This is a genomic window from Achromobacter aegrifaciens (genome assembly GCF_902859735.1).
Lineage (GTDB): Bacteria > Pseudomonadota > Gammaproteobacteria > Burkholderiales > Burkholderiaceae_B > Achromobacter > Achromobacter aegrifaciens.
Window position 1 is genome coordinate 55,449 of record NZ_CADIJY010000009.1, and the last position, 54,421, is coordinate 109,869.

Annotated in this window: 56 protein-coding genes (2 of these 56 only partly in view); 25 read left to right on the forward strand and 31 right to left on the reverse strand. The window is 66.6% G+C overall.

The genetic code is table 11. The features are described from left to right. The 3 genes from HV766_RS22120 to HV766_RS22130 all read right to left on the reverse strand — a co-directional run. On the reverse strand, window positions 1-1,021 hold the 5' portion of the coding sequence (locus tag HV766_RS22120; protein ID WP_175181858.1) for a hypothetical protein. Its footprint begins 623 nt before the window's first position; only the first 1,021 of its 1,644 coding nucleotides appear in the window; its start codon is at window positions 1,019-1,021; its stop codon lies off the left edge, out of view. A 105-nt stretch (window positions 1,022-1,126) separates the two neighbouring features. Continuing rightward, window positions 1,127-1,294 (reverse strand): hypothetical protein, encoded by a 168-nt coding sequence (locus HV766_RS22125; RefSeq protein WP_165867876.1) that lies wholly within the window; start codon window positions 1,292-1,294, stop codon window positions 1,127-1,129. A gap of 202 nt (window positions 1,295-1,496) precedes the next feature. Further along, a complete protein-coding gene (locus HV766_RS22130) occupies window positions 1,497-2,192 on the reverse strand; it encodes a DUF3313 domain-containing protein (RefSeq protein ID WP_054453280.1) in 696 nt (231 codons plus the stop codon). A gap of 272 nt (window positions 2,193-2,464) precedes the next feature. Here HV766_RS22130 and HV766_RS22135 point away from each other — a divergent pair, with 272 nt between their 5' ends. The 3 genes from HV766_RS22135 to HV766_RS22145 all read left to right on the forward strand — a co-directional run bounded on the left by HV766_RS22135 (window position 2,465) and on the right by HV766_RS22145 (window position 3,920). Next, entirely contained in the window at window positions 2,465-2,659 is a 195-nt protein-coding gene (locus tag HV766_RS22135) for a hypothetical protein (protein WP_054453278.1), read from the forward strand. A gap of 43 nt (window positions 2,660-2,702) precedes the next feature. Further along, the gene (locus HV766_RS22140; RefSeq protein WP_054453276.1) at window positions 2,703-3,191 is read left to right on the forward strand and encodes a GNAT family N-acetyltransferase; all 489 of its coding nucleotides are present in this window, start codon (window positions 2,703-2,705) and stop codon (window positions 3,189-3,191) included. Window positions 3,192-3,287: 96 nt separating this feature from the next. Next, entirely contained in the window at window positions 3,288-3,920 is a 633-nt protein-coding gene (locus HV766_RS22145; RefSeq protein WP_175181886.1) for an FMN-binding negative transcriptional regulator, read from the forward strand. On the opposite strand, the gene HV766_RS22150 is transcribed toward HV766_RS22145, so the two are convergent. Continuing rightward, window positions 3,880-5,148 carry an MFS transporter gene (locus HV766_RS22150; protein ID WP_119450076.1) on the reverse strand — a complete coding sequence of 423 codons (1,269 nt, stop codon included), beginning with the start codon at window positions 5,146-5,148 and terminating at the stop codon, window positions 3,880-3,882. The genes HV766_RS22145 and HV766_RS22150 overlap by 41 nt on opposite strands. Window positions 5,149-5,236: 88 nt before the next feature. On the opposite strand from HV766_RS22150, the gene HV766_RS22155 reads away from it, so the two are divergent. Next, the gene (locus HV766_RS22155; RefSeq protein WP_175181859.1) at window positions 5,237-5,974 is read left to right on the forward strand and encodes an ArsR/SmtB family transcription factor; all 738 of its coding nucleotides are present in this window, start codon (window positions 5,237-5,239) and stop codon (window positions 5,972-5,974) included. Window positions 5,975-6,245: 271 nt separating this feature from the next. Continuing rightward, complete coding sequence (locus tag HV766_RS22160) at window positions 6,246-6,518, forward strand: hypothetical protein (protein WP_054453716.1); 273 nt, start codon at window positions 6,246-6,248, stop codon at window positions 6,516-6,518. A 7-nt stretch (window positions 6,519-6,525) separates the two neighbouring features. On the opposite strand, the gene HV766_RS22165 is transcribed toward HV766_RS22160, so the two are convergent. The 3 genes from HV766_RS22165 to ypfJ form a co-directional block, all read right to left on the reverse strand. Continuing rightward, window positions 6,526-7,290: a DUF1828 domain-containing protein gene (locus HV766_RS22165; protein ID WP_054453270.1), complete on the reverse strand. Its 765-nt coding sequence runs from the start codon at window positions 7,288-7,290 to the stop codon at window positions 6,526-6,528. Further along, complete coding sequence (locus tag HV766_RS22170) at window positions 7,287-7,823, reverse strand: hypothetical protein (protein WP_054453268.1); 537 nt, start codon at window positions 7,821-7,823, stop codon at window positions 7,287-7,289. The genes HV766_RS22165 and HV766_RS22170 overlap by 4 nt, the downstream gene beginning before the upstream one ends. A gap of 169 nt (window positions 7,824-7,992) precedes the next feature. Continuing rightward, window positions 7,993-8,847: a KPN_02809 family neutral zinc metallopeptidase gene (ypfJ, locus tag HV766_RS22175; RefSeq protein ID WP_175181860.1), complete on the reverse strand. Its 855-nt coding sequence runs from the start codon at window positions 8,845-8,847 to the stop codon at window positions 7,993-7,995. Window positions 8,848-8,933: 86 nt separating this feature from the next. Between ypfJ and HV766_RS22180 the strand changes: the two genes are divergently transcribed. From HV766_RS22180 to bamC, 4 genes are all read left to right on the forward strand, one after another. Continuing rightward, window positions 8,934-9,560, forward strand: coding sequence for an L-threonylcarbamoyladenylate synthase (locus HV766_RS22180; protein ID WP_054453264.1), 627 nt, complete (start codon window positions 8,934-8,936; stop codon window positions 9,558-9,560). A gap of 68 nt (window positions 9,561-9,628) precedes the next feature. Then, a complete protein-coding gene (locus HV766_RS22185; protein WP_054453262.1) occupies window positions 9,629-10,276 on the forward strand; it encodes a site-2 protease family protein in 648 nt (215 codons plus the stop codon). Between the two features lie 87 nt (window positions 10,277-10,363). Then, complete coding sequence (dapA, locus tag HV766_RS22190; protein WP_054453260.1) at window positions 10,364-11,269, forward strand: 4-hydroxy-tetrahydrodipicolinate synthase; 906 nt, start codon at window positions 10,364-10,366, stop codon at window positions 11,267-11,269. A 17-nt stretch (window positions 11,270-11,286) separates the two neighbouring features. Further along, window positions 11,287-12,411: an NlpB/DapX family lipoprotein gene (gene bamC / locus HV766_RS22195; RefSeq protein ID WP_054453258.1), complete on the forward strand. Its 1,125-nt coding sequence runs from the start codon at window positions 11,287-11,289 to the stop codon at window positions 12,409-12,411. Between the two features lie 239 nt (window positions 12,412-12,650). Here bamC and HV766_RS22200 read toward each other — a convergent pair whose 3' ends face one another. From HV766_RS22200 to HV766_RS22230, 7 genes are all read right to left on the reverse strand, one after another. Then, a complete protein-coding gene (locus tag HV766_RS22200) occupies window positions 12,651-12,878 on the reverse strand; it encodes a hypothetical protein (protein ID WP_013395215.1) in 228 nt (75 codons plus the stop codon). Window positions 12,879-13,095: 217 nt separating this feature from the next. Further along, entirely contained in the window at window positions 13,096-14,289 is a 1,194-nt protein-coding gene (locus tag HV766_RS22205) for a ribosomal protein uL16 3-hydroxylase (protein WP_175161734.1), read from the reverse strand. Continuing rightward, window positions 14,286-16,955, reverse strand: a complete 2,670-nt coding sequence (gene mutS, locus HV766_RS22210; RefSeq protein WP_225590524.1) for a DNA mismatch repair protein MutS — start codon at window positions 16,953-16,955, stop codon at window positions 14,286-14,288. The genes HV766_RS22205 and mutS overlap by 4 nt, the downstream gene beginning before the upstream one ends. A 164-nt stretch (window positions 16,956-17,119) precedes the next feature. Then, on the reverse strand, window positions 17,120-21,013 hold the full coding sequence (locus tag HV766_RS22215) for an autotransporter outer membrane beta-barrel domain-containing protein (RefSeq protein WP_175181861.1): 3,894 nt from the start codon (window positions 21,011-21,013) through the stop codon (window positions 17,120-17,122). A gap of 257 nt (window positions 21,014-21,270) precedes the next feature. Next, a complete protein-coding gene (locus tag HV766_RS22220) occupies window positions 21,271-22,230 on the reverse strand; it encodes a Bug family tripartite tricarboxylate transporter substrate binding protein (RefSeq protein ID WP_125471996.1) in 960 nt (319 codons plus the stop codon). Window positions 22,231-22,301: 71 nt separating this feature from the next. Beyond that, complete coding sequence (gene fahA / locus HV766_RS22225; RefSeq protein ID WP_175181862.1) at window positions 22,302-23,612, reverse strand: fumarylacetoacetase; 1,311 nt, start codon at window positions 23,610-23,612, stop codon at window positions 22,302-22,304. 86 nt (window positions 23,613-23,698) lie between these two features. Further along, entirely contained in the window at window positions 23,699-24,487 is a 789-nt protein-coding gene (locus tag HV766_RS22230) for a 3-hydroxybutyrate dehydrogenase (RefSeq protein WP_054453250.1), read from the reverse strand. A 130-nt stretch (window positions 24,488-24,617) separates the two neighbouring features. Here HV766_RS22230 and HV766_RS22235 point away from each other — a divergent pair, with 130 nt between their 5' ends. The 3 genes from HV766_RS22235 (at window position 24,618) to HV766_RS22245 (ending at window position 26,935) form a co-directional block, all read left to right on the forward strand. Further along, window positions 24,618-25,508: a LysR substrate-binding domain-containing protein gene (locus HV766_RS22235; protein WP_054453248.1), complete on the forward strand. Its 891-nt coding sequence runs from the start codon at window positions 24,618-24,620 to the stop codon at window positions 25,506-25,508. An 86-nt stretch (window positions 25,509-25,594) separates the two neighbouring features. Beyond that, complete coding sequence (locus HV766_RS22240) at window positions 25,595-26,503, forward strand: aldose epimerase family protein (RefSeq protein WP_119450103.1); 909 nt, start codon at window positions 25,595-25,597, stop codon at window positions 26,501-26,503. A 75-nt stretch (window positions 26,504-26,578) separates the two neighbouring features. Continuing rightward, on the forward strand, window positions 26,579-26,935 hold the full coding sequence (locus HV766_RS22245; RefSeq protein WP_054453246.1) for a hypothetical protein: 357 nt from the start codon (window positions 26,579-26,581) through the stop codon (window positions 26,933-26,935). 58 nt (window positions 26,936-26,993) lie between these two features. Here the strand turns inward: HV766_RS22245 and HV766_RS22250 are convergent, their stop codons facing one another. The 3 genes from HV766_RS22250 to HV766_RS22260 all read right to left on the reverse strand — a co-directional run bounded on the left by HV766_RS22250 (window position 26,994) and on the right by HV766_RS22260 (window position 29,215). Continuing rightward, window positions 26,994-27,227 carry a hypothetical protein gene (locus tag HV766_RS22250; RefSeq protein ID WP_054453243.1) on the reverse strand — a complete coding sequence of 78 codons (234 nt, stop codon included), beginning with the start codon at window positions 27,225-27,227 and terminating at the stop codon, window positions 26,994-26,996. 164 nt (window positions 27,228-27,391) lie between these two features. Next, window positions 27,392-28,405, reverse strand: coding sequence for a zinc-binding alcohol dehydrogenase family protein (locus HV766_RS22255; RefSeq protein WP_175181863.1), 1,014 nt, complete (start codon window positions 28,403-28,405; stop codon window positions 27,392-27,394). 15 nt (window positions 28,406-28,420) lie between these two features. Beyond that, window positions 28,421-29,215, reverse strand: coding sequence for an SDR family NAD(P)-dependent oxidoreductase (locus HV766_RS22260; RefSeq protein WP_119450069.1), 795 nt, complete (start codon window positions 29,213-29,215; stop codon window positions 28,421-28,423). 113 nt (window positions 29,216-29,328) lie between these two features. Between HV766_RS22260 and HV766_RS22265 the strand changes: the two genes are divergently transcribed. After that, on the forward strand, window positions 29,329-30,231 hold the full coding sequence (locus HV766_RS22265) for a LysR family transcriptional regulator (RefSeq protein WP_119450068.1): 903 nt from the start codon (window positions 29,329-29,331) through the stop codon (window positions 30,229-30,231). Between the two features lie 16 nt (window positions 30,232-30,247). Here HV766_RS22265 and HV766_RS22270 read toward each other — a convergent pair whose 3' ends face one another. Continuing rightward, the gene (locus HV766_RS22270; protein WP_054453235.1) at window positions 30,248-30,754 is read right to left on the reverse strand and encodes a DUF6496 domain-containing protein; all 507 of its coding nucleotides are present in this window, start codon (window positions 30,752-30,754) and stop codon (window positions 30,248-30,250) included. Between the two features lie 189 nt (window positions 30,755-30,943). Between HV766_RS22270 and HV766_RS22275 the strand changes: the two genes are divergently transcribed. Then, window positions 30,944-31,159, forward strand: coding sequence for a dodecin (locus tag HV766_RS22275; RefSeq protein WP_054453233.1), 216 nt, complete (start codon window positions 30,944-30,946; stop codon window positions 31,157-31,159). A gap of 820 nt (window positions 31,160-31,979) precedes the next feature. Here the strand turns inward: HV766_RS22275 and HV766_RS22280 are convergent. Together HV766_RS22280 and hpxZ are read right to left on the reverse strand one after the other, a co-directional pair. Further along, entirely contained in the window at window positions 31,980-32,534 is a 555-nt protein-coding gene (locus tag HV766_RS22280) for an NADPH-dependent FMN reductase (protein ID WP_054453230.1), read from the reverse strand. 130 nt (window positions 32,535-32,664) lie between these two features. After that, the gene (gene hpxZ, locus HV766_RS22285; RefSeq protein WP_175181864.1) at window positions 32,665-33,039 is read right to left on the reverse strand and encodes an oxalurate catabolism protein HpxZ; all 375 of its coding nucleotides are present in this window, start codon (window positions 33,037-33,039) and stop codon (window positions 32,665-32,667) included. A 201-nt stretch (window positions 33,040-33,240) separates the two neighbouring features. On the opposite strand from hpxZ, the gene HV766_RS22290 reads away from it, so the two are divergent. After that, on the forward strand, window positions 33,241-33,780 hold the full coding sequence (locus HV766_RS22290) for an antibiotic biosynthesis monooxygenase (protein WP_054453226.1): 540 nt from the start codon (window positions 33,241-33,243) through the stop codon (window positions 33,778-33,780). Between the two features lie 20 nt (window positions 33,781-33,800). Here the strand turns inward: HV766_RS22290 and HV766_RS22295 are convergent, their stop codons facing one another. Genes HV766_RS22295 through HV766_RS22320 form a run of 6 tightly spaced genes read right to left on the reverse strand, consistent with a single transcriptional unit; the run spans window position 33,801 to window position 38,769 of the window. Beyond that, the gene (locus HV766_RS22295; RefSeq protein WP_175181865.1) at window positions 33,801-34,508 is read right to left on the reverse strand and encodes a GntR family transcriptional regulator; all 708 of its coding nucleotides are present in this window, start codon (window positions 34,506-34,508) and stop codon (window positions 33,801-33,803) included. 21 nt (window positions 34,509-34,529) lie between these two features. Then, complete coding sequence (locus tag HV766_RS22300; protein ID WP_082400888.1) at window positions 34,530-35,918, reverse strand: AtzE family amidohydrolase; 1,389 nt, start codon at window positions 35,916-35,918, stop codon at window positions 34,530-34,532. Next, the gene (locus HV766_RS22305; protein ID WP_054453222.1) at window positions 35,915-36,097 is read right to left on the reverse strand and encodes a DUF4089 domain-containing protein; all 183 of its coding nucleotides are present in this window, start codon (window positions 36,095-36,097) and stop codon (window positions 35,915-35,917) included. Before HV766_RS22305 ends, HV766_RS22300 begins: the two co-directional genes overlap by 4 nt. A gap of 24 nt (window positions 36,098-36,121) precedes the next feature. Continuing rightward, a complete protein-coding gene (locus HV766_RS22310) occupies window positions 36,122-36,943 on the reverse strand; it encodes an ABC transporter ATP-binding protein (RefSeq protein ID WP_054453221.1) in 822 nt (273 codons plus the stop codon). Then, complete coding sequence (locus HV766_RS22315) at window positions 36,943-37,758, reverse strand: ABC transporter permease (RefSeq protein ID WP_054453219.1); 816 nt, start codon at window positions 37,756-37,758, stop codon at window positions 36,943-36,945. Before HV766_RS22315 ends, HV766_RS22310 begins: the two co-directional genes overlap by 1 nt. A 3-nt stretch (window positions 37,759-37,761) precedes the next feature. Beyond that, window positions 37,762-38,769, reverse strand: a complete 1,008-nt coding sequence (locus HV766_RS22320) for an ABC transporter substrate-binding protein (protein WP_054453217.1) — start codon at window positions 38,767-38,769, stop codon at window positions 37,762-37,764. Between the two features lie 292 nt (window positions 38,770-39,061). Here HV766_RS22320 and HV766_RS22325 point away from each other — a divergent pair, with 292 nt between their 5' ends. The 8 genes from HV766_RS22325 (at window position 39,062) to HV766_RS22360 (ending at window position 48,307) form a co-directional block, all read left to right on the forward strand. Then, window positions 39,062-39,973, forward strand: a complete 912-nt coding sequence (locus tag HV766_RS22325) for a LysR family transcriptional regulator (RefSeq protein WP_054453214.1) — start codon at window positions 39,062-39,064, stop codon at window positions 39,971-39,973. A gap of 126 nt (window positions 39,974-40,099) precedes the next feature. Continuing rightward, window positions 40,100-40,771: a DUF4286 family protein gene (locus HV766_RS22330; protein WP_054453213.1), complete on the forward strand. Its 672-nt coding sequence runs from the start codon at window positions 40,100-40,102 to the stop codon at window positions 40,769-40,771. Window positions 40,772-40,816: 45 nt separating this feature from the next. Continuing rightward, window positions 40,817-42,136 carry an MFS transporter gene (locus HV766_RS22335; protein ID WP_054453211.1) on the forward strand — a complete coding sequence of 440 codons (1,320 nt, stop codon included), beginning with the start codon at window positions 40,817-40,819 and terminating at the stop codon, window positions 42,134-42,136. A gap of 189 nt (window positions 42,137-42,325) precedes the next feature. Then, window positions 42,326-43,624: an imelysin family protein gene (locus HV766_RS22340; protein WP_054453210.1), complete on the forward strand. Its 1,299-nt coding sequence runs from the start codon at window positions 42,326-42,328 to the stop codon at window positions 43,622-43,624. Then, window positions 43,621-45,129, forward strand: a complete 1,509-nt coding sequence (locus tag HV766_RS22345; protein WP_119450067.1) for a di-heme oxidoreductase family protein — start codon at window positions 43,621-43,623, stop codon at window positions 45,127-45,129. The genes HV766_RS22340 and HV766_RS22345 overlap by 4 nt, the downstream gene beginning before the upstream one ends. Next, window positions 45,129-46,217, forward strand: a complete 1,089-nt coding sequence (locus HV766_RS22350; RefSeq protein ID WP_175181866.1) for an imelysin family protein — start codon at window positions 45,129-45,131, stop codon at window positions 46,215-46,217. The genes HV766_RS22345 and HV766_RS22350 overlap by 1 nt, the downstream gene beginning before the upstream one ends. Then, window positions 46,207-47,322, forward strand: coding sequence for a DUF1513 domain-containing protein (locus tag HV766_RS22355; protein ID WP_175181867.1), 1,116 nt, complete (start codon window positions 46,207-46,209; stop codon window positions 47,320-47,322). Before HV766_RS22350 ends, HV766_RS22355 begins: the two co-directional genes overlap by 11 nt. A gap of 151 nt (window positions 47,323-47,473) precedes the next feature. Continuing rightward, window positions 47,474-48,307 (forward strand): mechanosensitive ion channel family protein, encoded by an 834-nt coding sequence (locus HV766_RS22360; protein ID WP_054453202.1) that lies wholly within the window; start codon window positions 47,474-47,476, stop codon window positions 48,305-48,307. A 75-nt stretch (window positions 48,308-48,382) separates the two neighbouring features. Here the strand turns inward: HV766_RS22360 and HV766_RS22365 are convergent, their stop codons facing one another. Continuing rightward, window positions 48,383-49,144, reverse strand: coding sequence for an IclR family transcriptional regulator (locus HV766_RS22365; protein WP_054453200.1), 762 nt, complete (start codon window positions 49,142-49,144; stop codon window positions 48,383-48,385). 159 nt (window positions 49,145-49,303) lie between these two features. Here HV766_RS22365 and HV766_RS22370 point away from each other — a divergent pair, with 159 nt between their 5' ends. Continuing rightward, window positions 49,304-50,293, forward strand: coding sequence for a Bug family tripartite tricarboxylate transporter substrate binding protein (locus tag HV766_RS22370; RefSeq protein WP_054453198.1), 990 nt, complete (start codon window positions 49,304-49,306; stop codon window positions 50,291-50,293). Window positions 50,294-50,359: 66 nt separating this feature from the next. Here the strand turns inward: HV766_RS22370 and HV766_RS22375 are convergent, their stop codons facing one another. Further along, window positions 50,360-51,151, reverse strand: coding sequence for an RNA methyltransferase (locus HV766_RS22375; RefSeq protein ID WP_119450064.1), 792 nt, complete (start codon window positions 51,149-51,151; stop codon window positions 50,360-50,362). Between the two features lie 130 nt (window positions 51,152-51,281). Between HV766_RS22375 and HV766_RS22380 the strand changes: the two genes are divergently transcribed. After that, entirely contained in the window at window positions 51,282-52,067 is a 786-nt protein-coding gene (locus tag HV766_RS22380; RefSeq protein ID WP_175181868.1) for an inositol monophosphatase family protein, read from the forward strand. A 67-nt stretch (window positions 52,068-52,134) separates the two neighbouring features. Here HV766_RS22380 and HV766_RS22385 read toward each other — a convergent pair whose 3' ends face one another. The 3 genes in view from HV766_RS22385 to HV766_RS22395 are tightly spaced (at most 25 nt apart) and all read right to left on the reverse strand, a layout consistent with a single transcriptional unit that may run on beyond the window. Continuing rightward, a complete protein-coding gene (locus HV766_RS22385) occupies window positions 52,135-53,133 on the reverse strand; it encodes an FAD:protein FMN transferase (RefSeq protein WP_175181869.1) in 999 nt (332 codons plus the stop codon). A 25-nt stretch (window positions 53,134-53,158) separates the two neighbouring features. Further along, complete coding sequence (locus HV766_RS22390) at window positions 53,159-53,659, reverse strand: nitrous oxide reductase accessory protein NosL (RefSeq protein WP_119450062.1); 501 nt, start codon at window positions 53,657-53,659, stop codon at window positions 53,159-53,161. Next, window positions 53,656-54,421, reverse strand: the 3' portion of a protein-coding gene (locus HV766_RS22395) for an ABC transporter permease (RefSeq protein WP_054453191.1). It continues 65 nt past the right edge of the window; the window shows 766 of its 831 coding nt (coding positions 66-831); its start codon lies off the right edge, out of view; it ends in the stop codon at window positions 53,656-53,658. Before HV766_RS22395 ends, HV766_RS22390 begins: the two co-directional genes overlap by 4 nt.

Here is a 54,421-nt window from a genome sequence, read left to right on the forward strand (position 1 = left end):
CGGCGCCCGAGCCCAGGTCGCGCAGCAGGTCGCACGCGTTGCGGGTTGCGGGGTTGCGGTTCCTGCGGCCCAGCAATACGCCTTGCGAGGAGGCCGAGAACGTGTATTCGCCGTCGTACTCGCCGACGAGGTCCAGCCGGTCATCCGTCAGCGTATACAGCCGGGAATCCTGGTGCCACTTCATGTCGGGCCGCTTCGAGGGTTCCACGACGTGTACATGGATGCCCGCCGCCCGGATGATCTCGGCGCCATGGCCGGCGCCGGCGTATGCGGCGACCAGGCCGTCTTCGACGTCTTGGATTTCCAGCAGGCAGCCGCCATGCGCTACCGCGATGCGCTTGGCGTCCAACCACGCAAGATCATGGATGGCCTTGCGGCTTCCCAGTTGCGGCAGCCCTAGCCATTGCGCGAGGCGGGACTCTGGCGCCGGCGCGGGGGGATCTTCTGCCGGCGCGATGTCGTTGCCTGACAGTTCCAGTTCGCCGGGACCGGCATCGGACCAGGTCGCCGCGTCGTAGGGCGTGCGCACGACGAACAAGGTGTTGAATGCGGCGTCGGGCGGATCGTCGGGCAGCCCTTCCCATTCTTCGTCCCAGGGCCGCACCCACGCCTCGATCCCGTCGCCCGAGGGGGTGAAGGCGCAATGCGCAACTTCGGGGATGTTGCGGAAGAACCGGCGCGAGAGCCCGCTGCGCCAATCCCAGACCAGCAGGTCGCCTTCGAACAGATAGCCGCCGTCATAACTGCCTGCGCCGATCGCGACCACGGATTGGGTGGGATGGAAAGCGATGTGGTTGACGGGATGGCGCAGTTGGTCGAAAGCCGCGAACGGGATGGGACTGCCGCGGCGGTACAGCGCCACGCGATAGCGCAACGTCTGGCCGCCATACGCCGCGCGGGCGCGAGGGTTCGCGAGCAGGGGAAACTCGGAGGCCACGGCCGCGATTTCCCCCGCAGGGTCGAAGAACACTCCGGTAATCTTGCCGCTGCCTCGCAGCGGCGGATCGGCGATCATGGCCATGCTGGTTTCCGCGAGACGCGTGCCATTGATCGCGAATGCGGGCGCTGGGCCATGGGCAGGCGGGATAAGCTTATTCGAGGAGCAGGCCGGGGCGCCCGGCCGGGCTCATGTGCGAGCCCGGCTGGCGGCCGGCGTCTCCTTCTTCGCGCGTGGCTTGGGCGCGGGTTTCGGGTCTTGGGCAGGAGCGTCGAACTCCTGTTTGTTGCGTTCGCCCCGCGGGGTATTTTCCGGATGCGGCTTGGGAAAAGCCCAGGGCTTGGTTTTCTGATCCATTGCATGTACTCCTTGCACAGGCGGAACAGTAGCATTAGCCGTGGCACTGGGTAAGTGAGGGTTGACGTCAATATTCATCACATCGTGATTTTCGGTTGAAAAACGCGATGAATTCGACCCGCTTTGGCCCGTTCTGTTCCGCCTTGATGGATCAAGACCTGTCAACTCTGACAGGAAGTTCCCGTCGGTGCGAGCGCAGCCTCTAACCGGCTTCCGGCTGGTCTTCCTGCCAGATGCGGTCGAACTGTTCGCGCGCGTTGCGCGCCCAGTCGTCGATGGCGCTGCGCACGTCGTCCGCGGTGGGCTTGCGGTCAGCGGGGAGGTTGCCGCCCGTGACCGTGCCCAGCGAAGTGATCAGCAGCTCGTTGGTATTGGCGTCGCGCAGGGCGGCCTCGAGCAGCAGGCGCGCCGACTGGTCGCGGTAGCCGGCCGCCTTGACGGTCTGGCCGATCACGAAGCCGATGGGGATGTATTCCATCATCCTGGGGTCGCGCTCGTTGCGGAAGGTGCCGGTGATGGCGGCGCTCAGGCGCATTGCGTGTGGCGCGGGCCGTGTCAGCAGTTGGTAGCCGGCTTGTTCGAACTCGCGCCGGATCGCTTCGTTCAGGTAGGCCAGCGCGCGCTCGCGCATGGCGCTATCGGCTTTCATGTCCAGCTCGTCCGGTCGGTCGCCCTGGATGTATTGCACCGGTTCCAGAATGAGTTTTTTCTGGTACTGGCTGCCGATGGGCGGACCGGGGCGCACCCAGACCATGCCAGCGCTCCAGTCGGGATCCTGCTTGAGCCGGCTCTGGTTTTCACCCAGGGACGTGGAATAGTTCTGCGGCTTGGGCAGGTTGGTGCAGCCGGCAAGGCCGATCACTGCACAGCAGGCGGCCAGAGCGAGACGGATCTTCATATTCTTCTCTTCCTGAAAATGGCGCCCGGCGCGGCAGATGGAAAGGCCGTGCGCGTGTCGCGGGCGGCCCAATTATTGCCCCGTTTCGCGCCGCATTTTCCGCTTTGGCAGGGGTGGAAGCCCCGTTTCGCTGCAAAGCAGAATTCCATTTTGGGAAAACTGAAACGAAAGATCGGCGGGGCGTGGAAGACTCCATTGCGGGTAAGCCGTAATAGCTGCCGCGGAAAGCCGCCGCGGGACTACGATGGACGAGTGAACATAGGGAGACAACTATGGACACCGCCAAGCAATGGTATGCCGCCGTCAAGGACTGGCAGCGGGCCCGCGACGAGCTCACCGCCGCGATCGCCGCGATCAAGTGGCCGAATCCCACCCAGGATTGCCTGGACAACTATGACCGCGCCTACGCCAACGAAACCGGGGCGCGGGATCGCATGAACCAGGCATACGAACGCGTGCGACGATAAGCGCGCGCATCTCCTTGGGAGCGGCATTGCTACACTGCCGCGCATGACGGACCAACAACAGAAATTCATGATCAGGCCGAGCCGGCCTGAGGACGCAGTCTTGCTTGAAGACCTGCTGATGCGCACCTACGAAAGCACGTGGATGCCGGAAATGACGGCGGAAAGGGACGCCCAGTTTCGCGCAAGCGGCAAGACGGGCCAGTATGTGAGCGCCAGGGGCAGCCTTTTCATGGTGTGCGAAATCGACGGCGTGCTGGCGGGCATGGCGGATTGGGAAAACGACTTCATCTGGGCCTTGCATGTGCATCCCGCAAGGCAAGGGCAGGGTGTCGGCGGCGCATTGCTGGCCTGGATGGAAACGGCCATCCGCGCTGCGGGATTTGCTCAGGCGCGGCTGGAGACGGATTCCTTCAATATGCGCAGCCGCCAGTTCTACGGCAAGCACGGCTATGCCGAGATCGATACCTATCCTGACGAGGAATGGGACAGCGGCTTCACCACCATCCTGCTGGAAAAGCGCTTGCCAGCCTGATTCCGCTGGCTCCATGAAAAGAACCTGAGCTGGTCCTGGAAATGGAGCCACGATGGCGGTATGTTGTGGTTTTCAGCCGCTACCGCCGAACCCGCCATGTACCTGCCGTCCGCCTTTCGCGAAGACTCGCTCGAAGTCCAGCACGATTTCATCCGCGCCCATCCGCTGGGCGTGCTCACGACCAGCGGGGAGGGCGGGCTGATGGCGAACCACATTCCCTGTCTGCTGTATCCGGAAGGACCGCATGGCTTATTGCGCCTGCATGTGGCCCGCGCCAACCCGCAGCTTGCCGACCTTGCTTCGGGCCGCGAATGCCTGGTCGTATTCCACGGACCGCAGGCTTACGTCACGCCGTCGTGGTACCCGACCAAGGCCGAGACGCACAAGGTCGTGCCCACCTGGAACTTCGTTGCCGTGCACGTCTGGGGCGCGCCGGTGATTCAGGATGATCCGGCCTGGCTGCGCGCCCAGTTGGATGCGCTGACCGACAGCCAGGAGAAAGCGCGCGCGCAGCCCTGGCGCGTGGCCGACGCGCCGGCGGATTTCATCGCGGCCCAGATGCGCGCCATCGTCGGCGTGGAGATTCCCATTGCGCGCATCGAAGGCAAATGGAAGGTCAGCCAGAACCGAACGGTTGCCGATAGGCGCGGCGTGGCCGAAGGCCTGGCCGGCGAAAACGGCGATGCCGTCATGGCTGGGCTGGTTGCCCGCCGCGGCGGGCTGGAGTAACGCGCCCCAACGCGAAACAGGCGATGGCGGCGGCCTGCAGGCTGGCCGCCGCCGCCAGGAACCAGAGCAGTGGCTGCCCGGCCTGTTCGGACCATGCCCGCAGCATGCCGAACGACGCGGGCGCGAAGGCGTAGGCGCCTTGCGACATGGCGACAATCAGCGGGACCACGCGTTGCGTGTCTTCGCGGGCGAACTCAGTCTGCGCGATCAATGGCGGCAGCGAGGTCGCGTTCCCTATGCCTGATCCGAACAGCAGTACGCCCAGCCAGATGGCCCAGGCGTGCTCTGCGGCCAGCATCAGAACCAATGAACCGGCGATCTGGATGGCGTAGGCCAGGCAGGCCACTTTGCGCCGGTCGGTGCCGGCAGGCATCAGCCAACCGACGAGCGTGCGCCCGCCGATGGCCGCGGCCGTAGCCAGGCCCATTGCCAGGCCTGCGGTCTGTGCGCCCAGCAGCGGCGCCAGCAGGGACAGCAGATGCGCGATCAGGCCGATCTGGGCGAACAGGCCCAGCGCCATGCCGGCGGCCAGGGTGAGAAAGGCGCGGTTGCGCCACAGGCCCGCCAGCGGCGCGGGCGAGGCGATGCCTGCCGTGGCCGCCGGCGCCTGCGCTGCAGCGCAAGCGCCATCAGGCTCCTGGCCCAGCTGTTGCGGCGTCAGGGCAAACACCTTGCGCGACAGCACGGCGATCACGGCCACCATCGCCGCGCCTACCCACAAGGCCGCCTGGGCAAATCCTGCCTGGCCGATCAGGTAAACCCATAAGGGCGAAAAGACGATGCCGCCGACGCTGGCGCCGTTGTAGGCCATGCCCAGCGCGGCGGGGCGGCGGCGGACGAACCAGGGTGAGATCAGCGCATTGACGGCGGCGGCACCCAGCGTCACCCAGCCCATGCCCGAGAGCAGCGCCGCCGCATAGAGCTGCCAGGGCTGTGCGGCCGCGGCCCAGCCGCTCACGCCGAACGCGAGCAGCACGGCGCCGCCCAGCGTGACCGCCGGCACCCCGCAACGCCGGTACAGCCGCGGCAGGTTGGCGACCACCAGGGTGCCGCAAAGAAAGTGCAGCGTGACGGCGCCGGATACCAGGGCCACGCCCCACCCGGTACGCTGCGTCACGGCATGCAGGAACACGGGCGGGCCGTAGAAGCCGACGCCCCAGCCGAAGATCGCCAGCACGAAGGTGGCGTAAAGCACTGTCCAGCCAAAGAATTTCCGGGATGCGCGCATGGGTGTCCGGGCAGGCCGGCCGCTGTCTTGTTGCGTTGAGTCGCAGTATGCTTGACTCTGCACACAACACTTTGGTCTGTGACGAATCATGGAATCCGAGTTCGCCGACATCAATCTTTCTGCCGTGGCTGGCGCCATCGCCGATCCGGCCCGGGCGCGCATGCTGTGCGTGCTGCTGGACGGCCGCGCCCGCACCGCGACCGAACTGGCGGCCGCCGCCGACATCGGCGCCTCCACCGCCAGCAGCCATTTCCTGCGACTGCGGGAACAAGGGCTGGTGGAAATGGCCGTGCAGGGCAAGCACCGCTACTACCGCCTGGCCAATGGCGAGGTCGGACATGCGCTGGAGGCCTTGCTGGTGGTGGCCGGCGCGGAGCGCGTGCCGTTCAAACCCAGCACGCCCTCGGCGCTGCGCGAGGCGCGTACCTGTTATGACCACATGGCGGGCACCCTGGCCGTACGCATCCATGACGCGATGCTGTCGCGCCAATGGCTGACGGCGGACGGGCGCGATTACCTGCTGACGCCTTTGGGCGAGGCGGCCCTGGCGCAGATAGGCGTGGACGTGATGCAGGCGCGCCAACGCCGGCGGCGTTTCGCCTGTTCCTGCCTGGACTGGAGCGAGCGTCGCTCGCATCTGGGCGGCGCCTTGGGCGCGGCGCTGCTGGAGGCGCTGACGCGCCGCGACTGGATCAGCAAGGACTTGGATTCGCGCGCGTTGAGCGTGACGAAGAAGGGCGAAAAGCAGTTTCCCGCCTTCTTCGGGCCAGCGGATGAGCAGTCCGCCGCGAGCGCTCCGCGCCGGGACCGGAATGTCGCCGCATGAGCCTGCAATAAGGTGTGCATATGCAACAGATCTAGGGAAATCCCCGTGAACCCGGGTGGGGACGGGTTGCGGCAGCGCCCCGCGTTGCGCCGCAAGCCGCGTCAACCCTGGACATGCGGCGCGCGGATGGGCCGCGCGTAGCGTTCCTGGGAAACGGGGACGCACCTATCGCGATGCAACAGTGTTTCTATTTTCTGCCATCGTTACAAAACATATCCGAACTGTCATAGTCAAGCGGGGTATGCTGGATCGCACAAAGAGGGCATCCGAAGTGCATCAGAACAACTTGATCTACAAGGGATACCGGCTGACGGCCAAAGTGTCCCGGGGCGCAGACGCCGAGGTTCAGGCGCAATCCAGCGGCCCCGTATTCATAGCGTCGGTGATGGTGGTCCAGGCAGGCGCCGTGCTCGAAGGCGGCGACGAATATCCGGTTCCGCGTTTTGCCGAGGGCGGTTTTGTCTACAGTCCGCGTGAAGCGGTGCATGCAGCGATCCTGCACGGCCGCGAAATCGTCGACGGCCTGACCAACCTGCCAGCCTGACGCCGTCCTAGCCGGAAAAGACTTCCCGCCAATCGCGCGTCTTGGCCAGCGTCTGCACGGTCGCGGACTGTTCCAGGATGGTCACGGCCTTCTTGAATTCCTCGGCCGAGGCGCCGTCCTCCAGGATGACCATGCGCGAGTTGCGCGCGTCCGCCATCTTCACGTCCGACATCTTGCCGTGGGTCTGGTAGACCTGCGTCCAGTCCATTTTCTTGCCGGCCTTCAGGGCGATCGGTTCGATGTACGTCAACGCGGTGCTGCTGGCGGCGCGTACCGCGAAGGCGAAATCGGCCGTGTGGCCGCTGCTGCCCTTGGCGCGCGCGCCCTTGACCATGCGGTTCACGCCCACGCCCGCCGCCAGCGCCCGCCCGACCTGGGCGCGAAAGCGCAACTGGCTGAACTTCGGCATCCATTTGGCGCACTGGAACGACAGCGCCATCGCCAGCTTGACCGCGTCCCACAGCGCTTCCTGCAGCTGCTCGTTGGGACCGCTGGCGACGATGGCGCCGTCGCGGTCGAAGTGCGCCAGGCTGACGCCCGGGGTTTCATTCAGGATGTCGATGCGCTTGGCAGCCAGGTCGATGCCGTAGCTGGACGCGTGCATCGCGGTCTCACAGGCGTCGGTCAGGTAGAACGTGGACTCGTCGGGATGCGCGATGAAGAAGGCCGCGTGCTGCCCGTCCAGGCCCAGTGTCATGGGCGATATGGCACGGATGGCGTGCTCGCCCGCCGGCAGGACGGTCCAGCCGGAGGCTTCCAGGAAAGTGCTCATAGGATCAGTTCGATTTGGCGGCCTTTGAGGGGATGCGCGAATCCGCCGGTGAGCGTCAGGTTCGCCCGCGGCAGGAAGTACTGCATCAGCGCGCCGATATTCTGCAGGGCGGGCACGATGGGCTCGGCATAACCTTCGCCATCATCCACCCAGATGTGTTCATGGCTGCGGTCCGCAAGCGGCTTGCGGTACTGAGGCCGGCCTTCGCCCACCAGGCTGGTGTGGAAGGAGTCGTCGGTGTCCACGCCGAACACGCGGTGCGGGCCTACGAAGAGGCTGGCGCAGAACGCTTCGGCCAGGAAAATCGTGGCCTGGCCGTGCACGGCCGTGCGCGCGCCGCGATAGGTGGCGCGGAAGATCACGTCTTCACGCACTTCGCCCTTGACCCGGCAGGCACAGGCGAATTCCATCCATTGGAGATTGCTGGCGGCGGGCTTGGGCACCCAGGCGATCGGTTTTACGGTTTCCTTGGGTTCGGCAAGAATCTCTTGCACCTCATCAACGGTGATTAGCGGTTCGAACTTGTTGGCCATGGAACTGATCTAGGGTCTTGGAAATGCGCGCGCCGGGCAGCGCGCCTGGCAAGCACCGCGCGGCGGCGGGCGCACGCGCAACACTGCGAGGGGGCGTAATCTTACAAGATGAAGACTGCGCCGCCCGTTGTGCTGTATGGATGTACAGTGCAAGAGCGGCGCGTCGCGTCTATAGCGAGTTGGCGCCGAACGTGTCGCACTGCTTGATGCTGCCGCTCTCCAGACCGCGCTTGAACCAGCGCACGCGCTGGGCCGAGGAGCCGTGAGTGAAGGAATCGGGCACCACATAGCCCTGGCTCTGCTTCTGCAGGCGGTCGTCGCCGATCGCGGTGGCGGCGGTCAGGGCCTCTTCCACGTCGCCGCCTTCCAGGATGTTGCGGGCCGCGTTGGCGCGCTGCGCCCACAAGCCGGCGAAGCAGTCGGCCTGCAGTTCCATGCGCACCGACAATGCATTGGCCTGCGCAGGATTGCGGCGGCGCAGGTTGTCCACCTGGTCCGAGATGCCCAGCAGATGCTGGACGTGGTGGCCGACTTCATGCGCGATGACATAGGCTTGGGCGAAATCGCCCGGCGCCTTGAAGCGGTTCTGCAATTCGTCGAAGAACGCCAGGTCTATGTACACCTTGCTGTCGCCCGGGCAGTAGAACGGCCCCATGGCCGACTGTCCGGTGCCGCAGGCCGTGGGCGTGGCGCCGCGGAACAGCACCAGCTTGGGCGCCACGTATTGGCGGTTCAGGTCCTTCTGGAAAATGGCGCTCCAGGTGTCTTCGGTTTCGCCCAGGACCTTGGAGACGAACACTGCCTGTTTGTCGTTGGCGGGCGGACGCGTGGCGGGCCCCTGCTGTTGCTGCACGGGCGGGCCTTCGGCCATCTGCAGGACCACGCTGGGGTCCACGCCGAAATACATGGCGACCAGGGCCAGCACGATCGTGCCTATGCCGATGGTGCCGCGGCCGCCGATGCGTGGGCCGCTGGAACGGCGGTCTTCCACATTGTCGCTTTCGCGCGAGTCATCAAGGCGCATACTGTTTCTCCGGGCGGGTCGGCGTTCCCGCCATTTTGCATCGCCGCTCTGTACTGAGCGGCCTTCAAGAGTGTTAGGATAAACCCATGGCCTTGTATTTCGATATTCATCCCGCGAATCCGCAACCGCGCCTGCTGAAGCAGGCGGCCCAATGGCTGGCCGATGGCGGGCTGGTCGCAGTGCCTACCGATTCGAGCTATGCCGTGGTCGCGCGGCTGGACGACAAGAACGCCGCTGACGGACTGCGCCGCCTGCGTGGCCTGGATGAACGCCATCATCTCACGCTGCTGTGCCGCGATCTGGCTGAAATCGGCCACTTCGCGCGCGTCGACAACCGCCAGTACCGGTTGCTGAAGGCCGCGACGCCGGGACCCTGGACCTTCATCCTCGAAGCGACCAAGGAAGTGCCGCGGCGCGTGTCGCATCCGTCGCGCAAGACCATCGGCATCCGTGTGCCGGACCATCCCGTCATGCTGGGCCTGCTGGAGCAGGTGGGGGCGCCCTTGCTGTCCACCACGCTCATCCCCAAGGACGAGACCGAAGCGTTGAACGACGCGGAAGAAATCCGCGAACGCTACGAACACTCCCTGGCGGCCATCATCGACGCGGGCGCTTGCCCGCAATCGCCCACCACCGTGATAGACCTCACCGGCGACGAGCCTGTGGTCGTGCGTGTCGGACGCGGCGATCCTGCCACCCTCGGTCTTGCCTAGCGCGCCCGCCGCGCCGACCTGCACGCCGGCATGCGCCGGCGCGTGGCTCATCTACAATCCGGTTCGCCATGAATGACATCATCCAAACCATTGCGGTCTACGCGATACCGGTCATCTTCGCCATCACCTTGCACGAAGCCGCGCACGGCTACGTCGCGCGGATGTTCGGCGATCCCACGGCCTATCAGGCCGGACGCATCAGCCTGAATCCTGCGCGGCATATCGATCCCGTCGGCACGCTGCTGGTGCCGGTGGCGATCCTGCTGGCCTCCAAGCTTTTGGGTAGTCCGGGCATGCTGTTCGGCTGGGCCAAGCCTGTGCCGGTGGATTTCGGCCGCTTGCGCCGGCCCAAGCAGGACATGCTGTGGGTGGCGCTGGCGGGGCCTGCCGCCAACCTGTTCATGGCGGTCCTGTGGGCGTTTTCGCTGCGCATCTTCCTGGAGTCCGGCCTGCAGGAATCGTTCTGGTTCGAGATGGCCGTGGCCGGCGTGAACGTCAACCTCGTGCTCATGGCCCTGAATCTGCTGCCCATCCTGCCGCTGGACGGGGGACGCATCCTTTTCAGCCTGCTGCCCAATCGCCTGGCCTGGCAATACTCGAAAATCGAGCCTTATGGCCTGGTGATCGTCGTCATCCTGCTGGTGACGGATGTGCTCTGGCTATTGATGCGGCCGGTACTCTCTCTGGGGACGACCATCGTCCAGTGGTTTCTGTAGGATTTCAGCCAATATCCGTTAAACTCATCGGTTTCATTGATTCTGGCCCCGGGGCATCCCGCCGCGGGGTTTTGGAGCCCTACATTTATGGCATCCCCTGCAACCGCCGCAGGCGTTAATTTCCAAGGCAGCATGGTGGCTCTGGTCACTCCCATGCAGCCCGACGGCAGTCTGGACTACGCGGCCTACCGGTCGCTGATCGACTGGCATATCCAGGAAGGAACCGACGCACTGGTGGTGGTCGGCACCACCGGGGAGTCGCCCACGGTCTCCATGGAAGAACATGCGGAGCTGATCCGCGTCGCGGTCGAACACGCTGCGGGCCGCATTCCGGTCATCGCCGGCGTGGGCGCCAACTCCACCGACGAAGCCATCCACCTGACGCGCCACGCCAAGGCCGTGGGCGCGCAGGCCGGCCTGTCGGTCGTTCCCTATTACAACAAGCCCTCGCAAGAGGGTTTGTACCGTCACTTCCGCACCATTGCGGAAGCCGTCGATCTGCCCACCATCCTGTACAACGTGCCGGGCCGTACTGTTGCCGACATGAGCAACGAAACGGTCCTGCGCCTGGCGCAGGTGCCGGGCATCATCGGCATCAAGGACGCCACGGGCGACATCGCCCGCGGCGGCCTGCTGCTGCGCGAAGCGCCGGCCAGCTTCCAGGTCTTCAGCGGCGATGACCCCACCGCCGCCGCCCTGATCCTGCTGGGTGCGCGCGGCAATATTTCCGTTACGGCCAACGTGGCGCCCAAGCTCATGCGCGAGCTCTGTGCCGCCGCCCTGGCCGGCAATGTGCCCAAGGTGCGTGAACTTAACGCGCACCTGGCGCGTCTGAACAAGGCTTTGTTCGTTGAAGCCAACCCCATCCCCGTGAAGTGGGCGTTGGCCGAAATGGGCCGCAGCGCACTGGGTTACCGGCTGCCGCTGGTTGAACTGGGATCGCAGCACCACGCAACCGTGCGTGCCGCGCTCCAGGAAACGGGCCTGCTCTAAATATCGTGAGGATACGTATGAACAAACGTCATGCCGGTTTGTCGGCATTGATGTCTCTGGTGTTGTTGGCCGGCTGCAGCGAGGTCAATCAATTCCTGGGCAATGAAGAGTCCGTCAATTACAAGAGCGCAGTCACCCAGCGTGGAGAGCCCCTCAGCATCCCGCCCGACCTGACCCAGGCCAACAGCGATCCGCGCTATCGCGCGCCGGCTTCGGGCTCGACCACCTATTCGCAGTTCCAGCAGCAGGGCCAGGCGCAAGCCACCCAGCCCAAGACGAGCAACGTGTTGCCCGGCCGCCAGGACATGCGCGTCGAGCGCGACGGCGACCTGCGTTGGCTGGTGGTGGACCGTCCGCCGGAAGACGTGTTCCCGCGACTGGTGGACTTCTGGACCGAAAACGGCTTTACCGTCGCCAGCAACAATCCTGGCGCTGGCTTGATCGAAACCGACTGGGCTGAAAACCGGGCCAAGATTCCGGAAAGCTGGCTGCGTCAGGCGCTGGGCATGATTCTCGAATCGGCCTGGGACAGCGGCGAACGCGAGAAATTCCGTACCCGTGTCGAACGCGTCAATGGCCATACCGAGGTCTATGTCAGCCACCGCCAGATGCTTGAAAAGCGCGTGGGCAGCGACGGCATGCAGGTGCAGTGGCAGAACGGCAAGGAAGATCCGGGCCTGAACGCCGCCATGCTGGCCCGCATGATGGTCTACCTGGGTTCCGACGTCGACAACGCCCGCAAGCTGGTGCAGCAGGCCGAGGCCGCGCCGCAGAAGCCTGCCGTGCAGCAGGACGTCCGCGCACAGGGCGCCTCGCTGCTCGTCAGCGAATCGTTCGACCGCGCATGGCGCCGTGTTGGCGTGGCGCTGGACGGCGGCGGCTTCGCCGTGGACGACCGCGATCGCTCCGCTGGCGACTACTTCGTCCGCTATGTCGATACCGACACGGGCGAGAAGATCGACCAGCCGGGCTTCTTCAGCCGCATGTTCTCGGGCGACAAGAAGGCCGAGGCGCCGCAGTACCGTATCCACCTGGCTGCCAACGGCGACCAGACCGTGGTGACCGTGCTGGATGCCAATGGCGCGCGCGACAACAGCGCCACCGCCCAGCGTCTGCTGAGCGTGCTGAAGGACAAGATGTAAGACCAGACGGTTCTGCGCTCACGCGCAGCACCGCGCAAGAGAGGCCCCTGCGGGGGCCTCTTTTTTTGTTGGGCGCTTTGAAGATCTTGCGAGCCGGCAGGAAGGGCGAGCTTCCCGCCGCGAAGGCTTGTGGTTGCTGCGCCTTGCGCATATGCCCTCTGGACGCAAAAAAGCCCCGGCTGCAGCAGCCAGGGCTTTTTCTTGCGTCCTCAGAGCGGGGGTTCGTCGCTGAGTTTTTATTAGGACGCGGGGGTGGTCGAGCCGCCCGGGGTGGTCGAACCGCCACCCGGCGTGGTGTTGGGCGTGGGCGCCGGAGCCGGCGAAGTGGCCGGGGGCGTCGTGGTGGGGGCAGGCGTGCTTGCGCCCGGAGCGGGGTTGGTCGCGGGCGCCGGGGCATCTTCCTTCTTGTTGCAGGCGCTCAGCGCGACGGCCAGCACCGAGGCAATAATCAAGGTTTTGCTCATCATTTTTAGACTCCTGTAGATGACGACTCTTGAAACCCCATTAGGGGAAACCAGAGGTCAGGCTACAGGAACACGCGGGCGCAACGCGTATGAAAGTTAAAAAGGTCGCATCCTAACGGCAACAAACCTTTCAGCTTCGTGTTATCTCTTTCTTGATGTGTCCCGCGTATCAGACCTGATTTCCTTCTGTACAGGACTGATACGGGGCCGTGTCGGGATGCTACGCCGCGACGTAGCGGATCCAGCCGGAATCCAGCCAATCCGCCAGGCAGGAGCGGGCTTCGTCGCTCAACCGAGCGCAGGATGGGTCTGAGCAATCCAGGCTGCGCGCATCCGCCAGCGTGCGCAGGGCGGCGTCGGCGGGCACCATGGCGGTTTCGCCATTGATGAAGAGCTGCTTGCCGCGATAGAGCATGCGGCTGCGGCGGTCCAGCACCAGCCGGCCTGCGGTGGGCCAGTCTTCTTCCAGATCCACGTCCATGCCTTCGGGCGCGTCGAACACGCTGAGATTGCTGGGCTCGGTCAGCCAGCAGCCCAGGAAGCGCGAGGCCAGCGCATCGTCGAAGCGCAGCTTTTCCACGGTTTCCAGCGTGGCGGCCACCAGCGCGTCCGGCAGCGCGGCGGGGGTGTCGACCGCGGGCTGGCCGGGATCGCGATAGACGGCCGAAAGCTTCGGGCCGGGCAGGGCGGGCTCGCCATAGGGGCCGCCCAAGAGGCCGACGCGCGCCATGACCTGATCCGCGGCCGCTTCGAGCAGCCCGCGCGCCAGCGTCGCCTGCGTGGGTGCGCGAAAACCGATGGAAATCGTCATGCAGCCGTCGCCCACGGCGACGCCGTCGTGGGCCGCCTGCGGCGGCAGGTAGAGCATGTCGCCAGGCGTCAGCACGGCCGTCTCTTCGGGCTCGAAACGGCTCAGGATCTTCAGCGGCAGGCCCGGTTCCAGCGACAGGTCCTTCTGGCGGCCATAGCGCCATTCACGCTCGCCCGCCGCTTGCAGCAGGAACACGTCGTAGCTGTCGAAATGCGGACCCACGCCGCCGCCATGGCTGGCGATGCTGATCATCACGTCGTCCAGGCGCGCATCGGGGATGAAGCGGAACAGCTGCATCAGTTCGGACGCGGCATCGCTGTGCAGGTCCACGCTTTGCACCAGCAAGGTCCAGTCGCCTTCATTGTCCTTGGGCAGGCGCGCGAAGGGGCCGTTCTCCATCTGCCATTCGCCGTTCTCGCGCCAGATCAGGCGCGATTCCACATCGTCGCGGCGCGCCAGCTTCTTGATGGCGGCGATCGTGACCGGCGGCTTGAAGCCGGGGATGGCCTGGCGGATCAAGAGAGGCTTGCGCTGCCAGTAGCGGCGCATGAAGTCATTGGGGCTCTGGTTGCCCAGCAGGGCCAAGGGATGGTCGAGGTTCATTGCAGGTGCTTCTTCAGGCGGTAGAGGGCGTCCAGCGCTTCGCGCGGGGTCAGGCTGTCGGGGTCGATGGCGGCGAGTTCCTCGCGCAGGGCGTCCAGGGCCTCGAGGTCGTCGGAACGGTCGGCTTCCGCATAGGCCTGGGCGTCGGCGTCAGCGGCGGCCGCGAACAGGCCGAGCTGCGGCGTGGGGGCGCCTTGCGCCTCCAGGCGTTCCAGTTCGCGCGAGGCCTGGCGGATCACGGCGGCGGGCACGCCCGCGCGCTGCGCCACCTGGATCCCGTAGCTGCGGCTGGCGGGACCTTCGCGCACTTCGTGCAGGAACACGATGCCGCCGGCCGATTCCGCCGCGGCCAGGTGCACGTTGGCCGAGGCCGGCTGTTCCGCGGGGAGGCGGGTCAGCTCGAAATAGTGGGTGGCGAACAGCGTCAGCGCGCGATTGTGGGCAAGCAGGCGGCAGGCGATGGCCCAGGCCAGCGCCAGGCCGTCATAGGTGGACGTACCGCGGCCGATTTCGTCCATCAGCACCAGGCTGTTGGGCGTGCTGGCCGACAGGATGGCGGCCGCCTCGGTCATTTCCATCATGAAGGTCGAGCGGCCGCCCGCCAGATCGTCGGCCGCTCCGATACGGGTGAAGATGCGGTCGATTTTGCCGATGCGGGCGCGCGAAGCGGGCACGAAACTGCCGATGCGCGCCAGCAGCACGATCAGCGCCACCTGCCGCATATAGGTCGATTTACCGCCCATGTTCGGACCGGTGATCAGCAGCATCCGACGCGCTGGCTCCAACCGGCAGCCGTTGGGCGTGAAGCGCTCGATGGCGTGTTCCACCACCGGGTGGCGGCCGGCATCGATGTCGATGTCGGCCTGCTCAGACAGTTCGGGCGCGATCCAGTCGTGGCGGCGCGCGTGATCGGCCAGCGCGGCCAGCGCGTCCAGTTCGGCCAACGCGGCGGCGCAGTCCGACAGCGGCCGCACGTGTTCGGCCAGCACATCGAGCAATTGCTCGAACAACCATTTTTCCCGAGCCAGCGAACGGTCCTGGGCGGACAGCACCTTGTCTTCCCAGGTCTTGAGCTCAGGCGTGATGTAGCGTTCGGCGTTCTTCAGCGTCTGGCGGCGGCGGTAATCCTCCGGCACCTTGGCGGTCTGGCCCTTGGTGACTTCGATGTAGAAGCCATGCACGCGGTTGAACTCCACGCGCAGGTTGCTGATGCCGGTGCGTTCGCGTTCGCGGGCTTCCAGCTGCACCAGGAAGTCGCCGCCGTCGGCCGCGAGGCCGCGCAGTTCGTCCAGTTCAGCGTCGAAGCCCGCCGCCAGCACGCCGCCGTCGCGGATGGCGACAGCCGGTTCGGCGGCAATGGCGCGCACCAGCAGGGCGGCCAGGGCCGGGTCCACCGACAGGTGCGAGACCAGTTCGCCCAGCCGCGGCGAATCCGCCATCGGCTCGACCTGGTCGCGCAGCGCCGGCAGGGCCTGCAGCGCGTCCCGCAGGCTGGCCAGTTCGCGCGGGCGCACCGAACGCAATGCCAGGCGGGCGGCGATGCGTTCGATGTCCGGGAAGGCGTTCAATGCGCTGCGCAAGGACTCCAGCAGCCCGGCCGAACCGAAGCCGGCCGCGCCGAAGGTCTGTTCCATGTCCATGCGGCCCGCCAGCAGCGCCGAGATGGCTTGCTGGCGCGCCAGCGCCTGTTCGTTCTCGCGTAGCGGATGGTGCAGCCAGCGGCGCAGCAGCCGGCTGCCCATGGGCGTGCGGCAGCCGTCCAGCAGCGAGAACAGCGTCGGCGAATCTTCGCCGGACAGCGTCTGCGTCAGCTCCAGGTTGCGGCGCGTGACCGGATCGAGCAGCACGTACTGCCCGGGGCGTTCCGCCGACAGGCTCTGCACGTGGGCCAGGGCCTGCGACTGGGTGCGTGCCGCGTAGCGCAGCAGCGCGCCCGCGGCGCAAATGCCGGCCGGCATGTCTTCGATGTCGAAGCCCGCCAGCGTATCGGTCTTGAAGTGCGCCAGCAGGTGGGCGCGGGCGCTGTCGGCTTCGAAGTGCCAGTCGGGCACGCGGGCCCGCGCGCCTTCGAAGGGGAAGTCGAACTCTGCGCTGTCGGCGCAGACGATCTCGGCCGGCGCAATGCGGTGCAGCTCGGATTCCAGCTGCGCCGGCGCACATTCGGTCACGCGGAATTCGCCGCTGGCCAGGTTCAGCCAGGCCAGCCCGGCGCGCGGCGCGCGCGCGGTGCCGCCCACGAACACGGCGGCCAGCGCGCGGTCCGCCTTGGCCGGCAGCAGCGCGTCGTCGGTCAGCGTGCCGGGCGTGACGATGCGCACGATGCGGCGCTCGACCGGACCCTTGGAGGTCGCCGGATCGCCGATCTGCTCGCAGATGGCGATGGACTCGCCCATGGCGACCAGCCGCGCCAGGTACTGCTCCATGGCATGCACCGGCAGCCCGGCCATCGGGATCGGCGTGCCGTTGGACGAACCGCGCTTGGTCAGCGTCAGGTTCAGCAGACGCGCGCCGCGCTCCGCGTCTTCGTAGAACATTTCATAGAAGTCCCCCATGCGGTAGAAGAGCAGCAAGGGACCGGCCTCCGCTTTCAGGCGGAGGTACTGCTGCATCATGGGGGTATGGCCCGGGTGGGCGTCGGCGGCGGTGTTTTGCGTTGCGGAATTCATGCCCGTGATTGTATCGGGCGGGCACAGGGTGGGGGATGGGTGCGATCAAATTGTCCATACTGCTGCGTTCGGCTGGTCTGTTTCCGCTACGATCGCGCGACACATGCTGCGGCATGTTCGCCCAGCTATTCCGCCAGGTCGGAAAAATCTGGGGCCAGGCCGCATCACCATGTGTATTTGACCCCGATCCTGGCCGCATATTGGCGGTAGTCCTGAGCGCCCCAGGAGGCCGCAACGTTTGTCCACCCGGTCCACCCCTTGGTGAAATCCGCGTGCACACCGAGCTTCAACTCATACCGGTCACGGGGATACAGGCTGCCGACGGGCAATTGATTGAATGACACCGAGCTGTCCGTGTCCGTATGCCACCAGTTCAGCGTGACGAAAGGCTGGACCTTCCGGCCATTCTTCATTTCGTAGGTGCGGTGGGCGCGCACACCCAGACGGCCGATCGTACCGTTGGAGTCGGCCCTGCCCACGCTGGTGCCGTTGGATTCGGCAACGCTGTCCTGGTCGTAGCGTACGTAGATCAACTGCGCTTGCGGTTCCAGAACCCAATCGTTGCGCAGTTTGAAGGCGTAGCCGACCTCTCCCGACACCGCCCATCCTCGGGCGTCGTACTTTACGTCCGGCAAACTATCCCCTTCGACCTTGTTCTTGAACCAGCCGTACTGGAACCAGGTGTCGACGTAGGTTCCCAATTTGGTCTCGTTGTTTTCAAACCAGGTTCCATAAAGCCCGACGCTGTAGCCTTCGACGCTGCCTCGGGCCTTGTAGGGGTTGCCGTCAGCCCGCGCGGTGCTGCGGCTGTTGCCGAAGCCGGCCATCGCGCCCAGGTGAAGGCGGTCCGTTTCCGAACCGAGCTTCCATTGGGCGAGATCGCCGCCGCCTTGCAGGAGAAACATGTCGCTGCTGACATCGAATTCTCCGTTCTTGCTATGCGTCCGGTCCCACTTTCCGGTCATGCGGAGCCACAGTGCTCGCCGCTTGTCGTCGTCGGCGGCGAACTGCTGGGTTTCGATGTACTGCGGTTCGCCCAGCCGATCGTGCATGCTGTGCACGAACATCTGCGCGGCCAGCCGTTGGTTGGCGAGATATGCCGCCACTTCCGGACGATACAAAGGCTTTGGAGGGGCTGGCGGTTCGGGGGGAGGCCCCGGGGGTACAGGACCCGGAGGACCTGGATCCGGAGGAACCGGGTCGGGAGGAACCGGGGGTGGAGGCTCGGGATCTTTTTCAGAGCGCAGATACCAGTTATTGGCCTCTCCCGCCGTCGCGCCGCCGCGGAAGAGCCGGTACTCGTAAGGACCTGCAACGGCCCGGCCGGCAAGCGTGAATGCGGAAGGCGCCGTAGTCCCGCCACCCACCGCGTCGACCACCTTGATGCCGCTGGCCTGGGTAAGAGCCCCCGGGCCTCCCGTATTGCTGATGCGCAGGGCGCTCTGTCCGGTTGCCGCGCCTGAAATGACGATCAGGTCGGATGGCGCGCCGTCGCCTGCAAGAAAGGTATTCAGCGCGACGACGCTGCCCGCGCCGCCAACGTAGTTCGAGACTGTCAGAGTCTTGTAGACGTTGGCGGTGGGAGGCGAGTAGACGATCTGGCTTGCTGTGTTGGTCAAGTTGGTAATGTTGGAGTTGCCAGTCATCGTCCATAGCGTGTTCGACTGAAGCGCGACGTTCGATACGCTGCCCGGCGCGGTGGTTGCGGCTCCGGTCAGGGTTGAACCGACGACAGTGATGTTTGCTTGACCCGGGATTGAGGCGGCCGGAATTGGCGGTGGCGCAGCAACCGGATTGTTTAGCAGCGTGTCTGGATCGGGTATTCCGCCCAATGGCGCGTCGGGGCCCGCCAGCAAGGGAAAGTCGTCGATGGTGGCGACGCGCAGCCAGTTGCCGTTGCCGGAGACAACCGTATCGGTAAGCGTGACGTTGGCCAGACCGGCAACGCCTATTGCCGGTCCAGCTGCGCTGGTGACACTGGATCGCGCCAGTTCGATTTCCGCTGCCGGTCCAGGATCTCCCAACGCGAACAAGCCCATGCCAGCGGCGCCGCTCACGCGAATCACGGCGCCGTCGCCGACGATCCGGCCGCCATTCTGCGCAACGGCACCATGAGCCTCCGGCCCCGTCACCGTCACGGGGGTTTGCCCAATCGTGATAAGACTGCCGGCGTCACGGGCAAGGGCGCCGTGCGCCGAGGCTCCCGATGTGGCGACGCTGCTGGCGCTGGATGTGATGACACCGCCGCTGATCGCGCGCAGGCCCACGGCGCCCGCGCCCTCGGTGGCGACTGTGGTGTTGAGCAGGCTGATTGTTGCCGGCGCTTCCAGGAAGCTGCGCTGAGCCATCGCGCCGTAGGCGCGCGAGCCCAAGGTCCTGATAGCGGAGCCTTGCGCCGAAATGGCGGCGGGAAATTGGGGCCCGGCCTGCTCAACGACAGCGTAGGCGCCGAGCGCCAGTGTACCGGCGGTGGTGACTGACGCATTTTCCAGGTTGACCGAACCGCCGTCGTCGGCGACAACCCCCATGGCTTCGTCGCCCACGGTCTGAGCCGAACTGCCTCGCACTGTGAGCTGTGCGCCCGGATTGCGCGCTGCTAGCGCGTGCGGACGCCGGTCGCCGGCAGAAACGGTTCCTTGAGTAGCGACGGATGAGTCCGTTACGGTTATGGCGCTGCCCAGGTCGGCCAGGACGCCCATTGCATTGCCGTCGCCTGTAGTAAGCACCCCGACGTTATCTACGGCTACCGTCGAGTTTGCGCCGAAGATTCCGTTGGCATTTATCCCGCGGCTGGTGACCGTCCCTTGCGACAAATTGACCGTGGCGCCAGCGCTGGCTCGTAGGGCGTGCGCCGTTGCGTTCGATGCGGATATCGTTGTGTTCGTCGCATTCAACGTGGAGCCGGTCCCGTCGATCTGCGCGCCAATCGAAGCGCCGCTACCCGCCGCGATGCTGGCTGTATCCACCGTAACCGCGCCGCCAGCCGAGACATCCAGCGCAATGGAGCGTGTGCCATTCACCTGGAACGAGCCGCCGTTGACGATCGCAGTGGAGCCCGCTCCTTGTACCGACAGGCCATGCCCGAATTGTCCCGCCGCGGTGATGACGTTGTTTCCCTGCATGCGCACGCTGCTGCCAGACATGACAAGAACACCGGCAGCCGGATTGATCGTGGTGCCGGAGCCGCGTGTGCTGATCGATACGTCGGTCAATGACACGGCCGCTCCATTTTCGATGCGGACCCCCGCGGCGCTGGTGCCGCTGGCCGTGCTGACGGCGGGATCTCCGGTGACGATGGAGACGCCGGTCGCGTCTATGCGGCTCGGCACGACCGTAGCGCCGGCTACGGCCGTGCCGCTTGCCCACAGTCCATGGCTGCCGATGGCTGAACCGCCGGAGGTGATGGTGCCGGTGGTTGTGATCGATGTGCCCGGTCCGATGGTTGCGGTGGCGCCCGCGTCGACGCGGACTCCGAATGAGCCTCGGCCGGCTGTGCTGACGGTTCCGCCCGTAAATGCAATCGAGCTTCCCGGGCCGGAGGCATAGAGCGCATGATTACCCGCGCCGCCCGCACCTTGTGTCGCGACGCTGGACGCGATCATTTGCACGGTGCCTCCAGCAGTCGCAAGGACGGCAATGTTGTCATTGACCGTGGTGGTCAGACCCAGCGTGATGCTGGAACCCGTGGCCGTGGCGATGCTGCCGCCACCCGATGCGACCAGACCTTGCTGTCCTGTCGCCGCTTGCACCGTGACGATGGTGCCGCTGTTGAAAGTGATGCGACCGCCATTGCCTGCGATGGCGCCGACATAGTTGCGTGGCGTGGTCGACCCTGGGCCTCCCAGGTTCAGGCGCACTCCGCTGGCCGTAATCGCGCCGCCGGTGTTCTCGGCGTCCAGCCCGGGCTGGGTCGCGCTAAGCACATTGATGGTGCTGCCTGGCGTGACCGTGCATGCGCTTCCCGAGCGGGTGACGGGTCCCGCCGGACATGTCGTTTGCGCCACGGCATCCGCCGCGCCCAATGACAGCGACCCCAGCAGCAGCCAGCGAGCCGTCATCCATGTCTCAGCAGGGAGTGGCGCCGCGCCGCTATTGCATCCTTCCATCTGCCTGTTACGCATTCACGCCTCCATCGGGGCACTCGCGAAACAACCTGGGTAGGAACTAGGCAACCGACAATCGGAGATTCAAATACGAATCACCCGTGTAATGGCTTGCGACTCAACGTAGCACGGGGGCTCTCATGGGATGTGCAACTATTTGAAATAGTGTTGCTTATCGTGGACACCCGTTGCAGGCTGGCGCGGCGTGAACCTCACTTGTTCATGATGTTCCCCAACTTCTTGATTACCTCGCGCTCCGTCTCCGCGCTGGCGTGGGCGGCCTTGGTGTAGGCAGCCGTATCCATGTACTGCGGCGACACACCAGACTGGCGCAACAGGGCCAGGAAGGCTTCATCCTTGAGCGTGTCGCGGAAGGCGCCGTCGAGCTTGGCGATCACGGCCGGGTCCATGTCCTTGGGGCCGGCGATGCCGAAGGGCGAGGTGTGCACCACGGGATAGCCGGCTTCCTTCAGGGTGGGGACGTCCGGCAGGTCGGGGGAGCGCTTGTCGCCCAGCGACGCGAGGATGCGGACCTTGCCCGAGGCTACGTAGGGCAGGATGGTGCTGGCGCCGACCAGCACCTGGATGTGGCCGCCCAGCATGGCGGTCAGCGCGTCGGCGTCGCCCTTGTACGGCACGTGGGTCCATTTGGCCTGGGCGGCTTCGCCCAGTTGCACCATGGCGATGTGCTGGCTGCTGTAGGCGCCCGGCGTGCCGTAGGAGATCGTGTCGGGCTTGGACTTGGCGTAGGCGACCAGGTCGTCCAGCGTCTTCCAGGGCGAGTCCGCGGCGACCGCTACGTAGTAGTTGTAGCCGGCGATCATCGAGATGTAGGTCAGGTCCTTGACCGGGTCGTAGCGCGTGCCGGTGATGTGCGGCATGCGGAAGATGCCGATGGGCACCATGGTGACGGTATAGCCGTCGGGTGCGGTGTTGAGCATCTGGGTCGCGCCCAGCGTGCCGTTGGCGCCGGTCTTGTTCTCGACCACCACGGTCTGGCCCAGGCGCTTGCCGGACTGCTCGGCCAGGGCGCGGCCGACCACGTCGGTGACGCCGCCGGCGGAGTACGGGATGATCAGGCGGATCGGATGGTTGGGAAAGTCCTGCGCCAGCGCGGGGGCGCTGCCTGCGCTTGCCAGGACCATCATGCCTGCTGCCAGGATCTTCTTCATGTCATTCCTCCTTTGTGTGCCGCCGGCTTGCCGGCCGTCTCCAGGTCTAGCGGGATGCCTGGTATTGAACGTCAATCGGTGATGCGCGCGCGGCTTGCGCCGAAGCCGATGCGCTGGAAACCCTCGCGGCTGCAATGGGCCGTCAGGGTGATTTCGTCTCCGGCCTCCAGGAACAGCCGGGTTTCGCCCGAGGGCAGGGTAATGGGTTGCGTGCCGCCGTGCGTCAGTTCGAGCAGGCTGCCGTGGCCGCTCTCGTCGGGCGTGGAGATGGTGCCCGAGCCCAGCAGGTCGCCCGGGCGCAGGTTGCAGCCGCCCAGCGTGTGCTGCGCGACCATCTGCGCAGGCGTCCAGTACAGGTGGCGCGCGTTGGATGCGGACAACTGCCGCGGCGCCTGCGCGCGTTCGCGCATGAGCGGCGTGGACAGCCATGCTTGCAGTGCGATCTCCAGCCCGCCCGTGGCAGCGTCCTCGGCGTTGCGCAGGTAGGGCAGCAGTTCGGGATCGGCGTCGCCGCGCGCCATTGCGGCGCGGCGGAACGGGGCCAGCGCCTCGCTGGTCACGATCCAGGGCGAAACCGTCGACGCGAAATTCTTGCCCTGGAAGGGGCCCAGCGGCTGGTATTCCCAGGCCTGGATATCGCGCGCGGACCAGTCATTCAGCAAGCCGTAGCCGGCCACGTGGCCAGCGGCGAGTTCCAGCGGCACCGGTTCTCCGAGCGCGTTGCCGGGACCGATCCAGATCGCCAGCTCCAGTTCGAAGTCCAGTTGCGCCGAGGGCCGGAAGGCCGGGGTATCGATGCCGGCGGCGGTCCTGACCTGGCCGCGCGGCCGCCGCACGGGCGTGTCGGACGGGCAGATGGAGGATGCGCGGCCATGATAGGCGATGGGCACATGCCTGTAGTTCGGCATCAGCGGGTTGTTGGGGCGGAACAGTTTGCCCACATGGCTCGCGTGATGGATGCCGGCATAGAAATCGGTGTAGTCGCCCACGTCCGCGGGCAGCAGCAGTTCGCACTGCGCCTGGGGATGCAGCAGGCGCGCGCCCTGGGCCTCGTGCCGCGCGCGGCCGGGGTTTGCGGCGTCCAGCAGGGCGAACAGCGCGTGCCGCACGGCCTTGCGGGTGGCGGCGGGCAAAGCCATCCAATCGTTGAGCCTGCGCGCCGACAGCGCCTGGCGCGTGGCCGGGTCCAGCCTTTCCAGCAGGCCCAGCTCCACGGCGGCCCGGACATCCAGCACCTGCTCGCCGATGGCGACGCCGATTCGTGGCGCGCCGCCATCGCGGCGGAACACGCCCATCGGCAGGTTCTGCACCGGAAAATCCGGATGGCCGTCTGCGCTGTCGACCCAGCTCTGGGCGGTGGGCGCGTGGGTGTGGTCCAGCATCTTGTACTCCTCGCGGGCGTTATCGGTATCGCTGCGCGCTGTGGCCCGGCCTGCGCGCATATTCAACTAAGGCCGTCGTTGCGGCTTCAGGCCGCGGTGGTGCCGCCGTCCATGGCCCAGGCCACGCCCCGGACTTCGTCGGCGTCGGGCGAGCAGAAGAATTCGCACAGCCCGGCGATCTGCTCCAGGGTGACGAACTTGCCCGAAGGCTGGCGCAGGCCCAGCAGCTTGTTGGTGGCTGCGGCATTGTCCAGGCCTTCGCGCTCGGCCAGCGCGTCGATCTGCTTCTGCACCAGCGGCGTATGCACCCAGCCGGGGCAGATGGCATTGCAGGTGATGGCGGTCTGCGCGGTTTCCAGCGCTACCGATTTGGTCAGGCCGATCAGGCCATGCTTGGTGGCGTTGTAGCCGGTCTTGCCGGCGCGGCCGCGCAAGCCGCTGATGGACGCCATGTTGACGATGCGGCCCCAGTTGCGTGCGCGCATGGCAGGCAACGCGGTGCGTATGGTGTGGAAGCTGGCGGACAGGTTGACCGCGATCATGTCGTCCCACTTGTCGACCGGAAAGGCTTCGATCTGGCTGACGTGCTGGATGCCGGCGTTGTTGACCAGGATGTCCAGCGCGCCGTAGGCCTGGTTCAGCTCGGCCATCATGGCCTCGATCTGGGCTGGCTTGCGCAGGTCGCAGGGCTGGAAACGGACCGGAACGCCATAGGTATCGCGGAATTCGGCGCAGAGGGCGTCGGCCGCCGAGGCGTCGGCCAGGCCGTTGAGCACCAAGGTCGCGCCGGAGCGCGCCAGGCGCCGCGCTACCGCCAGGCCGATGCCGCTGGTCGAACCGGTTACCAGGGCCACGCGCCCCGAAAGATCAGCCATGCTTGTCTCCACGCTGTGTCGTTATGGAATGCGTGGCAGGTTAGGACGTGGAGATTGAGTCGTCCAATTTATTATCGATGCATGATTTATATTTGGTAGATATAAATAGCCAGCAGCCTTGGAACCACTCATGGAATTGCGCCACCTGCAGAGCTTCGTGGTCCTTGCCACGGAACTGAATTTCACACGGGCCGCCTTGCGCCTGCACATCGCCCAACCGCCCTTGAGCCAGCGCATCCGCGAACTTGAAGACGAGCTGGGCGTGAAGCTGTTCGACCGCAGTACGCGCAAGGTGACGCTGACGGTCGCGGGCCGCGTGTTCCTGGATAGCATCCAGCCCATGTTCCGGCAGCTCGATGGCGCGGTGGAGGCCTGCCGCAAGGCTGGCCGGGGCGAGACCGGCAGCCTGCGGCTGGGCTATACCGGACGCGCCAGCCATGTGCGCCTGCCGGGGCTGGTGCGCGATTGCCGGCGCCATTACAGCGATATCGCGCTGGATATCCAGGGGCCGCTGCCCACGGGTGAACTGCGCCTGAAGCTGCTGGACGGCACGCTGGACGCGGCCTTGTGTTTTCTGCCGCTGGAGGGCAAGCACATCGTGTCGCACGAGTTCATGCTCAGCGAGTTTTCCATTGCGCTGGCCGACGCGCATCCATTGGCCGCCAAGGCCAAATTGCGTGTCGCGGATCTGGCGCAGGAGCCGTTCATTGCCTATCCCTCGGGCAAGGGCTTCCACTTGCGCGGCGCCATGGATGCGATCTGCCTGGAGGCGGGCTTCCTGCCGCGCGTGGTGCGGGAAACGGAGGCTTCCCAGACTTTGCTGTGCCTGGTCGCGGCCGGCACCGGCGTGGCCATCATTCCGCGCGACATCGAATCCTTCAACATGGAGGGCGTGGTGTTCCGGCCGTTGCCCGCGGACGCCCCTAAGCTGCAGCACGGCATTGCGTGGCTGCAGACCAACCAGAATCCGGCGTTGGGGCGGCTGCTGGCATTGTGCGGCGTTGCCGCTGCGGCAGGATGAGCAGGCCGGCCTGCTTGCCCGCGCCCGTCCGCAAACGGCACAATCGCAGCGCGCGGCCCTGTTTCCGCCGCCGGAGTTTCTTATCCATGCAGGTTCTATCCGTCCCGGCCACGCTGGACGCCAGCGAGCGCATCACCATCTCCAGCGGTCCGCACCAGGCCGAATTCGCGCCGGGCGGCGGCGGCCGCCTGACGCGGTTGTCCACCGGCGGCCATGACTGGATCGTGCCCCTGACCGACACGCAGTGGCCCGCGGGACGCTGGCCGCGGGCAGGCTCCTATCCGCTGGCGCCTTACTCCAACCGCATCCGCGATGGCGTGTTCACCTTCAACGGCGCCAGGCACGCGCTGCAGTCGGTAGCCGGCCGGCCCCATGCAATCCATGGCGCGGGCCTGTACCAGCCATGGAGCGTGCGCAGCCACGGCCCGGACAACGTCGACCTGGTGCTGGAGCAGCCCGCCGGCGTGCTGGGCTGGCCTTGGCCTTTCGAATGCGTGCAGCGCTATCAGCTGGACGCGCGCGGCCTGAGCGTGGCGCTTGCCATCGTCAATCTCGGCGACACGCCCATGCCTTGCGGCCTGGGCCTGCACCCCTACTTCACGGCCGAGCGCGTCACGCTGCATGCGCGCCGCGAGTGGACGGCGGACGCCGACGGCCTGCCCAATGGCAGCAAGTCCGTCCATGTGCGCGAGCTGCGGCGTTCGGCCAGCGGCTGCGATACCTATCTGTCGCAGTGGGAGGGGCGAGCCACCCTGCATTGGCCCGATGGACATCAGCTATCGCTGCACGCCGACCCGGCGTTTGCGCACCTGGTGGTCTATACGGCGGGCGGGTCGGAGTTCCTGTGCGTCGAGCCGGTCACCAACGTGGCGGACGCGTTCAACCTGGCGGCGGGCGGCGAGACCCGCACCGGCATGCGGACGCTCGAGCCCGGCGCGCGCTTTACCGCGACCGCGTTGTTTGGCCTGGAGCCGCCCCGGGCCGCGCGTTCCTGACGCCCGCAAGCGGCGCTTTGAAAGCGCCGCCGCCTGCGGCGATAATCCGGGCAAACCAAGTCCAGGAGTCCTTCGATGAAAAAGCTCAGCACCGAACAATTGCAGGCCGCGGCCGAAACGCTGCGCCGTGTGCAGGCAAGGCTGGCGCGCGCCGGCAATCTGCCGCTTGAGCCCACCCTCTATGCCTGCGCGCAAGGATTCCGCCGCAACGTGCCCGACTATCTGTGGTCGTGGCTGTCAGGCCTGCTGGCTCCGCACAAAAGCCTGGGGGCGTGGATGGACGCACACCAGCCAGGCTGGCGCACGGGCAAGACGCCCGCCGCGGTGGTCTACGCGCGCAGCGAAAATGGCTGGTTGGAATGGCTGATCGCCGAACTGGAAGCCGAGATCAATGATCCCCACGCCCGCGCCAAGCGGGAAGGGCGCGCCTAGACCGGTGCATTGCCCGCGCATCCAGCGTCCAGTCCGGACCGGATGCCGGCCGGGCGCTTCAGGCCCGCTCGGCTCGCGAGCGGCGCAACAGAAGGAATAGCGTCTCCAACACGGCGGCCGCCAGCAGGGCGGCCAGCACCGAACCCAGCACTTGCGAGTCCCATAGGCGCGGCGGCCCTACGCGGAACTGCACCGTGTCGAAGACCAGTCCGGCCGTGATGCCGGCGACGATGGCGGCCTTCCATCCTTGCAAGGGAGCCAGCCGCAGCATCAGCAGGGTGAAGGCCACCATCCCCCAGAGCACGGGTTCAAGCGCCTGATTGAGAATGTGGTCGAGCAGAAGAGACTCCCGATTGGGTCGCGCATGCGTTTGCGCGCAGTCGAGTTTGTACTGCTTTCTGCTTGCAATTGCGAGATGCCCCGCCGCCGCGAGCGGCGAGGCATGGCCCACGGGTCCTAGAACCCTTCCAGCACGATCTTGCCCTGCGCCTTGCCGCTTTCGATGAAGGCGTGCGCCCGGCGCAGGTTTTCGGCATTGATCTTGCCGTAGTGCGCGCCCAGGGTGGTGCGCAGCGTGCCTTCGTCGATCAGGCGGGCGGCCTGGTTCAGCAGTTCATGCTGCGCGATCATGTCGGGCGTGCCGTGCAGCGGACGCGCGAACATGAACTCCCAATGCAGCGAGGCCGACTTGGACTTGAGCAGGCGCACGTCGATGGCTGCGGGGTCGTCGATCAGGGCGATCTTGCCTTGCGGCGCAATCGCTTCGGCCATCTGCGCGAAATGCTGGTCGGTCTGGGTCAGGCCGGCGATATGACTGACGTGTTCGAAGCCGATGCGCTTGAGTTCGGCGGCCAGCGGCTGGCTGTGATCGATCACGTGATGCGCGCCCAGCTCGCGCACCCAAGCTTGGGTTTCCGGACGCGAGGCGGTGCCGATCACCGTGAGTCCGGTCAGCTGGCGAGCCAGCTGCACCAGGATGGATCCCACGCCGCCCGCGGCGCCGATGACCAGCAGGCTGCCCTGGCTGGGCGCGGCGTTGTCCAGCACGCGCAGCCGGTCGAACAGCAGCTCCCACGCGGTGATCGTGGTCAGCGGCAGCGCCGCGGCCTGGGCGTAGTCCAGGCTGTCGGGCATGCGGCCGACGATGCGTTCGTCTACCACGTGCAGCTCGCTGTTGGCGCCGGGGCGGTTCAGCGCGCCCGCATACCAGACGCGGTCGCCCGGCTTGAACAGGCTGGTCTTTGCGCCCACGGCGCGCACCACGCCGGCGGCGTCCCAGCCTATGACTTCGGGCTGCCCGTCCTTGGGCTTGCGGTTGGCGCGGATCTTCACGTCCACCGGATTCACCGAAATGGCGCGGACTTCGACCAGCAGGTCATGGTCGCCGGGCACCGGGTCGGCGACGGTGATGTCTTGCAGCGCCTCCGGGTGATCGGCGGGCAGGTTCTTGAAATAGGCGATGGCTTTCATGGCGGCTTGTCCGGATCAGATGATGGAACGCACCACGCCGCCGTCCACGCGCAGCGCCGCGCCGTTGGTGGCGGCGGCTTGCGTGGAGCAGGTGTAGACGACCATGTTGGCCACTTCTTCCACGGTGGCCAGGCGGCGCAGCAGCGAAGTGGGGCGGTGTTGGGCGATGAAGTCGCGCTCCATCTGGTCCTGCGTGACGCCTTGTTCCTTGGCCATTTCGGCAAAGAAGTCCGACACGCCTTCCGAGCGGGTGGGGCCGGGCAGCACCGCGTTGACCGTGACGCCGGTGCCGGCGGTCAGTTCGGCCAGGCCGCGCGACACGCCCAGCAAGGCAGTCTTGCTGACGCCGTAGTGGATCATTTCCGCGGGGATCTGCACCGCGGACTCGCTGGAGATGAACACGATGCGGCCCCAGCCGGCGGCCAGCATGCGCGGCAGGTAGTAGCGCGACAGGCGCACGCCGCTCATGACGTTGGTGTCCAGCATGTACTGCCAGTCGTCATCCGTGATTTCAGTGAAGGACTTGGGCGCGAAATAGCCGGCGTTGTTGATCAGGATGTCGACGTCGGGATGGGCGGCCGAGATCGAGGCCGCGCCGTCGGCAGTGGCGAGATCAGCCTGCACGGTGCTCACGCGCGCAGCGGGAAACTGCTTGGCAAGTGACGCGGCGGCCTGGGCCAGCTTGTCGGCGTTGCGGCCGTGCAGCACGACTTCGGCGCCGGCCTCGGCCAGGCCCGCGGCGATGGCCAGGCCAATGCCGCCGGACGATCCAGTAACCAGGGCTTTCTTGCCGTTCAATTCGATTTTCATGAAGGGGACTCCTTGCGTGTCGGGGAATGGAGCCATGATTACCCAGCCCAAACCAGCGAAAAAGCGGCTAGCATCGCAGTCAGTTTCAATAATTTTTTGAAAATGAGGCCGGCATGGTGCGGTTCGAAGATCTGAAGATATTCATGGCGGCGGCGGACCAAGGCAGTTTTTCCGCCGCCGCGCGCGAACTGGACCTGACGCCCGCAGTCGCAAGCGCCGCGCTCAAGCGGCTGGAGCAGGCCCTGGATGCGCGCCTGTTCGTGCGCACGACGCGCAGCCTCAGGCTGACCAGCGACGGCGCACGCTATCTGGAGCATGCCCGCGCGGCGCTGTCGGCGCTGGACGCGGGCAGGAACGCCGTAGCGCGCAACAAGACGGAGATCTCCGGCACGCTGTCCTTGTCGATCCCGTCCGACCTGGGCCGCCACGTGCTGCTGCCGTGGCTGGACGAATTCCAGGAACAGCATCCGCGCGTCAATTTCCAGGTGCGCATCAGCGACCGCCTGGCCGACCTGTACCGCCAGCCGGTGGATCTGGCGGTGCGCTATGGCACGCCGAACGACTCGGGACTGGTGGCCCTGCCGCTGTCCGAGCACAACCGCCGCGTGGTGTGCGCCTCGCCCGCATACCTAGCGCGCCATGGCGTGCCGCAGGTGCCCGATGACCTGCGCCGCCACAATTGCCTGTCCTTCGTGCTGGGCGAAACCCTGCACGACCGCTGGGCCTTCCGGCGCGAGGGCGCCGCGCTCACCATACCGGTCAAGGGCGACCGCGTCGGCGACGACGGCGAACTGGTGCGCCGCTGGGCCCTGGCTGGCCATGGCCTGGCCTACAAGTCGCGATTTGACGTGCTGGCCGACCTGCGGGCGGGCAGGCTCATCGAAGTCCTGGCCGACTACACCAGCGAGCCCTCGCCGCTATACCTGCTGTGCGTGCACCGCATGCTGCTCTCGCCGGCGGTAAAGCGGCTGCGCGAATTCCTGCACGAACGCTTCAAGGCCTTCGAGGCGGGCTAGCCGGTCTTCTGGGGCTTCAATGCGCGTGGCTGGCCCGTTGGTTTGCCGCGCGCGTGCGGGCGGCTTTCTTCGCGGCAGCGGACCGGCCTGCAGCGCCCTTGGTGGCGGCAGCCTTCTTGGCGGCGGCCGAGCGGGCAGCGGCGCTGCGCTTGGAGGCCGATGCGCTGGCCTGCCGCGACAATGCGGTGCGCGAAGCGGGCTTGGCGCTTTCCTTCTTCAGGGCGGTGGTGGTGGCCTTGGCGCGTTTGGTGGACTTGGCATGCCCATCATGAGACGCGTCGCTGTCCTGCTTCGCCTTGCGCTTGGTCGCCGCGCTGGCCTTCTTCGGCGTAGGCAGGGCCACGCCGGCGCGGCGCGCCTTGGACAGCCCGATCGCGATGGCCTGCTTGGTGGACCGCACGCCATGTTTGCCTTCGCGCACGTGGTCGATTTCCTCGCGCACGAATTCTCCGGCCTGCGTGGAAGCGGATTTTCCTTGCCGTTTGTCGCGCGCCGCTCGTTCCAGGGTTTTTCGTTCAGGCATGACGACACCTCCTTGCTTGCGTTGCGGGAACGGGCTCCGCCGCGCCGAGGCCGGTGCGACGGAACTCGTAACACCACTCTAACGCCGTGGGCGTATGCTGTGTGTTCGAATGGATTGCCGGTCGTAAGCGCCGGAACACCGCCGCCAGACCGACGATGCACGACTCACCCCCCTAAGCGGAGACGAGCTATGTCGAATCATGTCTACAAGCAAATCGAACTGGTGGGCTCTTCCACCAAGTCCACCGACGACGCCATCACGCAGGCCATCGCGCGCGCTTCCGAGACGCTGCGCAACCTGGATTGGTTCGAAGTCACCGAAGTGCGCGGCCATATCAAGGATGGCAAGGTGGCGTACTGGCAGGTCGGCTTGAAGATAGGCATGCGGCTGGAAGGGAACGAGTGAGTCCGCTTGCTGCTTCTTTCTTGAGCACGCCTTCCAAGTGATTGTCGGATAAGGAGTTTTTCAGCTTGTTATCCGACTGTTCAGAGGCTTGTCCACATTCGGTGGGGACAAGCCTGTCTCGCTTGTGGCTGCGGCGCTCAAGGTCCGACGTGGCATCGTGAACCCGCCGGCTGTGGGCGTTTCTTGAGCGGCCCCTCCAAGTGCTTGGCCCACAAGGCTTTTTGCGTCCTGCCCTCATACTGTCCTCAGGCTTATCCACATTTGGCGGGGACAACCTCGGCGCCTCGATACAGCATTTGGGCCATTTTTGACCACCCCTTGCAGGCGCTTGATATGCAAGGGAATTTCCGACCTGCCCTCATACTGTCCTCATGCTTCTCCACAGAACGCGGGGACAAATCCACATTCAGGCGAGACCGCCGCGGAAGTCTGCCCGGGCATCCTGATTTCAGTGGATAAGTGCGTCAAAAATCATCCAAAAGGATGATTGCGCAATTTTTGACCGGCCCTTGCAAGTGCTTGGCGGGGCACGGATTTTTCATTCTGCCCCAAGGCTGTCCTCAACCTTCTCCACAGTTGGCGGGGATAAGTGTGAGCCCCCACGCCGCACTCGCTGCGCTCGCTTGCTGCCCCCCGAGGGGGCTGGCCCGCCTTGGGGCGGCCCGGCGGCGGGCCGGTGCCCTGGCGGCATTGGATGCGCCAGCGGCGACCGTCGTCGCTGAAAAAAAAAGCCCCCCGACGTATCGGGGGGCTGGATCGCCCGGAGGTAGACGGGCGATCTCTGCCGGCCGGGAGGAGCCCGCGCCGGCAGCGGCGGCGATCAGGGGTTGAACTTCTTGATCCAGTCCACGTAGCGGTCCACCCAGCCTTGCAGGAATTTGCGGGTGCCTTCGTTGGTGATGTTGTACTGGTCATCGACCAGGCCTTCCGTGTATTGCAGGAAGACCTCGGGCGTGGTCAGGGCGTTGGCGCCCTCGGCGGCCAGGATGTTGCGCAGGTGTTGCTGCATCAACGCGGTGCCGGCAGCGCTGGGCGAAGTGCCGACGATGCCGACGGCCTTGCCGGTCCAGGAGTTCTGGCCCCAGGGACGCGAACCCCAGTCGATGGCGTTCTTGATGGCGGCGGGCACGGAGCGGTTGTGCTCGGGCGACACGAACAGGATGCCCTGGGCGTCGGCGATCTGCTGCTTGAGCTTGGCGGCGGGGCCGGGCAGGTTGTTTTCGTTGTCCTGGTTGTAGAGCGGCACGTCGCCCAGGCTCACGTATTCGAACTTGAAGTCCGCGGGCACCAGCTTTTCCAGCGCGCGGGCCAGCCGCAGGTTGAACGAGGCAGCGCGCAGGCTTCCGACGAAAACGGCAATCTTGTAGGTGCTCATGGGGCGCAGGCTCCAAGGGGTGGACGGGAATGTCAGTGTAGACCTGTAAGCAAGCCCGCTCAATCTCGATCGCGGATATGTTTATTCATGATCATGACGCGCTGATGTCGGCTGCGCGCGGGCTGGCGCATCAGCTCATCAGGCTGACATGGGCAGCGACCACGCGCCATCCTTCAGGCGTGCGCATCCAGGTCTGGCTTTGCCGGCCGATGCGGTCGCTGCCGTCGCGCTGGAACTCCAGATTGGCCGTCGCGAAATCCTGGCCGTAGATGGTGACGACCGTGCGCAACACGCGGCGGGCCAGGCCTTGCGGCGAACGCGCCGCGCGAAAGGCGCGGATGGCATCGTAGCCGTAGAGGTTTTCGCCCGCGCCATAGCGCAGCGTGTGAGGGCTGTTCCAGAAGAGCGCATCCAGCACTTCCACCTGGTTGTTCACCAGGGCGGTTTCGTAGCGGTCCAGGGCGGCTGTGACCTCCGCCACGACGTCGGGCAGATTGATATCCATGCTTGCTGCTCCAGTTGGCACCGTTCTGGTGCGAAATATAGGGGTAATCACCAATGTGGTGTGTCTTGCGGTGCGGCGCACCCATCTCCGCGGCCGCGGTCTTTCGGCCTCGTCGGGGGAGCGCGGCGCGACGATCCTGGCATGCCGCTTGCTAGGGTTAATACTGCATAACAAGCTACGCGCCGATCCAGGAGTTCCGCCATGTCCCGTTCCACCGTTCCCGCCCCGGTCACCATGCTGGTCACCCGGCACATCGCACCCGAACGCTATGGCGATTTCCTGTCCTGGATGCGCCAGGGGGAGATCCTCGCGGCAGGTTTCCCGGGCTTTCTCGGGTCCGGTGTGCTGCAGCCCGCCGAAGGCGGCGACCAGTACCAGATAGTCCTGCGTTTTGCCGACGCGGCCAGCCTCGCCCGCTGGGAAAACTCCTTGCCGCGCCGCATGTGGCTCGAACGCGGCGCGTCGCTGGTGCGCGCCAGCCACGAGCGCCGCGTCAGCGGCACGGATGACTGGTTCGCGCCCAGGACCAGCGCGCCGCCGCGCTGGAAGCAGGCCGTCAGCATCTGGCTGGCTTACTTTCCGGTGTTGCTGGCGTTTTCCGTGCTGGCCAGCGAACCGTTGAGCCTCTTGCCGGTGTTCTGGCGGGTGCTGATCACCAGCGTAGCGTTGACGCCCGTCATGGTATTCATCTGCATGCCCCTGGTGGCGCGCATGCTGCAGCGCTGGCTGCGGGCGAGCTGAAGCAGGCATGCGCGGCCGGTTCAGGCCGCGCGCGCGCTGCGGGAGGAATACAACCGGTGCAGCGTGATCTTGCGCACCGCCGCCTGGCTGCCCTGGATATGCGCGTTCAGCAGCGCAACCGAGCGTGCGGCGTCGCCGGCCAGCGCCGCGTCGAGTATGGCCGCGTGCTCTTCGTAGGTCTTGCCGATGCGTTCGGGTAGCGTGAAGTCCAGGCGCCGCACGATGCGGATGCGCTCGGTGGCTGCGCGGTGCACGCGCGCGATCTCGGGGTTGCCTGCGGCGGCCACCAGATCGATGTGAAAGCGCTCGTCCAGGTCCGCCAGCCGCTCGCTGTCGGCGGATCGTTCGCTTGGGTCCACCAGCCAGATGTCGGCCAGCGGGCGCAGCGCGCGCTGGCGTTCGGCGGCGCTGGCCGTTGCGCACAGCGACTGCACCGCGGCCGCCTCCAGCACGCTGCGAAGCTCGTAGAAATGGTCCAGCGTGTTGAAGTCCAATGGCTTTACCAGCCAGCCATTGCGCTGGCGCACCTCCAGATAGCCTTCCCGCTCCAGCCGGAACAGGGCCTCGCGCACCGGCGTGCGGCTGACCTGCAGGCGGTCGGCGATCTCGGTTTCAGTGAAGCGGTCGCCCGGCGCCAGCCGGAAGTCCAGGATGTCCCGCTTCAGCGTGCCGTAGGCGGTGTCGGCCAGCGTGCGCGGTATGTCGATGACGGCGAAGGCGGTTCCCATGTGGTGGCCTCGGAGCGGTGGTTAAAGAGAGCGTAGGCGGGCAATGCCGGCCTGCTGCAGCGCATGTGCGGCGCGCAGGCAATCGGCTTCGCGCCACGGCGCGCCGATCAGTTGCACGCCCAACGGCAGGTGATCGTCCTGTCCGGCTTCGGGCCAGACCGGCGCGGCGCAGACCGGCAGCCCGATGCACGACACCGGCTGCGTCAGGATGCCCATGCTGGCGCGCGCCGGCAGCCGCTGGCCGGCCAGTGTCAGCCAGTCTGCGCCGATGGGCGTGGCCGGCACCGGCGTGGCGGGGGCGATCAGTACGTCGTAGTGCTCGAACAGCGTCAGCGCTTCGCGATAGACGCGATGGCGGATGCGCTGCGCCTGCTGCGCCCAGGTTGCGGGCACAAGGCTGCCTGCGACCAGCCGGTCGCGCGACAGCGGTTCGTAGTAGTCATAGTGCGTAACGAGCTTGCGGCGGTGCAAGGCGCCGCCTTCCGCCGCGCTGATGACGAAGGCCGCGGCGCGGGCTTGGGCCGCGCCCTGGAGTTCGACGACAGACGTGGCGTCCAGCGCGTGCGCCGCGATCTCGACGGCACGGCGGGCCTGCGGTCCGGCCCATTCGGCGAAGTAGCCGCCCAGCACCGCCACCCGCAGTCCGCGCATGCCGCCGGCCAGCGCCGCCAGCGTGGGTTCGGCCGGGCGTTGGGCGCAGGCCACGTCGTCGGCGTCCATGCCCTGCAGCGCGTCGTAGGCGGCGGCAAGGTCGCTGGCGCTGGCCGCGAACGGCCCCAGGTGGTCGAGGCTGCCGACGAACGGAAACGAGCCTGCGCGCGACAAGCGGCCGAAGGTGGGCTTCAGGCCGAACACGCCGCACAGCGAGGCGGGCACGCGGATCGAGCCGTTGGTGTCCGAGCCCAGCGTCAGCGGCACCAGGCCGCCCGCGACCGCGGCGGCGCTGCCGCCGGACGAGCCGCCGGCGATGCGGGTGGTGTCGTGAGGGTTGCGGCAGGGGCCGTAGTGGCTGTTTTCCGTGGTGAAGCCATAAGCGTGCTCGTCCATGTTCAGCGCGCCGACCAGCACCGCGCCGGCCTCGCGCATGCGTTCGACCAGTCTGGCGTCGCGCCGCGCGGGCGGGTTGGAGGCGTTGACCCGCGCGCCGGCCAGGGTGACCTGGTCGGCGATGTCGAACAGGTTCTTGACCGCATAGGGCACGCCGGCCAGCGGCGGCAGCGGCTCGCCGCGGGCGCGGCGCGCGTCGATGGCCGCCGCTTCCTGCCGCGCCCGGCTTTCGGTGATGGCGGTGAAGCAGTTGTAGCGCGGATCGCGCTCGCGCACGCGCGCCAGCGTGGCGTCCAGCACCGCCATTGCGCTGCGTTCGCCGGCGCGGACCTGGCGCGCGATATCCTGCGCGGGGCCGCTCACGGGCGGAACACCGCGGCAGATTCCAGCTCCACGGCCAGCGGCTCATCGACGAAGCCGGCCGCGATGTCCTGGATGCGCGCGAACTGCTGCGCCACGTCGGCCACGGCCTGCTCGCGCAAGGCATAGCCGGCCAGCGCCAGGGCGCTGCGCACGTATTGGTCGATGGTTTCCTGGGTCATGGCGGACTCTCCGGTACGGGTGATTTACTTGCGCACTTCGCGCTGGAAGATTTCCAGGCTGAGCTTCTTCATTTCGATGAAGCTGGGTTCTGACAGCGTCGCCACCGTGCGGGGGCGCGCGTCGCGGTAATCCAGGATCTCCGCGACCCGGGTGGGCCGCTTGGTCAGCAGCAGCACCTGGTCGGCCAGGTACACGGCTTCCTCCAGGTCGTGCGACACCAGCAGCATGGTGGTGCCGGTCTGCATGAAGACCTCCTGCAGCTTTTCGCGGATGAACAGCGTCATCTCGAAGTCCAGCGCGGAGAAGGGCTCGTCCAGGAACAGCACCTCCGGTCCGGGCGCCAGCGCGCGCATGATCGAGGCGGTCTGCTGCTGTCCGCCGGACAGTTCATAGGGGTAGCGGTTCAGGTCGAACTTGACGTCGAACGAGGCCACCAGCTCGGCGACCCGCGCATCCACCTCGGCCTTGCTGCGGCCTTCCAGGCGCAGCGGGTAGGCGATGTTGTCGATGGTGCGCAGCCACGGGAACATGGCCTCGCGGTAGTTCTGGAAGACGTAGCCGATCTTGGTCTGAGCCAGCGACTTGCCGTCGAACAGGATCTCGCCCGAGTCGATCGGAATCAGGCCGGCGATCATGTTGATCAACGTCGACTTGCCGCAGCCGTTGGGGCCGAACACCGAGACGATCTTGCCCTTGGGGATGTCGAGGTTGAAGTCCTCGTACAGCGGCCAGCCGGCGAAGTACTTGGTCAGCCCGCGTATGGTGATGTGGGTGCCCAGCGGGCCGGGCTCGAACGGCGCGGCGGCAGGGCCGGGGGCGATGACGGGATTGAGGACGGTGGACATCAGCGGCCGCTCCAGTGGACCACGCGCTTTTCCAGCACGAGAAAAAGAATGTTCAGCACATAGCCGAGCGCGCCGGCGGCGAGGATGGCCGCATACATGTCGCGCACGTTCAGCACCTGCTGCGCATTGATGATGCGATTGCCCAGGCCGCTGTCGGAGCCGATGAACATTTCGGCCACGATCACGATGACCAGCGCCATCGACACGCCGCTGCGCAGGCCCACGAACGTGGGCTGCAGGCTTTCCCAGATCAGCACGTCCTTGAAGATGCGCCAGCGCGACGCGCCCATCACGCGCGCCGCCATGACACGCTGCTTGCGGGCGTTGATGACGCCGTAAGCGCTGTTGAACAGGATCACCAGCACCGCCGCGAAGGCCGCGATGGCAATCTTGTTCATGTCGGTGACGCCGAAGATCATCAGGAACAGCGGAATCAGCGCGGAAGAGGGCGTGGAGCGGAAGAAATCAATCAGAAACTCCACGCTGCGATAAGCCTTTTCGTTGCTGCCCAGCAGCACGCCCAGCGGCACGCCGATCACGCCCGCGATGAGGAAGGCCTGCAGTGTGCGGTTCAGCGACGCCAGGAAGTCCGCCAGCAGCGGGCCGCCCGCCATGCCCTTGACCAGCGCCGCAAGCGCCGCGCTGGGCGTGGGCAGCAGCACAGGGCTGACCAGTTGCAGGCGCACCACCAGGTCCCACACCACGAAGAGCGCCAGCGGGCCGATCAGCGGCAGCAGGCGGCTCGTGTCGAATTTGCGCAGGGGCCGCGCTGTCGCGGCCGGGCCGGCCGCGGTTGTTGCAGTGGTTGCGGTCATGGCTTAGCCCTTGTAGAGCATGGTCGAGACGTCGACCTTCTGGGCGAAGACGCCCTTGTCTGCGAACAGGTCGAAGAATTTCTGGAAGTGCTGGATGTCGCCGGGCGTGAACTCGTTGTAGAGGGTGTAGGCGGCCAGCGGCACTTCCTCGGTCATCGGACCTTCGATGGCGGTGTAGCCCTTGAGGTAGGGGCGGGCCTCTTCGGGCTTGCTGCGGATCAGTTCGATGCCGCGTGCATAGGCGGCGATGAATTTCCTGCTTTCCTCGGGATGCTTCTTCAGGAAGGCGGTGGTCAGCGATGCCGACCCGCCGAACCACGGCGCCATCGGATCGCCCAGCACGTACTTGGCGATGACGCCCGATTCCAGCACGCGGGTGGTGCCGTTCAGCCTGCCCACCGTGCCCGTGGGCTCCAGCGTGTAGCAGGCGTCCAACTGGCCGGCGGCGACCGCGGCGACGTGCTGGCTTATCGCCAGCTCGACCACGGTCGCCCCGGTTGCGCCGGCGCGCTCCAGCACTGCTTTGGCCAGCGTGGCGTTCTGGATGCCGGGTCCAGATCCGACCTTTTTCCCCTTGAGGTCTGCGATGGATTTGATGGGACTGTCTTTCGCGACGATGAACTCGTCCAGCACGTGCTTGGCGTTGCTGGGATTGGACGCAAAGATCTTGAACAGGCCGGGCGAGGCGATCTCGCCGATGGCCAGGTTGGCCGAGCCGGTGCCGTTGGCGCTGCCGTCCGCGCGGCCGGCCAGCATCGCTTCCATGACCTGCTGCGCGCCCGCGAATTTCAGCGGCTCGACGTTCAACCCGGCCTCCTTGAAATAGCCCTTTTCCAGCGCCGCGTAGAACGGCAGGCCGGCCGCCACGGGCCAGAAGCCGATGCGGATGACGGGTCCCGACTGCGCGCGCGTCAGCGCCGGCGCGGCCAACGTCGCGGCGCCCAGCGCGGCGCCCTGGATCAGCCGGCGGCGGGTGGCGTTGAAGGCATGGGGCGCGTTGCGGTAGATCATGAGGGAGCTCCTGGTGTGCAAGGAAAGTGGCGCTTGTAGACAAGCTGGCATACCAGGCATCAAGCAAGAGCCGTGCCAACTTCGTCCGGGGCGGCAGGCGCCCAGGGAGCGTGGCGGGCCGGCCTCGCGCTGGTGCCTCGCCTGAACCACATTGGTGCACGGCGCACCATTGAAGGGGACATAACCGGCCCTGTGTCGCGCTGCGCGCGATGGCGTAGCATGTGGGCGGATCGGAGCGTGCTGCTCCGGGTTCGTGAACCCTTGCGCGACGCCCTGGCTGCGTCATACCGAGATGAATACGCGTTTTGTCGAAGCCTTTCTGTGGTCGGCGCGCCTGGGCAGTTTCCGGGCGGCGAGCGACCGTCTGCACATTACCCAGGCCGCCGTGGCCAATCGCATCGCGTCGCTCGAAGAGGACATAGGCGCGCGCCTGTTCGAGCGCGACGCCAAGGAGCTCAGGCTGACGGCCACCGGCACCCGGCTGCTGGACTATGGCGAACGACTGCTGGAGATCCGCCAGCAGATCTTGTCGCTGGGCAAGGGCGGCGACGAGGTCTTCGGCCTGGTGCGTATCGGCGCCATCGAGACCGTGGTGCACACCTGGCTGATCGGCTTCCTGACCAATCTGCGCTCCACCTACCCGGGCATCGAGGTCCAGCTCACCTCCGAAACTACGCGCGCGCTGCACCGGGGCTTGCGCGAGGGCACGCTCGATATCGCGCTGCAGACGGACCTGCTGAACGACAGCGGCATCATCAGCACCGCCTGCCTGCCAATGGAGATGGGCTGGGTCGGACCGGCCGGCGACGAGGACGCTCTGAGCGCGCAACAGCTGCTGAGCGAGCCGGTGCTGACCATGAGCCCGGGATCGCAGCCGCACGAAGCGCTCAAGGCCCTGTACCGCGAAGTCGGCATGCCGCAGGGCAAAGTGCACTGCGTCAGCTCGATCTCCGCGCTGGCGCGGCTGGTGCGCAGCGGCTTCGGCCGGGCGCTGGTGCCGCTGCCGCCCATCTATGAATATGTGGCGCGAGGCGAGGTGCAGATCATCCGCTGCGACATCCCCGTGCCGCCCCAGCTGCTGGTGGTGAGTTATCTGGAAAGCGCCGGGTCGGACGCGATCCGCCTGGTGGCTGAACTCGCCAGCCGCGCTTCGGACCAGTTCACGTCGTCGGTCACTGCGCCGCGATTGGGTTCGGCGCAATAGTGTTATCCCTAGGGCGTCTTTCAGTAATTTTGTTGCCGCGCAGAAGAATTACTCGTTTGTCCCGGGGCAGCCGGCCGGCTGAAGATGGAGCCTTCCGTAATCGAAGGAATTTCCTGTCTTCCGCCCATGAGCACGCGCACCGAATCCACTCTCCCGCCGCACGGCCTGCTGTTCGTCGCCACTGACGCCGACCCCGCCCACGAAGCCGATTTCAACCGCTGGTACGACCGCGAACACGTGGAAGAACGTGTGCGCATCCCCGGCTTTCTGTCGGGCGCGCGCTACCTGTCGCGCGCAGGCGGCCGCAAGTATCTGGGCCTGTATCGCACCGAATCGCTGGCCGCCTTCACCACGGCGGACTATCGCAAGGCGTTCGAGCGCCAGACCGAGTGGTCGGTGACCAACCTGGACCGCATGCGCGACCCGATGCGCCGCGTGTGCGCCGTGCGGGCCGTGACGGGCTTTGGCTCCGGCAGCGAGATCGCGGTCCTGCCTCTGCCGGCGACGAATGACAGCGAAGCGCTGGTGGCGCGGGCGCAGGCGCTGGGCGCCGAACTGGCGCAGGCGGACGGCTTCGTGCAGTCCTACCTGCTGGTGCCGGACGTGGCGCTCAGCACGCCGCTGCCGCGCGAGTCCGCCGAAAACCGCGTGCTGGCGCCGCTGTTCGTGGCGGAAGCGAGTTCCGCCGCTGCCGCGCGCGCGCTGCGCGACGATGCTTGCCGCGCCTTCGATGCCGATCCGGCCAGCGCCTGGCTGCTGCAACTGGGCTGGAAGCTGACGGCCGCCGACCTGCGCTGAGCCCATTGCGGCCAGTCACCAAACATCCGATTCAAGGGGAATCCCATGGCTGAACAAACGCTATACGGCGCCGCGGCGGTCAAGACCGCGGCAGCGCCCAACAAGATGCGCAGGCTGGCCCTGGCCAGCTCGGTCGGCACCACGCTGGAGTGGTACGACTTCACCATCTACAACCTGATGGCTGCGCTGGTATTCAACGCCATCTTCTTTCCGTCCTTCGACCCGCTGACGGGCACGATCCTGGCGTTTTCCACCTATGCCGTGGGCTACGTGTCGCGGCCCCTGGGCGGCTTCGTCTTTGGCCACCTGGGTGATCGGCTGGGACGCAAGTTCGTCCTGGTCGCCACCCTGGTCATCATGGGCGTGTCCACCGGCCTGATGGGGTTGTTGCCGACCTACGCGTCCTGGGGCGTGTGGGCGCCGGTGGCCCTGGTGGCCTTGCGCTTTGTACAGGGCGTGGCGCTGGGCGGCGAATGGGCTGGCGCGGTGCTGCTGTCGATGGAGCATGGCAAGCCGGACCAGCGCGGGCGCAACGCTTCCTTCACGCAGATCGGTCCGTCCTGCGGCACGCTGATAGGCACGGGCTTCATCGCCGCGGTCTCGGCCTTCCTGAGTCCCGAGGACTTCCAGGCCTGGGGTTGGCGCGTGCCCTTCGTCTCCAGCGTGGCGCTGGTGCTGTTCGGCCTGTGGCTGCGCCGCGGGGTGGAGGAAACGCCCGTGTTCCTGGAAATGGAGCAGAAGCGCGAAACCGCCGCCACGCCCATCAAGGAAGTGCTGGGCCAGTACTGGCGGCAGCTGCTGATCGCGGGTGGCTCGCGCATCGGCTCCGACGTGCTTTATGCGTTGGTGGTGGTGTTCACGCTGACCTACGTCACCACGGTGCTGCACCTGTCGCGGCCCATGGCGCTTACCGCGACCATGCTGGGCGCCGCGCTCAACGCGATAGCGGTGCCGCTGTGCGGGCATCTGTCAGACAAGATCGGCCGCCGTCCGGTGTATCTGGCGGGCGCGGTACTGGGCATGATCTGGGCCTTCGTCTTCTTCGTGCTGATGGACACCGCGCATCCCATCGCCATCTGCGCTGCCGTCGTGGTGGGCCTGCTGATCCACGCGCTGATGTACGGCCCGCAGGCCGCCTTCATCACCGAGCAGTTTCCGGGCCGTGTGCGCTATGCGGGTTCGTCCCTGGCCTACACCCTGGCCGGCATCGTCGGCGGCGGGTTCGCGCCGCTGATCATCGCCAGCCTGTTCAAGTCCTGGAACTCGACCTTTGCCATATCGCTGTACGTGGCGGCGGCGCTGATCGTGACGGCGGTGGCGGTGCTGGCTGCCAGGGAAACGGCGAAATCTCCGTTGCAACGCTGAGGCGCATCTAGGCCGGCCAGGCGCCGCCCGGACTGGAGTCCGGACGGCGCCTGGTGGTTCAAAGAAATGTCAGGTATCTGACTTTATTCTGAACACCAAACGAAAATTGTTTACACTCTCATCCTCAAAATTCGAGGTTGAGCGGGCCGCCGTGGGGGCGGGATCCGCTCCTGTTACGGGAGAGAGTCGATGCGCAAGTTGCTGTTGGGAGCGGTGTTGGCCGCTGCGGTGTTCGGGGGGACGGCCCAGGCTGCGGCCGAGCCCAAGGCCGTGGTCGCCACGTATTCGGATCTGGCGCTGGCCGGCTACGAAGACTCGCTGACTTCCGCCAAAGCCCTGCGCACAGCCATCGACGCCCTGATCGCCAAGCCCAGCGCCGAAACGCTGAAGGCCGCGCGCGAGGCCTGGCTTGCGGCGCGCGTGCCGTACCAGCAGACCGAGGCGTACCGCTTCGGCAACCCCATCGTCGACGATTGGGAGGGCCGTGTGAACGCCTGGCCGCTGGACGAAGGCCTGATCGACTACGTCGACGCCTCCTACGGCACGGAAAACGACGAGAACGCCTACTACGCCGTCAACGTCATCGCCAATTCCAAGATCTCGGTGGGCGGCAAGACCGTCGACGTCAGCAAGATCACGCCCCAGCTGCTGTCCGAAGTGCTGCATGAAGCCGACGGCAACGAAGCCAACGTGGCCACGGGCTACCACGCCATCGAATTCCTGCTGTGGGGCCAGGATCTGAACGGCACCGGCCCCGCGCCGGCAGACCGCAAGGGCACGCCGCAGGAACGCCATGCCGGCAACCGTCCGCACACCGATTTCGATCCGAAGCAGTGCACGGGCGGCCACTGCGAACGCCGCGTGCAGTTCCTGAAGGCCGTGACCGATCTGTTGGTGACGGACCTGGAAGAGATGGTCGGCAACTGGAAGAAGGACGGCGCCGCGCGCAAGGCCGTCGAAGAAGATCCGAAGGCCGGCCTGATCGCCATGCTGACCGGGCTGGGCAGCCTGTCCTACGGCGAGCTGGCCGGCGAACGCATGAAGCTGGGCCTGATGCTGCATGACCCCGAAGAAGAGCATGACTGCTTCTCGGACAATACGCACAACTCGCACTATTACGACCAGATCGGCATCCGCAACGTCTACCTGGGCAGCTACACCCGCATCGACGGCAAGACCGTCTCGGGCGCCAGCCTGTCGGAACTGGTGAAGGCCCGCGATCCCAAGCTGGACGCCGAGGTTCGCGCCAAGCTGGACGCCACCGTGGCCGCCATGCAGGCGATGAAGACGCGCGCCGAAACGGTCGAAACCTACGACCAGATGATTTCGGACGGCAACAAGGAAGGCAATGCCGTGGTCCAGGCCGCCATCGACCGCCTGGTCGACCAGACCCGCAGCCTGGAGCGCGTGATCGCCCTGCTGGACCTGGGCAAGGTGGCCATCGAAGGTTCCGACAGCCTGGACAAACCTGACGCCGTATTCAAGTGAAACTCGTTTTAGCCGCCGTACTGGCGGCGTCGGCCCATGCCGGCGCCGCCGCCGCTCCAACCGGGCGTGACGACCTCACGCCCGAAGATCTGAAACGCGTGACCGCCATCACGGCGCCCACGCGCGATTTCTCCAAGGTCGAGACCTTCGAGACCATGCAGGCTGGGGCCGCCACCACCAACAAACTCATCAACGCCGACATCTTTTCGCAGCCGTCGGCCAACATGAGCTTCGAAGGGCGCCAGGAATTCCAGGTCGGCAACGGCCTGTTCCGCAAGGACTGGGTCTCGGCGCCGGCTTCCACGCAGGCGTCCGATGGCCTTGGCCCGCTCTTCAATGCGCGTTCCTGCCAGGCCTGTCATACCAAGGACGGACGCGGCACGGTGCCGGGCTTCGATCCTTTGGAACGTACCGATGCGGTAGCGCTGTTGCTGCGCCTGGCGGTGCCGCAGGGCGCCGACCGCGGCCACCCCAAGCTCGCGCCGGGCGAGATCGCGGCCTTGCCCGAACCCGTTTACGGCGTGCAACTGCAGAACTTCGCGGTCGCGGGCCTGCCCGCCGAAGGCCGCATGGAGATCGAATACCAGCCGGTCCCGGTCGCGCTCAACGGCGGTGAAACCGTCACCCTGATGAAGCCGGCCTACCGCATCGAGAACCTGGGCTATGGCCCGATGCGTGCAGACACGCAGATCTCGCCGCGCCTGGCGCCGCCCATGATAGGCCTGGGCCTGCTGGAATCCATCCACGAAGCCGACATCCTGGCCAACGTGGGCGCGGACAAGCGCGACGGCATTGTCGGCAAGGCCAACTGGGTCACCGACGCGCGCACTGGCGCGCGCGTACTGGGCCGCTTCAACCTGAAGGCCGGCCAACCCACGGTCGAGCAGCAGAGCGCAGCCGCCTTCTCCAACGACATGGGGCTGTCCACGCCTCTGTTCCCTCAGCATTCCGGCGACTGCACGCCTTCTCAGAAGCAGTGCCTGGACATGCCGCACGGCGCGCAGCCACGCTTCGGCCCCGAGGAAGTGCCGGCCAAGCTGATGGACTTCGTCACCATCTATTCCACCAACCTTGCCGTGCCGCAGCGCCGTGACGCCGACGATGCGCGGGTGCTGGCCGGCAAGAAGCTGTTTTACGAAGCCAATTGCGTCGCCTGCCACGTGCCCAAGTACGTCACCAGCCGCAACGCCAAGCAGCCCGAGCATCGCTTCCAGCTGATCTGGCCTTACACCGACATGCTGGTGCACGACATGGGCGACGATCTGGCCGACGGCGTATCGGACGGGCTGGCCAATGGCCGCGAATGGCGCACGCCGCCGCTGTGGGGCATCGGCCTGACCAAGACCGTGAACCCCAATGCCACCTGGCTGCATGACGGACGCGCGCGCACCTTGCTGGAAGCCGTGCTGTGGCATGGCGGCGAGGCCAAGCCGGCGCGCGATCGCGTGGTGGCGATGACGCCGGAAGAACGCGCCGATCTCATTCGTTTCCTGGAGTCGCTGTGATGGCCGGATTTGCAAAGCTGATGTTCAAGCGCGCCGCGGCCGCGACGCTGGTCCTGGCCGCACCCTCGGCCGCGTTGGCCGCGCCGCCCTCCGACCTGGGCGAGCGCCTCGCGCGCGATTACGCCCGTCCCGCCGTGGCCAGGATGGTTGACGCGGCGTCGGCGCTGGACGGCGCGCTGGGCGGCTGGTGCGCGCAGCCCGGCGCAGCCGACGCGAAGCGCGTCAAAGAGGCTTTCGAAAATCTGGCCCTGGCGTGGTCCGGCATCGAGTTCCTGCGCTTCGGCCCGCTGGTGCAGGCCAACCGCTACGAGCGCCTGGCGTTCTGGCCCGATACGCGCGGCGTCATGCCCAAGCAGGTGCAGGCGCTGATCACCGCCCAGGACGGCGCCTTGCTCGTGCCCGGTGCACTAGCGGGACGCAGCGTGGCCGTGCAGGGCCTGCCCGCGTTGGAATACGTGTTGTACGGCGAGCCGGCCTTGCTGCGGCAGGATGGCGGACAGGTCGGCACCTACGCCTGCGATTACGCCCGGGCGGTGGTCGCCAACGTCAGGCAGATCTCGCGCGATGTAGCTCAGGCCTGGAGCGCCGAAGGCGATTTCGGCCGGCAGTTTGCGCAACCCAAGGCCGGCAACGACCTGTACCGCGACCAGCAGGAAATCGCGGCCGAGGCCATGAAGTCGCTTTCCACGGGATTGCAGTTCGCACGCGACGTGAAGATCCTGCCGGTGCTGGGCGACACGCCGGAAGCGGCGCGGCCCAAGCGCGCCGCATTCTGGCGCAGCCAGCTGTCCACGCGCCTGCTGGCGGCCAACCTGGAAGGGCTGCAGGCCTTCTACCAGGCGGGCGCCTATGCGCTGCCCAAGGGCGATGCCTGGATGGCCGAGTCCGTGCGCGGTGAACTGGCCAGCGCGGCGCGCACGCTGCTGGATGTGCCAACGCCGTTGGAGCAGGCCCTGGCTCAGGAGGACGGGCGCAGGCAACTGACGCTGGCGGCGCTGACCCTGAAGAACGCCAAGGCCATCGTCGACGAGAATCTGGCGCCGGCCCTGGGCGTCACGATCGGATTCAATGCGCTCGATGGCGATTGACCGGCGCCGCTTCCTGTCGCTTGCGGCCGCGCTGGGCCTGGCTCCGGCGGCGGCGTTGGCGGCTGCGCCCAAAGACGGCGAAGTCCTGTACCTGAGCGCGCGCAAACGCGGCGGGCGCGACGAAACCGCGCTGCTGGACGCGGCCGGGCATGACCGGCTGGTGGTGCCGATGCCCGCGCGCGGACACAGCTTCGCCATCGATGCCGCGGGGGAACGCGCGGTCGTCTTCGGCCGCCAGCCGGGCTTCTTCGCGCTGGCCTTCTCGCTGCGCGGCGGCGAGCCCCAGGCCTTGCCCATGCACGAGGAACGCCACTTCTTCGGCCATGGCGCCTACGTGGACGGCGGCCGGCTGCTGGCCGCCACCGAAAACGATTTTGAAGCGGGCCGGGGCGTGCTGGGGCTGTACGACGCCTCGCCCGGCGGCGCATACCGCCGTATCGGCGAATTCGACAGCGGCGGCATCGGTCCGCATGAAGTCGTGCTGATGCCCGACGGCAAGACGCTGTGCGTCGCCAACGGCGGCATCCTGACGCATCCAGACTATGGCAAGCTGGAACTCAACCTGGACACGATGCGGCCCTCGCTTGCATACATCGACGCGGCCAGCGGCGAGCTGCTGGAAAAAGTGGAGCTGGAGCCCGCTTTGCACCGCCTGTCCATCCGCCACCTGGCGCTGGCCGCCGACGGCTGCGTCTGGTTTGGCTGCCAGTACATGGGTCCGGCCTCCGACCGGCCGGCGCTGGTGGGACGGCACAGGCGCGGCGCGCAGCTGGAACTGTTCGAAGGACCCACGCAGGCGCTGCGCCAGATGCGCAACTACATCGGCTCGGTGGCGGTGGATGCCGCGGGCGCCGTGGTCGCGACGTCCAGCCCGGTGGGCGGGCAGGTGATCTACTGGGACGCGGCCAGCGGCCGTTGCCTGGGCACGACCGAACTGGCCGATGGCTGCGGCGTGGCGCCGGCCGCCGGAGACGGCTTCCTGCTGAGCAGCGGCCTGGGAGCGATGCTGCGCACCGACGCGTCCGGCAAGGAGCAGCCCGTGCTGGCGCCGTCGCGCGAGGTCTCCTGGGACAACCATTTCCGCAAAGTTCCGGCGCGGGCCTGAACCCGCGTGCTTACAAAGCTTGACACAACGGGGCCGCGATGCGGCCCTTATCGCAAGCGCCATCTGATAAAGTTTTCGGCTGCTTTTTTCAGGCCGCCAGGCGTCCGTTGCCGGGACGCTGCGCGGCCTCAACTTTTCCGCAGGAGTATCCATGGAAGAAGCCTTGAAAGAATTTAACGCCTGGGCTCCCAAGCTGGTCGACCTGGGCCTCAATCTGGCGGTTGCGCTGCTGATCCTCATCATCGGCTGGTGGGTGTCGTCGCTGCTGGGCAGCTGGGTCCGCCGCGCCGCGACGCGCTCCAAGAAGATCGATCCGACCATCGTGCCCATGTTCTACAGCACGGTGGTCTGGACGGTGCGCATCTTCACCGTGATTGCGGTGCTGGCGCGTTTCGGGGTGCAGACGGCCAGCCTGATCGCCGTGCTGGGCGCAGCCGGCCTGGCCGTGGGCCTGGCCTTGCAGGGCACGCTGCAGAACATCGCCGCCGGCATCATGCTGTTGATCCTGCGCCCGATACGCGCGGGCGAATACGTGGCGCTCAGCACCGGCGTGGACGGCACGGTGGAAGAGGTCGGCCTCTTCCTGACGCGCCTGATCCAGGTCGACGGCATCCATCTGACCTTGCCCAACAGCACGGTGTGGAACGCCACGATCACCAACTACAGCCGCAACAAGACGCGCCGCCTGGATATCCCGGTGCCGGTGCGCTATGGCGACAACCTGGAAGTGGTGGTGGCCAAGCTGCGCGCCATCGTCGACGCACGGCCGGAAACGCTGAAGGATCCTGAGCCGCTGGTGAAGGTGGTCGACTACAAGGAGAACGGCGTGGTCGTGAACGTGCGGGTATGGACCGAGTCGGCCAAGTACTGGGACCTGCGCTGGGGCTTGTACCAGGACATCCGCAAGTCGCTGGAAGACGCGGGCTTCCAGCCGCCGATCCCCATGCGCGAGATCCAGAACGCCAAGCCGGGAGCCGCGGCCTGAAGCAGGTGGCCTTCCCTGGAATGACAATGGGCGCCCCGCTGGGCGCCCCTTTTTTTTGCCGGAGGCAAGCAGGCCTCAGGCCTGCATCGACAGGCGCGCCAGTTCGTTCTTGATCCAACCGGCGATTTCGCGCTGGCGCTGGGCCGGCATGCGGTCGATGATGGCCGTGACGCTGACTGCCAGGATAGGCGCGCCCTGCGCGTCCAGCAGCGCGCAGCCCACGCCCAGCGCGCCGCGCACCGCGTGGTTGCCCACCACGGAATAGCCGCGGGCGCGGGTGTTTTCGATCAGGCGGAACATTTCCTGCGGCGTCATGCCGCCGTATTCGTCCAGCCGTCCCGAGTTGCGCTCGACGATGCCGCGCGCAACGTCGTCGGGCAGGGCGGCCAGCAAGGCCATGCCGCCCGATCCCACGCCCAGCGGCTGGCGCTTGCCGGCGTAGGTGGCCAGGATCTGCACCGGATAGCTGCCGATCTCGCGATGCAGGCTGATGGAGTCGTCCTCTTCGCGCACTACCAGGAATACCGCGTCGCCGGTGCGATCGGCCAGGCGCCGCAGCACGGGCAGCAACTGGCGCACGCGCGGGTCGCGCGAGCGCGTGTCCGGGTCCACCGCCAACTGGGCGCGGTACTTCTTGGTGCCGGTCACGGCCAGCACCAGCCCGGCATCCAGCAGGGCGGCCAGCAGGCGGTAGATGGTGGGACGCTGTATGCCCGTGAGGCGGGCGATATCGGTCACGCTCAGGCCGTCAGGGCCCTGGTCCCGCAGGGCGGCCAGGACGGCCAATCCGCGCCGCAATGTGCGTGGGCCCGCGGCCGCGGCGTCGCTATCTTGCATGAAAATCTCTGAAAACTCGGGTTATTACGGAATATTCAAGGGAAAACCACTGTCCGTGCTGTGGACTCTACCTTGATGCAGTGCATGTGTATAGCTCAGAATGCTGCATCGAACAATTCAAATCGTCCATTCAATGGACAGTACCTGCACGGAGACTCTATGACTACAGGTCAAAAGCCTGGACTGCGGCGCATTGCCGCCACCCTTCTGGCTACCGCCGCAAGCGCATTCGCAATGGGTTCGGCCCATGCCGCCTATCCCGACAAGCCCGTCCGCATCGTGGTCGGTTTTTCCGCCGGCGGCACCACTGACGTGATCGCCCGCATCATGGCCAAGGAGCTGACCGAAAGCCTCGGCCAGTCCTTCGTGGTCGAGAACAAGCCGGGCGCCGGCAGCAATATCGCCACCGACCAGGTAAAGCGCGCAGACCCCGACGGCTACACGCTGCTGTTCGTGGCCGTGACCAGCGCCATCAACCAGACGCTGTACAAGAACGTCAATTTCGACCTGACCAAGGATTTCACGCCGGTGGCGCTGGGCGCCAAGGTGCCGAACATCCTGGTGGTGAACCCGACAGTGCCTGTGAAATCGGTGCAGGAACTGGTGGACTACGCCAAGAAGAATCCCGGCAAGCTGGCGTTCGCCTCGTCCGGCAGCGGCACGTCCATCCACATGGCGGGCGAGCTCTTCAAGATGCAGACCGGCATCGACGTGCTGCACGTGCCCTACAAGGGCAGCGCGCCGGCCGTGACCGACCTGATCGGCGGCCAGGTGCAGTTCATGTTCGACAACATGCCGTCGGCCTGGCCCCACGTGCAGTCGGGCAAGCTGCGCGCCCTGGCCGTGACCACGACCGAGCGCTCCAAGAGCGCGCCTGACGTGCCGACCATGAAGGAATCCGGTTTCGCCAACTTCGACGTGTCTTCGTGGTTCGGCCTGATCGCGCCCGCCGGCACGCCGCCGGAAGTCGTGAACAAGCTCAACGCCGCCATGGTCAAGGCCCTGGACAAGCCCGAAGTGCAGCTCAGCTTCGAGAAGCTGGGCGCCGTGGGCGTGAAGACGACGCCGGCCGAATTCGGCCAGTTCATCAAGTCGGAAGTGGAAGGCTGGGCCCCCGTGGTCAAGGCCTCGGGCGCCAAGGTGGACTGATGTTCGATTTCCGGGCGGCAAGCCGCCCGGCAAACCTTGCTGGGGGACAGGCGTAAGCCTGCGCCCCTATTTTTTTGCCCCGCCGTTGCGGCGCGCCGTGGCCAGCATGGCCGTGCAGACCCCGCGCATCATGTCCACCTCGTCGCGGCTCAGCGCAAGGCGGGAGTACAGGTGCCGCATGCGCGGCATCAGCTTCTTGGGGTGGGCAGGATCCAGGAACTGCACTCCGACCAGCGCTTCTTCCCAGTGCGCCAGGAAGGCCTGTACCGCCTCGCCCGAAGCCGGCGCCGCGCCGCGCGGCGCCTCTTGCGCGGTGGAGGCCGGCAGCAGCGCCGCGCCCTGGTCCACCAGCAGCGCGTAGCGCAGCTCCCAGGCGGCCAGCTGCAGGGCCTGGGCCACGTTCAACGAGCTGTACTCAGGATTGGCAGGGATATGGCAGATGCGATGGCACAGCGCGATCTGGGCGTTGGTGAGCCCGGCGCGTTCGGTGCCCAGCACCACGGCGGCCACGCCTTCGGCCGTTTCGCCCAGGTGGGCGCGGGCCAGTTCGGCCGCCTGGCGGATGTCGCAGGGCGGGGGGCCCAGGTCGCGTACCCGCGCGGTCAGCGCGAATGCCATGGTGACCGGGGCCAGCGCTTCTTCCAGGGACCCGTAAATGCGGGCATTTTCCAGCACGTCCAGCGCGCCGCTGGCGAGCGCCACGGCCTCCGGCTGGCTTGTTACATCTGGAAATTTAGGCTCGACCAGAACCAGTTCGGAGAAGCCCATCGTCTTGATGGCGCGGGCCGCCGAACCCACGTTTCCGGGGTGGCTGGGGTTCACCATAACGAAGCGAACACGTGAAAATGCTTGAGTCATTTAAAATGGCACGTTTGGCTTAGTGCCTTCCTGGTTTTTTGGGTCGATTTCCCCCTGTTGGGGAACGGCGGACCGGGGGGCGGCAAGCGGCCTATCATCAAGCCAACTCATCGCATTCGTACGGAATTTTATGCACCCGATGCTCAACATCGCCATCAAGGCGGCCCGGCGTGCCGGCACCATTATCAACCGTGCCAGCATGGATTTGGAACGACTCAGCGTGGCTCGCAAGGGGCCGCGGGATTATGTCACGGAAGTCGATCGCGCCGCCGAGGAGTCGATCGTCGAGACGCTGCGCGCGGCTTACCCGGACCACGCCGTGCTGGGCGAGGAATTCGGCCTGCAAGGCCCCGAGCAGGCGGAATTCCAGTGGATCATCGATCCCCTGGATGGCACCACCAACTTCATCCACGGCCTGCCCAACTACGCCGTGTCGATCGCGCTGACGCAGCGCGGCCAGGTCACGCAGGCGGTCATCTATGACCCGACCCGCAATGAACTGTTCACGGCCAGCCGTGGCAGCGGCACCTTCCTGAACGACCGCCGCGTGCGCGTCTCGGGCCGTACCCGCTACCACGAGGCCCTGCTGGGCGCGCACTGGCCCAACTCCGGCGATCCGGAACAAGGCTCCGCGCGTTTCCGCCAGATGGCCGAAGGCAGCACTGGCGTGCGCCGCCTGGGCTCCACCGTGCTGGACCTGGCCTACGTGGCCTGCGGCCGCCTGGACGGCTTCTGCGGTGTGGGCCTGAAGGCCTGGGACCTGGCGGCAGGCAGCCTGATGGTGCTGGAAGCCGGCGGCCTGGTGGCCGACTTCGACGGCGAGCAAGGCTGGATGGACAGCGGCAACGTGCTGGCCGCCAGCCCCAAGATCTTCACGCAGATGCTGTCCTCGCTGAATCCGCCTTCGGCGGCTTGAGGCGGAACGCTTCCGCCAGAATGAAATAAACCGGCCATGGCCGGTTTTTTCATGCGCGGGCGCAGGCTCAGCCGGCCTGACCCTGCAATACCAACTGCCCATCCTCCGCCACAAACCACGCGCGCAGCCCCAGCTCCCGCACCACCGCCTGCGTCGTTTCCAGCGGCATGTTCGAGAAAGCCGTCGATAGGGCATCGGCCATGGTCGCGGACGGCGCCATGACGGACACGCTCAGGTATCGCGGCCGCGCGCGGCCGGTGCGGGGATCGAACAGATGCGTGTACCGGCCCGCGGGGTCGATGGCGGTGCCATAGCCGCCGGAAGTTGCCAGGGCCTGGTTCGTCATGCTGGCGCTTGCCAGCTGGCGCGCCGGGTCGCGCGGATCGGCGATGCCGACCTTCCAGGGCTGCGGCGTAGCGCTACTGTCCAGCCCCTGTATTTCACCCATGTCCACCAGCGCCCGCTCCAGCCCAGCGCGCCTGAGCAGGTCGGTGACGCGGTCGGTGATGTAGCCCTGGGCGATGCCGTTGAGCGTGATGCCCATGCCGGGCCGCAGCAGTTCGATGCGGCTGTCGTCCAGCATCACGTCGGCATGCGACACGCGCGATAGCGCCTGCGCGATGGCCTGGGCCGGCGGACCGTCGGCGGCGGCGCCGGGCTGCGAGAAGTGTTCGGCATACAGCTGCCACAGCGGCTGCACGGTGGGATCGAACATGCCTGAGGTCAATTCGCTGTAGCGCCGGCTTTCGCTCAAGAGTCGCAGCAAGTCGGCCGGCGGATTGTCCAGGAAGCCCTGGCGGTTCAAACGCGAAAGCGCGCTGTCGTCGCGATAGAGGCTGAAGATGGCTTCCAGCCGCCGCAGTTCCTGCAAGGACTGAGCGATCAGGCGCTGGGCCGCTGCGGCGTCGGGATGGTAGAGACGCAGCTCGGCATCGGCCCCCAGCGCCGTGCCTTGCCAGGTGACGGGTGCAATCGAGGCGGCGGCGCGGCGCGCGGCGACGGGGGCCAGTGCCAGCGCGCTGGCTGCGGCGGCGATGCCGATGAAACGGCGGCGGGTAGGGTTCATGGCGATAGGCCTGTAGAGGCGCGGGCTATTGGGCGAAGACATAGCTTTCCGGCACGTCGGCAAAGGTGACGACGCGGCCGCCGTGGGTATCGGCGAAAGCCTGCGCATGGTCGCGGCGGGAGAAGGGGATGGCATCTTCGGCACCCATGCCGCCGATGTAGCGGCCTTCGATGACGTAGTACGCCTGCCGCGCGTCGATCCAGGCCGCCGGGTCCGGCGCGCCGCCCGCGCCCGCGGTGGACATGTCGTTGACGTAGATGGCGCTGATGCCCTTGGGTTCTTCGGGCAGCAGGGTGTAGGCGAAGACCTGCTTGATCGAGGAGAACCACACGGGCGCGGCCTGCCCCTTGACGAATATCTGTCCCTTGGGACCGTTGTGTTCGCTCAGCGCCATGCCGCAGTAATGGCCGACGGACTCCGTCGTCACGGCCTGCGGCGGAGGCGCGGTTTCGGGCGCGGCGCCGCTGCCGCAGCCCGCGGCCAGCAGCACGATGGAGGTGGCCAGCATGAGTCGCAGGGATTTCATAGCGGTTTGTTCCTGAAAGCGGCGGTCGCCAGCAGGAACGGCACGGCGATCCACAGCAGCAGCGCCGCGACCAGCGCGGCGAGCGGCAGGCTGGCCTGGTCGCTCACGCCCGCCATGCCGGCATACAGCGAAATGTTCTCGAAGCCCGTCAGGTTGAGCAGGCGGTATACGTCGGACGGGTTGAGCAGCAGCAGCGCGTTGAGCAGGCCGGGGCTGACGTGGCGGCCCTGGTCGGCCGCCAGCACGCCCAGCAGCGCCATGTCGTAGATCACCACGAAGAACAGCCAGACGCCGACGGCGATGCCGGCGGCCGTGGCGCGCTCGCGCACCAGCGAACTGATCAGGTAGCCCATGGCGAGAAAGCTCGCGCCCAGCAGCACGCTGGCGCCGATCAATAGGGCGAACGGCTGCCAGGCGCTGGGGTCCAGGCCGCCGTAGGCCCATTGCAGCGCCAGCCCGGCGGAACCGTAGCCCGCGCCCGTGGCCAGCGCCAGGATGGCCAGGTGGCCGATGAATTTGCCGATCAATACCTGGCCGCGCGAAACCGGGTAGCTGAGCAGCAGCGCCATCGTGCCCCGGTCGACCTCGCCGACCACGGCGTCATAGGCCAGCAGCATGGCAATGAGCGGCACCAGGAAGATCGACAGGCTGGACAGGCTGACCACCGTGACGGTCAGCGGCTCGGCCTTGACGGTGCCCGTGGGCGAGCTGCCCAAAAGGCCCAGCGCCAGCGCCAGCGCGGCCAGCAGCAGGGCGGTCGCC

Excerpts from the sequence above, each read along its gene's own strand:
- HV766_RS22125 (WP_165867876.1), bottom strand. The coding sequence starts at position 1,294 with ATGGATCAGAAAACCAAGCCCTGGGCTTTTCCCAAGCCGCATCCGGAA.
- HV766_RS22130 (WP_054453280.1), bottom strand. The coding sequence starts at position 2,192 with ATGAAGATCCGTCTCGCTCTGGCCGCCTGCTGTGCAGTGATCGGCCTT.
- HV766_RS22135 (WP_054453278.1), top strand. The coding sequence starts at position 2,465 with ATGGACACCGCCAAGCAATGGTATGCCGCCGTCAAGGACTGGCAGCGG.
- HV766_RS22140 (WP_054453276.1), top strand. The coding sequence starts at position 2,703 with ATGACGGACCAACAACAGAAATTCATGATCAGGCCGAGCCGGCCTGAG.
- HV766_RS22145 (WP_175181886.1), top strand. The coding sequence starts at position 3,288 with ATGTACCTGCCGTCCGCCTTTCGCGAAGACTCGCTCGAAGTCCAGCAC.
- HV766_RS22150 (WP_119450076.1), bottom strand. The coding sequence starts at position 5,148 with ATGCGCGCATCCCGGAAATTCTTTGGCTGGACAGTGCTTTACGCCACC.
- HV766_RS22155 (WP_175181859.1), top strand. The coding sequence starts at position 5,237 with ATGGAATCCGAGTTCGCCGACATCAATCTTTCTGCCGTGGCTGGCGCC.
- HV766_RS22165 (WP_054453270.1), bottom strand. The coding sequence starts at position 7,290 with ATGAGCACTTTCCTGGAAGCCTCCGGCTGGACCGTCCTGCCGGCGGGC.
- HV766_RS22170 (WP_054453268.1), bottom strand. The coding sequence starts at position 7,823 with ATGGCCAACAAGTTCGAACCGCTAATCACCGTTGATGAGGTGCAAGAG.
- ypfJ (WP_175181860.1), bottom strand. The coding sequence starts at position 8,847 with ATGCGCCTTGATGACTCGCGCGAAAGCGACAATGTGGAAGACCGCCGT.
- HV766_RS22180 (WP_054453264.1), top strand. The coding sequence starts at position 8,934 with ATGGCCTTGTATTTCGATATTCATCCCGCGAATCCGCAACCGCGCCTG.
- HV766_RS22185 (WP_054453262.1), top strand. The coding sequence starts at position 9,629 with ATGAATGACATCATCCAAACCATTGCGGTCTACGCGATACCGGTCATC.
- dapA (WP_054453260.1), top strand. The coding sequence starts at position 10,364 with ATGGCATCCCCTGCAACCGCCGCAGGCGTTAATTTCCAAGGCAGCATG.
- bamC (WP_054453258.1), top strand. The coding sequence starts at position 11,287 with ATGAACAAACGTCATGCCGGTTTGTCGGCATTGATGTCTCTGGTGTTG.
- HV766_RS22200 (WP_013395215.1), bottom strand. The coding sequence starts at position 12,878 with ATGATGAGCAAAACCTTGATTATTGCCTCGGTGCTGGCCGTCGCGCTG.
- HV766_RS22205 (WP_175161734.1), bottom strand. The coding sequence starts at position 14,289 with ATGAACCTCGACCATCCCTTGGCCCTGCTGGGCAACCAGAGCCCCAAT.
- mutS (WP_225590524.1), bottom strand. The coding sequence starts at position 16,955 with ATGAATTCCGCAACGCAAAACACCGCCGCCGACGCCCACCCGGGCCAT.
- HV766_RS22215 (WP_175181861.1), bottom strand. The coding sequence starts at position 21,013 with ATGACGGCTCGCTGGCTGCTGCTGGGGTCGCTGTCATTGGGCGCGGCG.
- HV766_RS22220 (WP_125471996.1), bottom strand. The coding sequence starts at position 22,230 with ATGAAGAAGATCCTGGCAGCAGGCATGATGGTCCTGGCAAGCGCAGGC.
- fahA (WP_175181862.1), bottom strand. The coding sequence starts at position 23,612 with ATGCTGGACCACACCCACGCGCCCACCGCCCAGAGCTGGGTCGACAGC.
- HV766_RS22230 (WP_054453250.1), bottom strand. The coding sequence starts at position 24,487 with ATGGCTGATCTTTCGGGGCGCGTGGCCCTGGTAACCGGTTCGACCAGC.
- HV766_RS22235 (WP_054453248.1), top strand. The coding sequence starts at position 24,618 with ATGGAATTGCGCCACCTGCAGAGCTTCGTGGTCCTTGCCACGGAACTG.
- HV766_RS22240 (WP_119450103.1), top strand. The coding sequence starts at position 25,595 with ATGCAGGTTCTATCCGTCCCGGCCACGCTGGACGCCAGCGAGCGCATC.
- HV766_RS22245 (WP_054453246.1), top strand. The coding sequence starts at position 26,579 with ATGAAAAAGCTCAGCACCGAACAATTGCAGGCCGCGGCCGAAACGCTG.
- HV766_RS22250 (WP_054453243.1), bottom strand. The coding sequence starts at position 27,227 with ATGGTGGCCTTCACCCTGCTGATGCTGCGGCTGGCTCCCTTGCAAGGA.
- HV766_RS22255 (WP_175181863.1), bottom strand. The coding sequence starts at position 28,405 with ATGAAAGCCATCGCCTATTTCAAGAACCTGCCCGCCGATCACCCGGAG.
- HV766_RS22260 (WP_119450069.1), bottom strand. The coding sequence starts at position 29,215 with ATGAAAATCGAATTGAACGGCAAGAAAGCCCTGGTTACTGGATCGTCC.
- HV766_RS22265 (WP_119450068.1), top strand. The coding sequence starts at position 29,329 with ATGGTGCGGTTCGAAGATCTGAAGATATTCATGGCGGCGGCGGACCAA.
- HV766_RS22270 (WP_054453235.1), bottom strand. The coding sequence starts at position 30,754 with ATGCCTGAACGAAAAACCCTGGAACGAGCGGCGCGCGACAAACGGCAA.
- HV766_RS22275 (WP_054453233.1), top strand. The coding sequence starts at position 30,944 with ATGTCGAATCATGTCTACAAGCAAATCGAACTGGTGGGCTCTTCCACC.
- HV766_RS22280 (WP_054453230.1), bottom strand. The coding sequence starts at position 32,534 with ATGAGCACCTACAAGATTGCCGTTTTCGTCGGAAGCCTGCGCGCTGCC.
- hpxZ (WP_175181864.1), bottom strand. The coding sequence starts at position 33,039 with ATGGATATCAATCTGCCCGACGTCGTGGCGGAGGTCACAGCCGCCCTG.
- HV766_RS22290 (WP_054453226.1), top strand. The coding sequence starts at position 33,241 with ATGTCCCGTTCCACCGTTCCCGCCCCGGTCACCATGCTGGTCACCCGG.
- HV766_RS22295 (WP_175181865.1), bottom strand. The coding sequence starts at position 34,508 with ATGGGAACCGCCTTCGCCGTCATCGACATACCGCGCACGCTGGCCGAC.
- HV766_RS22305 (WP_054453222.1), bottom strand. The coding sequence starts at position 36,097 with ATGACCCAGGAAACCATCGACCAATACGTGCGCAGCGCCCTGGCGCTG.
- HV766_RS22310 (WP_054453221.1), bottom strand. The coding sequence starts at position 36,943 with ATGTCCACCGTCCTCAATCCCGTCATCGCCCCCGGCCCTGCCGCCGCG.
- HV766_RS22315 (WP_054453219.1), bottom strand. The coding sequence starts at position 37,758 with ATGACCGCAACCACTGCAACAACCGCGGCCGGCCCGGCCGCGACAGCG.
- HV766_RS22320 (WP_054453217.1), bottom strand. The coding sequence starts at position 38,769 with ATGATCTACCGCAACGCGCCCCATGCCTTCAACGCCACCCGCCGCCGG.
- HV766_RS22325 (WP_054453214.1), top strand. The coding sequence starts at position 39,062 with ATGAATACGCGTTTTGTCGAAGCCTTTCTGTGGTCGGCGCGCCTGGGC.
- HV766_RS22330 (WP_054453213.1), top strand. The coding sequence starts at position 40,100 with ATGAGCACGCGCACCGAATCCACTCTCCCGCCGCACGGCCTGCTGTTC.
- HV766_RS22335 (WP_054453211.1), top strand. The coding sequence starts at position 40,817 with ATGGCTGAACAAACGCTATACGGCGCCGCGGCGGTCAAGACCGCGGCA.
- HV766_RS22340 (WP_054453210.1), top strand. The coding sequence starts at position 42,326 with ATGCGCAAGTTGCTGTTGGGAGCGGTGTTGGCCGCTGCGGTGTTCGGG.
- HV766_RS22350 (WP_175181866.1), top strand. The coding sequence starts at position 45,129 with ATGGCCGGATTTGCAAAGCTGATGTTCAAGCGCGCCGCGGCCGCGACG.
- HV766_RS22355 (WP_175181867.1), top strand. The coding sequence starts at position 46,207 with ATGGCGATTGACCGGCGCCGCTTCCTGTCGCTTGCGGCCGCGCTGGGC.
- HV766_RS22360 (WP_054453202.1), top strand. The coding sequence starts at position 47,474 with ATGGAAGAAGCCTTGAAAGAATTTAACGCCTGGGCTCCCAAGCTGGTC.
- HV766_RS22365 (WP_054453200.1), bottom strand. The coding sequence starts at position 49,144 with ATGCAAGATAGCGACGCCGCGGCCGCGGGCCCACGCACATTGCGGCGC.
- HV766_RS22370 (WP_054453198.1), top strand. The coding sequence starts at position 49,304 with ATGACTACAGGTCAAAAGCCTGGACTGCGGCGCATTGCCGCCACCCTT.
- HV766_RS22375 (WP_119450064.1), bottom strand. The coding sequence starts at position 51,151 with ATGACTCAAGCATTTTCACGTGTTCGCTTCGTTATGGTGAACCCCAGC.
- HV766_RS22380 (WP_175181868.1), top strand. The coding sequence starts at position 51,282 with ATGCACCCGATGCTCAACATCGCCATCAAGGCGGCCCGGCGTGCCGGC.
- HV766_RS22385 (WP_175181869.1), bottom strand. The coding sequence starts at position 53,133 with ATGAACCCTACCCGCCGCCGTTTCATCGGCATCGCCGCCGCAGCCAGC.
- HV766_RS22390 (WP_119450062.1), bottom strand. The coding sequence starts at position 53,659 with ATGAAATCCCTGCGACTCATGCTGGCCACCTCCATCGTGCTGCTGGCC.